Below are 57,671 nucleotides of genomic sequence, written 5' to 3' on the forward strand. Positions count from 1 at the left end.
GCGCCCCGGCCACGCTGGACGTGGCGCATAACAGTGTCAGGCGCCACGCTCACACCGGGCATGGCGCATAACGAAACGAAAAAAGGACCCGCCCCGCGCCGTGAGGCGTGGAACGGGTCCCCAATAGGGATGTGGAGATGGGGAGAATTGAACTCCCGTCCGATGTTGCGTCATCAGGGCTTCTCCGGGTGCAGTTTGCGTCGGTTTTTCTCGGCCCCAGCTATCTCGCAAACAAGTAGCTGCCAGGCCCAGTTGTATAAGAGTCCCCTAAGTGCCTACAACAAGAACTTAGAGCAGTGGCCCTCTAAATGACGCCAGTATCCGGGACGAGAGCATTCCCGGGCTGACGGACTGTCTTACTGCTTAGGCAGCAAGAGCGAAGTCAGTGCGATTTGATTCAGCACTTATTGTTTTACAGAGATCGTTTACGAGTTAACCCTGTATCCTCGACCCGCTTCACCTGTCTCAACAAACACCGTCGAAACCGATCATCCCCTATTGATTTATCAAACCACGGACGGCTCCCAAAAGAACTGCTCGTGACTATCCATGCTAGCGCATGTGCGGGCCAGAATATTCCCTAGTTCAGCAGCCCCCTGGCAGCCTTCGCTTCCAGGACTAGCAAGGCCGCGGAATCGACCTGCGCGGCGAATGCAGGATCTGCCTGCGCCGCGGCAACCATCCCCTGATACATCTGCGGCAGCAAGGCCTGGTTGGTACACAGGGCCATGGTGCCCCCGGCAGCGATGAAGTCAACACCTCTCTGGTCAACGGCTACGCCGGAAACCTGGACGGCGTCGCAGATGTCGTCGCTGACAATGATGCCGGAGAAGCCAAGGTCACCCCGGACCATGTCGTGGACGATCACGGAGGAGAACGGGGCCAGGTTAGTTGGATCAATCTTGGGGTAGTAGGCGTTGGACATCATCAGCCACGGCACCCCGGCATTCACGGCATCGTGGAATGGCTGGAGGTACGCGTCGTTACGTACTGTGATGTCGTCGGTGACCCCGGCGGACACGTCGGTGTTCAGGGTGACCCTGCCTAGGCCGGGAAAGTGTTTGACGGTGGGGGCGACGCCAGCAGCCAGCATCCCGCGTGCAAACGCCAGGCCATGGCTGGAGACGTCTGCGGGCGCGTAGCCGTACTCGCGGCCAAACGCACCAATCGGCGCGTTCTGAGGGGCAAACTCGGCGCTCGGCACGGTGTCCATCACGGGCGCAAGGTTTACGTTGACGCCCACGGAGGCAAGTTGCTGACCCCAACGTGTGGCGTCGGCTTGTAGCGACTCAGGGGCCAACTGGCCCTGTTCGATAGCTTGGGGCATGTCATCGAAGCCAGGTCCGCGCATGATCTGCACGAAACCACCCTCCTGGTCCGTAGCGACAAACGGGCGCGCGCCTTGGGTCCGGTCCCCCGAAATGTGTCCCGTGATGGCCTGCACCTGCTCGGCAATTCCGGCGACCCCGGCCGTGCTGCGTCCCTTCATGAACACGTTGCCCACGTAGAGGGTGTCGAGGGCGTAGAGCGAGTTTGCGTCTGCCCCCGTGACCGGTGAGGAGACCATCAAGATTTGCCCCACCCGTTGCTCCAACGACATGGCTGCCAGCTTTTGGGCCGCTAGATCCTTGCCCGGATTGGGTGGTGCGGTGGGGCTCGACGTCGGAGCCGGGCTTGCACTGCTGGGCTGCGGCGCCGTCGTGCTTGGGTTGGCCGGCGAAGATGACGAACTCACGCTGCTTGAAGAGCTGGCGGCCGTCGTGGTCCGCTGTGAGATGGATCCGGTGACCAGCACGGCGATCAGGGCGAGGAGGACCACAGTAGCCCCACCAAGGATCCACCAATGCTTGCGTCTCAGCGCCACTTCGCCCGCCTATCCTCGCTGATTGAGGTGGGCTGCATTGAGCTCGTCCATCTGCTCATCGGTGAGCTCGTCAAGGATCTTGCGCTCACCCTTGTCAGATTTGGCCAGTCGAACAAACAGCAAGATCAGGATGGGCAGGTCCATAATCTCGGCAATGAACCACAGCCAGTCCCCGGCGAGCTGCTGGTCGGCCAGTGCACTGGGGAACCAGGCTGGCCGAGCGCCGCCCAGGAAGGTGGCGCCGTCGAAAATTGTGGGGCTCAGCCGCATCAACAAGCCCGGAATAGCATCGGCCAGCAACTCGATGAAGGCAAACACAAACTGGACCATGATCAATGCGGTGCTAACCCGGGTCTTCTCTTCCACCATGGGCAGCACCATCAGCAGCCCCAGGAGCGGAATTGCCACGCCCAGCACGCCTTCCCACAACGGGCTCATGCGGGTGATCCCGGCCAGCGGTGTCAACATCATGGACAGCACCAACAGCCCAAGAATGGGCGCCACGGCGCTGTTGGAGAACACCTGCACAGGTTTGCGGGCAACAGCGGCCAAAATGGTGCGCAGGCGGCCTTGGCGCATCGCTACCCTGGCCAGCCCCAGGGGCAGGCCCAGCGCCAATCCAGCCGGAACCACAAATAGAAGCAAAGCAATCCGGATGGAGAACGCCCAGCGCAACTCGGGAGAGTAAGTGCCCAGAAAACCGAAACTGATGGCCGCGTAGCTACCCAACCCCAGAACGTAGAAGGCTACGATGCGCCAGAGCTGCCAACGGACTCCCGCCCGGGATGCCCGGACCAGGCCCCAGGTGTAGAGTCCGCCGGCAACAAGCAAGAAGCCCAGCGCCCACGGGTCGTGGCTCCAGGTTCCAAGAAAAACACTCAGCGTTGGCATCGGAGGCTATCCGCGGTTTTTCTCTCGCATGACACGCAGCGCTTCACGGTTATCCTGCTTTTCCCGCAGCGTCTGACGCTTGTCGTAGTCCTTTTTGCCCTTGGCGATGGCGATTTCCACCTTGGCCCGGCTGTCCTTGAAGTACAGCTGCAGCGGCACAATGGTGAACCCAGATTCACGGGTCTTATGCGCAATCTTCTCCAGTTCATCACGGTGGAGCAAAAGCTTGCGACGGCGTCGAGCCGTATGGTTGGTCCAGCTGCCGTTGAGGTACTCGGGAATGTAGACGGCCTCGAGCCAGAGTTCGTCGTTGTAGAACGTGGCAAAGCCGTCCACCAGCGAGGCCCTGCCCTCGCGCAGCGACTTCACCTCTGTGCCCATCAGCACCAGACCGGCCTCGTAGGTATCCATGATGTGGTAATCATGCCGGGCCTTGCGATTGGTGGCCACTACTTTAAGGCCACTTTCCTTAGGCACTGCGGACTCCTTCGTGGATGATGTGATGCCAGCGCATGTCTGGAAGATTCAGTCTAGCAACCGCGGGACAGGCATGCGGGCCATTCCCAGTCCTGCGGCTTAAACGCCGGACACCGGAACAAGTTGCTGTTCCGGTGTCCGTTGCCTCTATTTAGAGCAGGCGCATGGGATCCACTGGAACCCCGTTAAGCCAGGTTTCAAAGTGGGCGTGGCACCCGGTGGAGTTACCCGTGTTGCCCGAGTAGGCAACCAGCTGTCCGCGGGTGACGCGCTGTCCGGCACTGACCAGAACAGAGCTGTTGTGATAAAAGACGGTGGTAAGAGCATTACCTTGGATAACACCGTGGCTGATCCACAGGACATTTCCGCCGCCGGTGACCACGTTGGTTTGCCCGGCGAGGGTGACAGTGCCATCAGCTGGCGCATAGATCGGCGTCCCACAGGGGGCACCAAAGTCGATGCCCGTGTGGTCGTAGTAGCCGGTGCCGTTGAAGTCTGCAGTTCCCGGGGGCACCGGACGGTTCTTGGCAAAAGGCGAAGTGATCGGAATGTTGGCCGCAAATGGGTGCTGTAGGCCGAATGCCGAGGGGCTGCCGATGGCTGGCGGGACGTAGGGCGCCCCTCCCCCTCCACCACTAGCTGCCTGCTCACGGGCGACGCGTTCGGCTTCGGCAGCAGCGGCAGCAAGTTCCCGGCGCTGCTGTTCGGCAATCTCCGCTGCAACATTGTTTTGCTGTTGCTGCACGGCCGCCATCTTCGCCTGGATTTGCGGCTTCTGCGCCTCAAGCTGGGCATTAAGGGTGGCGGAATCGCCAATCAGCTTATCAACCGTGGCCTTCTGGGCTGCTGCCTGGTCACGGGCGCTTTGTTCAGCAGCCAGGGCCGCGTCAGCTTGAGTCTTCAAGTCCTTGATCTCGGCCTCAACTGCGACCAACCGCGCCTGAGCGTTTTGGTTGGTGGCCTTTTGCGAGGTCAGCTGCTCCAAGGCCGCATTTTGGCTGCGTAAAGCTTGCTCTGCCATGTCGATCGAATTGGCAAGATCGCCCGGTGAACCGATACCCAGAATCAGGGAGAGATTGGGCGAAATACCGCCGCCCTTGTAGGACTGGGCGGCGATCTGGCCAATCATGCTTTTGGTTTCGCTCGCCTTTTTGGTATCGGCGGCAATCTGGCTGGTGATCTTGTCCTTGCTTACCTGGGCAAGTTCAATGCGGGCTGCCAAAGAGTCCACCTTTGCCGTGGCCGCGCCAACCTTTGTTTGGGCATCCGCCAATGCGGCCTGTGCGCCGGGAAGCTGGCCCTGGAAGCGGACCAGGTCCGCGGCCGACTTAGCGATGCCGGCATCAACAAATTCAAGCGAATCTTCAACAGCCTTGGCTTGCTGCTCCAAGGCCGCCGCTTTGTCGTGGAGCTCATCTGCCTGGGCCGGGACAACCATGCCCAGCATCCCCGCAACTGTCACGGCCATCAACGCCGTGGCGATCCCCGCATGCCAGCGTCGTTTCGTGCGCACTAAGTTGCCCGTGATGATTTCTTCGCGTGCACGTGAGCTCTCTGAAGTGGATTGCATGATTCCTTAGTTCCTAAACTTTCAGGTTCTTGCGAAGGGATACCGCCGAGGAAATACCGGCCAGCACCACGCCAATCAAAATCAGGACAGGGTAGATCTTTAGTGCGTCACTGGGGGAAATCATAGGCATCCCGGAATTGCCCTGCGCGAGGTATCCGTTCATGAAGAAGGTGACCATGGCCCATACGGCACCCGAGGCCAGTACCGCACCGATCGTGGCTGCAATGACGCCTTCTAGGACGAACGGCAGTTGGATCACCGTCTTGGAGGCGCCCACCAAGCGCATGATCCCAATCTCTTTGTCCCTGGATTGGGCCGAAAGTCTGATGGTGGTGGCAATCAACAGCGCTGCGCAGAGAATCATCAGCCCCGCGACGAACACCGCGACCCAGGTGGCAATGTTCATCATGGAGAACAGTGGCTCCAGCACCTTGCGCTGGTCCACCACTGAGTCGACCCCGGGTGTTGCGGCGAAGGTCTCATTGATGATCTGGTATTTTTCCGGGTCCGTGAGCTTGATGCGGAACGACGACGGCAGATTGCCGGCCTCGACCGAGTCGGCCATGGGGGAACTGGCGAACTGTTCCTTGAAGTGGGTCAGTGCCTCTTCTTGGGTCTCGAACGTCCACTTTTCAACATAAGGTTTGACGGCTGCCGATCCCAGCAGCTCCTGGATGTTGTTTTTTTGTTCGTCCGTGACGGGCCCGCTCACACAGTTGGTGTTGCTGGGGACATCGGTGCACAGGTAGATGGTGACCTGAACCTTGTCGTACCAGAATCCCTTGAGCTGTCCGATCTGCATTTGCAACACGCCTGCGGCGCCAACAAATGTCAGTGACACAAACGTCACCAAAATGACGGAGATGACCATTGTCAGGTTGCGGCGCAGGCCGCTCCCCAACTCGCTCATGATGAAAGCAAGTCTCACAGTTGGCCCTCATTCGTTGTTGCTGCTGTGGTTTCGGGGAACACTCGGTCCCGGTTGCGTTCAAGTCGCGGCGGCATGGCATCTTCGGCAGGCGCTGCCGCGTTGGCGGCGCTGACCGTGCGCTGCCTGCGGGTCTGGGGCTCGGCGTCGTCGCCCGAGACCTGAACTGCTGGTGCCGCACCGGCCGCTGGAACTATGGGAATCGCGGAGGTGTACTGGGCGCGGGCTTCGTCGCGAATGACCTCGCCATGGCGCAGTTCAATAACGCGCTTGCGCATGGAGTTCACAATGTCATCGTCGTGGGTAGCCATGACCACGGTGGTGCCGTTTTGGTTAATCTTGTCCAGAATGGCCATGATGCCGGCACTAGTGACGGGATCAAGGTTTCCTGTGGGCTCATCGGCCAGCAGGATGTCCGGCTGGTTGACGATGGCGCGGGCAATGGCCACGCGCTGCTGCTCACCACCGGAGAGCTCTGTGGGCAGGCGCCGTTCCTTGCCTTCCAGGCCCACCAATTCAAGGACCCGGGGAACTTCCAGACGGATGGCGGCCCGGCTCTTGCCAAGGACCTGCATCGCGTAGGCGACGTTGGCAAACACGGTCTTGGAGTTGATCAGACGGAAATCCTGGAAAACCACGCCAATGCCGCGGCGGAATTTGGGCACCCGCCAGCTGGGCACGTTGGCCACGTTTTGCCCGGCCACATGAACCTGGCCGTGTTCGGTCTTGATCTCGCGCAACACCAGGCGCAAGAACGTTGACTTGCCGGAGCCGGAGGACCCCACCAAGAATACGAACTCGCCACGGTCAACTTCCAGCGAGACGTCGTTGAGGGCCGGTTTTCTCATACGGTCGTAAGCTATGCTCACATTTTCAAAACGAATCATGACTTTTCGTTGCCCTTCCAGCGAACGTTGCTGGCATGCCGGTGACTGGGCTTTGGTTTGGGGGAAGAAACCACCAGCCCTACGACTATAGGCAGCAAACTGTGGCTTTTCTTGATCCTTGCCGGTGTGTCGGGCACGGGATTGCCGGGCAGTGCGTTCTTTCCCTAGCTACTTCGCGGCGTTGCGGTTGTCGGCGCGCCAGCGGATGCCGGCGTCGATAAAGTCGTCGATTTCGCCGTCCAGCACGGCCGAAGTGTTGCCAACCTCGTGCTCGGTGCGCAAATCCTTGACCATCTGGTAGGGGTTGAGGACGTAGGAGCGCATTTGGTCACCCCAGGACGCCTTGACGTCACCGGCCATGGCCTTCTTGGTGGCGTCCTCTTCGGCTTTCTTCAGCAAAAGCAGCCTCGACTGGAGCACTCGCATGGCTGCGGCCCGGTTTTGGATCTGTGACTTTTCGTTTTGCATTGACACGACGGTGCCTGTGGGGATGTGGGTCAGGCGCACGGCTGAGTCTGTGGTGTTCACGGACTGTCCGCCGGGGCCGGAGGATCGGAAAACGTCCACCCGGATCTCATTGTCGGGGATCTCGATGCTGTCCGTTGACTCGATCAGCGGTATGACCTCGACGGCGGCAAAGGAGGTTTGGCGTCGGCCCTGATTGTCAAAGGGGCTGATGCGGACCAGACGGTGCGTGCCCGCCTCGACGCTGAGGGTGCCAAAGGCGTAGGGTGCTTTGACCTCGAATGTAGCCGACTTTAGCCCTGCCTCTTCAGCATAGGAGGTGTCAAGGACCGCCGTGGGGTAACCGTGGCGTTCGGCCCAACGCAAGTACATGCGCAGGAGCATTTCGGCGAAGTCGGCTGCATCGACGCCTCCTGCGCCGGAGCGGATAGTCACGACGGCTTCCCGTTCGTCGTATTCGCCAGCCAGCAGCGTAACGATTTCCAGGTCCTTCAGGGACTTTTGCAAACTGGCGAGCTCCGCATGGGCATCCGCGAGTGAGTCGGCGTCGCCTTCGTCCTGGGCCAGTTCGACCAGAACTTCCAGATCGTCGATCCGCGATTCCAGGTTGCGCAGCTTTTCCAACTTGGACTGGGCGTAGCTGAGCCGGGACGTCACTTTTTGTGCCGCGGCGGGATCGTCCCACAGGTTGGGCGAACCCGCCTGGTCGGACAGGTCTTCGATGTCCTCCAGGAGCTTGTCCACCTCGGACACCTGCTCAATGGACTTGTAGGTGGCGCGCAGCGCCCGGATCTCTGCGGGAAAGTCGGTCTCAGCCATGATATTCAAGCGTACGCCATGGGCGGGCGTGCTCTGCCAGGCTCGTTTTTGCATTCCGTGTAGTGATGTCAGAGCACCAATTGGGCGCGGGCGGTGCCCGTAACGGTGATGGTGATGCCCTCCGGGATCAGGAAATTGATAAAGATCGGATGCACGACGCCGGTCAGGGTAACTTGGGCGGTGCGCCCGTCGGCGGCCCCTGTTCCCTCCGTGAGCTGCACGCCGTCGAGCGACTTCGGGGTTTCAACCTCTGCAAGGTAGGCGACCGCCGCAGAGGTGACACCGTGATCGGTGAGCAAGGTGCCCGGGGCTGTGCTGGTAGAGCCGCCGTTGAGCACAAAAGTGTCAGCGGCTGCGAGCGCCGCACCATCAGCCAACGACAGGAGCCTCTTGTGGCCCAAGTAGAGGCTGGAGGCCGCTGCCACGACAGTGGTCAGCAACAGCGCCAGAAGCACAAAGCCGATCAGCAGGATCATGATGTGGCCATCTTCCTGCCGTTCTTTTTCGGGTGGCCGGCGTTTGATCATTTGAAGCGTCCAACTTTTTGTGTGGCTGCTGATTCCACGGTGGCGGCCGACAAATCGACGCCGGGGATGCCGGTGACTAGTGGCAGTTCCACTCTCAGGCGAACGTGAGCGGTGACCGTGACGCCAGGTGTGAGACAGCCTCCGTCGCAGCTAATGATGAGCGTTGAGTTGGCGGCGTCAAATCCCATGTCGGTGACTGCCAGGTTCACGGCCTGGGTGGCCGCCTGCAGGGCTGCGCCTTCGTCGGCCTGCAGGACATAGGTCTTTGCCGCTTGGTCGGCAGCTCCCACAACTGCGTAGGCGCCGCCCTGTAGCGCGCCCACGGTGAGGATGAGGTAGGCGACGGGCACCATCAGCAGCACAGCCAGGAAGACGAATTCCACGACGGCGCTCCCCTGCTCTGTTCCGGACTCCCCCGCAGATGTGGAGGCCGCATTGCTGGCACCCTGTGCGCTGTTATCGCGGAATGATCGCATGTCCACTCATCTGCAACGACTCGCCGGGTCCGAGGAGACCTATCAGTGGCAAGGGTGCGATGACCGTGACGGTCAAGATGGCAATGCCATCGGCCTCAGTCACGGTAGCCGAAACGTCTTGTCCGTAGGCTCCGCCTAAAGCCGACTCGATCAGAAAGGTAGCCCGCTCCTGGGCGTCTTGGGCCGTCCTGTCTGCCAAGGCGCCGTATCTGGCTGCCGAGGAGGCCGCGTCGGCCACTGTGTTGCGTACATGCAGCACTAGGGCGAGTTGGACCAAAGCGAGGAACATGATGGCTACGAGTGCTGAAACGAGAACAAAGTCCACCACTGCGGCACCACTTTCGGGGTGTCCACCTGTTTTTCTGGCGTCCTTGCCACATCTCACGTTCCGGGTTTGACCTGGTTCATGGCATCGGTGAACATCTTCTCCAGGGCCGGTCCGGCTATGGCCAGCAGACCCGCCACCAGGATCGCACTCATTAAGGTGATGAGAACCCAGCCGGGCACATCTGCCCTGCTGCGTTGCGTTTGTGGACGCAACCGGAGAGACCGCAACCAGCAGATCACCCGCCGCATCCACAGGCCAAGAACCTGCAGTGCTGAGATCGCCAGTGTCATGGCCAGGTCCGGAACACTCTTTAACGTCCCCATAATAATTCCCCTTTCGGTGTTGGTGCTTTGTTGATGATGATGCAAAGTCGTCGGCGCGCACTACATGCCAAACTGCAGCAGTGCCAGGCCCGGAAAGATTGCGAATACGACGGTGAGCGGCAACACTCCGAAAACGAGGGGCACCATCATGGCAATCTCCTTGCGCCCGGCCATCTCCATCAGATCCCTTTTGGCCACATCGCGAACATCCTGGGCCTGTGCCCGCAGGACGTCGGCCAGCGGTGTCCCCCTGTTGATTGCCACACTGATGCCGTCCACGAAGCGGGTCAGTGCTGGGACGTTTAAACGTTCGGAGAAGTTGGTGAGCGCCTCAACCAGCGGTATTCCGGTCCGTGTTTGGGCGAGGATCTGGCTGAACTCTCGCGAAAGTTCCCCCTGGGACGCCCGGGCGACCCGTTCCAAGGCGCTGCTGGCGCTTTCGCCGGCACCAACGGCTAGGGCCATGAGTTCGGCGAGCGCTGGGAACTCCGAGAGTATCCGGGCCTGCCGGCGTTTGATGCGTGCGCCAAGGAGATAGTCATAGAGCAAATATGCGCCCAACATCAATCCCAGCGTCAGGGCCAGCCCGGCCATAACGCTGGCCTGTCCTGACCAGATAAGCATCAGCGAAGCTGCCAGTCCCAGTAGCATGCCCGCACCTGCCCACATCAATTGAACGGCCCTGAATTCCAGTGCAGATTCCGTGCGTCCAGCCTGTTCTAGGCGGGCGGTTAGCCCCTTGACACTGATATTGAAGCGCCCAAGCCGGGCGACCACATCGGAGAGTAGCAAGGCAAAGATTCTCTCTAATGGCCCGAACAATGCGCGGTTCTCCTCAGCGGCCAGCAGCCTGGATCTGCCGGCATGGCTGCGCAGTTGGGGCTCCACCCTTTGTGCAAAGCTAGGTTTTCGCATGGCAGGCAAGCGGACAAAGACAATCCAGAGCCCAAGACCCAGGCCCAACCCTGCGCCGAGGACTGCCGCCAGATGTAGATTCATCGCAGGACCCGTTGTTCCTGCGGCAACGCACCCAGGCGCAGCATCAGCCTGTAGCAGACCACAGACACCAGCAGCCCGCCACCCAGTACCAACCAGCCCGCGGCGGAGTTGTAGGCCTGAATCGCTTCAGGCCGGGTGGACATCAGCATCAGCACTATCCATGGCGCGGCCACAGCCAGCCGCGCAGCGTTAACAGTCCACGATTGACGTGCCTCAAGTTCGCTGCGGGTTCGGGCATGGTCCCGCAGGAACTCAGACAGCGTCCCCAGCAGACGTCCCAGGTCGCTGCCGCCCACGTCACGGGTCAGGCGCAACGCCTCAATGATTCTGTCCGAAACCGGGTCGGCCAATCTGGCCTTGAGATCCTCCAACGCCGCTTCAAATCGTCCGGTGGCCCTGTAGTCTGCCCCAAAGATGACGAATGCCTCGCGGAGCTCGGCGGGGCCCTTGACACCAAGCTGAATCAAGGCCTCGGGAAGCGACAGCCCTGCCCGAATCGCCGAGCGCAAGTGATCCACAACGTCCGGCCACAGCTCCCGCAGCACGGAGGCCCGGCGTCGTGCCCGCCAACGCAACAAGGCAAACGGAAAGTAGCCAATAAACAGCCCAAGGCACAAGGCAATGGGCACGGCGCCAGTAAGCAGCCAGAGAACCAGAGCCGATATCACGGCCAGACAGGCTGTACTAAACATCAATGACGCCGGGGTTACCTGCGCAACACCGGCTTGCACCAACAACTCCGTGACCTTGCTACGCCTGACCGGTGGCGGGGTCGATTCTCCCCGTTGCCAGCAGGCAGTCCAGACCAGGAACAATCCCAGCCCGCCCAGCAGCCCCGCCACGGCCGACATTAGGGCTCACCCATGAGCTTTGCAAGATTGTAGCCCGCAGCGACAAACTTTTCCGGCGAGGGCATGGCCGTCTGGGAGGCAGTCAAATGGCCGTCGACTGTGTCAAAAACCAGCCCGGATTCGATGATGCCATTTTCCACGCGCCGTCCCAAGGCCAGGATTTGTCCCACCCGGCGCTGGCCGTTCGGGAGCCGGACGCAGTGCACCACCAGGTCGATGCAAGCGGCTACAGTTGGCACCACAAAGGCAGCCGAAATGTTTTCCCCTGCCAGCAGCGGCAGGGTACAAATCTTCACGACGGCGTCGTGCGCAGAGTTGGCATGAACGGACGCCATACCCGGTAGCCCACTATTGAGAGCTATAAGCATGTCAAGGCTTTCGGCTTCACGAACTTCCCCGACAATCAGCCTGTCAGGGCGCATCCGCAGGGCCTCCTTGACGAGGCGGCGCAACGGAATTTCCCCAACACCTTCGAGGTTCGGTTGGCGGCATTGCAACCCCACAACATCCCGCAGCGGCAACTGGAGCTCGAAGATTTCCTCCACGGTTACTACCCGTTCACGGGATCCGATGCCTGCCGCCAGGCAATTCAGCAGGGTGGTCTTGCCTGCCTGGGTTGCCCCGGAGACCAGGATGTTCAGCCCGCTACTGACGGCGGCACCAAGGAACCTGGCGGCCTGCGGTGTCAGCGATCCCAGTTCCACCAGATGGTCCAACCGGCTGGCTCTGGCCGTGAACTTTCGAATGTTCACGGCCCAGAACGCCTTGGTGATATCGGGAATGACAACATGAAGTCGCGAGCCATCTGGCAGGGCAGCGTCAACAAAGGGGTTGCTAAGGTCCAGGCGGCGCCCGGAATTTTTGAGCATACGCTCCACCAGGTCCTGCACCTGCTGTTGACTGAAGGTCAGGTTCGTCAGCTCGGATTCACCATTGCGTGCGATGAATATTTGATCCGGCGCGTTGAGCCAAATTTCTTCAATACTGGGATCATCCAGAAGTGGCTGCAAGGCGCCAAACCCCGCGACGGCGTCGTACACATATTGCTTGGCGTCCCCGGTGTGCAGAAGAGGCGGTACGGCGCCAACCAGCGATCGTTCGTCATAGTCGTTGACGGCCGCATCCACCAGGTGGCGCACTTCATGGCCTTGGCGCATGGGATCCAAGCCCTTGCGTCGGATGAGTTCGCGAACCTCATCCTCGACCAATGCGAGTGCGTCCATCATGTCTCCGCCTCATTGCGGTTCTACCCTTGACCCTGTTCTGAGGAGCCTAGTCGTCTGAAACCGAGGGCACCAGAGCAAAAACGAAGGAAAAGAACTATTTGTGGACAACGGCGGCTGATGCGGGCACCATTTCCACAACTAGCCGGCAATTGCTTTGGCGTACAGCTCCTCGTACTGTGCAACGAAAGTTCCCCGGCCGCAATGGGTGAGGCAAATGGCCCGGATGGCCGCGGCGTCAAAGCTGTCAAAAGACTCCTTGGCTGACACCATCGCCGCGCCAAGTTCGTCGCGGTTGTCGATACCCACTAGTAAACCGTTCTCTGGTGTGATCGCGTTCCTTCCCGCCCAGGTTTTGGTCGCGATCAGCGGCAGGCCACACGCCATCGCTTCCCACAGGACGGTTCCAAACGCCTCGGCCACGCTGGGAAGGACAAAAACGTGCGAGGCCCCGAACTCTTCAACGATTCTGGACCGCGGCACTGCCCCGACAAAGTCAACCTTGTCGCCAATTCCCAGCTGCGCGGCAAGCGCCGCCAATTCATCCTTGTGGGCGCCACCACCGGCAATTCGCAGACGCACGTCCTGGGCGTCTGCAAACTGGTCGGCAAACGCGGCAATAAGCACATCAACGCGCTTCCCCGGGTCCAGATGAGAGACGTGACCGAAGGTGAAGGGACCCGTCGGCACCTGGCGGGTCTGAATATCCTGAAACTGCGGGCTCAACAGGCCCGGAACGTACTGCCACTTGTCCTCACCAATGGCATAGGCCTCATTGAGGTCGGGGGCAAAGTCTCGTGCGACGGCGACCAGGGACGACGCAGCCACCGCCGCCCGGCGTCCATGAACTCCGTTCCACCGTTCGGCCAGGCGTTCCAAGGACGAGGGACGATGTTCGGTGACGATAAACGGAATCTTGAATTCATCACTCAACGCATGCGTAATCACCCCGCCGGGGAACATGGCATGGGCATGCAGGACATCTGGGCGGCCGTTTTCGGCGATGTAGCGATTGAGCAGTGTTCTCCAGGCCGACAACATGACGCGTTGATTTCCACCCGGCACCTTGGGAAACGGCAGGACTCGGTCTAGGCGGTACGTTTCGATTCCCGATTCAACGGTGTGGCGAATCCCGGCCTGACGGGACCGCCGTTGAGCACGCGCATACACGGGGATACCCTTGACCGCTATCACTCCCACCTGATGGTCTGCCTGCACGATCGCGGCAGCCTGCTCAATAAAAAAACTGCCAGAGAAGTCGGTTGGATCGCCCGGATACCAGGAGGGTACGAAGAGAATGTGCATATCAATTGAGCCCTTGATTGTCGGCGCTGGTCACTGACATTCTACGTCTCCGCACACGCCCGGAATGGACCGGCTGGCTGGTCAGCAGTGAGAGAATATGTGTATGCCTTTCGCTTCCCCACTCCTAACCCGCACGCAGTGGCGCGCCCACACCGTCGATGCCGCCGTGACTCTCTGGGTTGTTGGTGACAGGCACTGCGATGAGCAACTTTTGGGGGCTTTAAGCGATGGCATGCTCGATACTGCCGCGTTGCGTACCACCACGGGGCACTACGCCGCCATCCTCATGGGACCTACTGAGATGGTGCTGGTGGAGGACCCCATTCGCAGCTTCCCCTTGTTCTACTCGGTGGTGGGCACGGACGTAACGGTCTCCGATGACGCCCTGGCCCTGGCAGGCTTCGCCGAAGACTATGTGGCGGACTTCGACTCCCGCATAGAATTCCGTCATGCCGCCTACGTGGCAGGCAACAACACTCTCTACGCCGGTGTCAAGCAGGTCCAGGCGGGGGAAGCAGTCACCATTACCTCCGACGGCGGCATCACCTCCAAGGTGTACCGCAGGATCCACTACTCGGGTCTGGACATTTCGGGCGCTGATGCTGTGGATGCACACTTCACCGAGGCCTTCAACGCGTCAATGGCACGTTTTCTGGAACAATCCAATGGCCGCCAGCTGGTTGTCCCGCTCAGCGGCGGTCTGGACTCACGCTTACTTTGCCTCTATCTCAAGGAGGTCGGCTACCAAAACGTCGTCACTTTCACCTACGGGGTGGGGAAGACCCGCGAGGTGCTCATCAGCGAGTCCGTAGCCGCGGCTCTGGGGCAGAAATGGCTTTTCTGCGACTATGAGGAAGATGCCATCAGGGAGGCCTGGGATGCTCCCGATACTGCGGATTTTATCAAGTTCACGCATGCGAGCGCCTCACTCCCCCACATCCAGGACTGGTATGCCGTTCGCTGGCTTAAACAGGAGGGTCTGATTGAAGACAACGCGATCTTCCTGCCCGGCCACACCATTGTGGGCAACATGCATGACGAGGGAATTCTCGAGGCAGAAAGTGTTTCCCCGGAACAGATCAAGGACTTGATTCTGCGCCAGCACTACGTCCTGCAGCCCGACAACAGCCATGCCACGAACAACACCAGGCTCCACGCCACGATCGATGAATTTTTGGGCGACATTGGCTACGACGACTCCGTGGTCTCGCGTTTGACGGCACTGGAGTATTGGAATGTCCGTGAACGCCAGACCAAATACATCAATAACTCGCTGCGCAACTACGAGTACTTCGGCTACGACTGGGCCCTACCCATGCTGGACCGTGAAGTGTACCTAGCCTGGGGCGACCTCCACCATAGCGTCACGCGAAACCGCGATTGGTACCAGGGGTATGTCAACCGCAGGTATGCTGCGGCAACGGGCCAGGCACTTGACACCTTTGCCCCCACTAATATTTCCGCGGGCAAACGCAACGCCGTAAAGAGCGTGTTGCGTCGCGTCGGCTTGCTGGAGCTAGCGGAGCGCACCATTTCCGCCAAGGCTGTCCAGAATCACCCCATGGGGTTCAACTGGTTTGCCACCGGAATGGACTCCGGGGAGCTATTCAAGTTCACACGCAGTGGCGGAAATCTGCTCGGCGCCTACGCCGATGAATTCCTTACCGACAGGTGGAATAGCCACTGTCAGCTCTTCACTCCGGCCACTGCCGAGGACTAGGAGCCGAAAATCACCGGCCGCTAGACTGTGCCTGACTACCATCACCAACGGAGTCACATCGGGCACCTGCGCTGACGAGAATACGAGACCCCATGACATGGTTCCAGGCGATTCCTGCACTCTTTGCCTCCGCCTGCATCCTGTTCATTCCGGGCGCCATATTGGCCAGGGCAGCCGGCGCCCGGGGCATGGCTTGGCTGGCGACGGCGGCGCCGCTGTCTGTTTCCCTTGTTGGTGTGGGGGCACTGGCCTCCCACACTCTCCAACTCCGCTGGACCCCCGTTTTTTTGGCAGGATTCACCCTCTGCGCGACGGCACTTGTCTGGGGCCTGCGCCGCACTCTTTCAGCCGGCCGTCCCGAGACGCCACCGTCTCGGTGGGGGCGCCCCTCCAAGGCCGTATTCCTCGGAACGTTTGCCGGTCTGGCATTTGGCGCCACTGTCATCACCGTCCGATTCATGCGAATGTTCGTGGGTCCGGGGAACATTTCCCAGACCTTTGACAATGTGTTTCACCTGAGTGCCATACGTTTCATTCTTGACTCTGGCAATGGGTCTTCCCTGGCGATCGGTAGCTTATCGACTAGCGGGCCCCAGCAGTTTTATCCGGCTGCGTGGCACGATGTTGTTGCCTTGGTGGTGCAAGTCAGCAATGTCCCCATTCCTGTTGCCGTCAACGTCGTCAATATCGTCATTGGCGCGCTGGTCTGGACCATCTCGGGAATGTACCTCGCCACGAGGGTGGCGGGAATACGCCCTGCAGTCCTGCTGATGACCGGAATTCTGGCTGGCAGTTTTGGCGCCTTCCCGTATTTGCTGGTCGATTTCGGTGTGCTCTACCCCAACTTCTTGGGAATCGCCTTGCTTCCGGCGTTCATTGCCTTGGCTGCGGACGTGCTCGGGCTGTCAATGCCGCCGTCACCGGGTGTCTTGAAGGGCGGCCTATTGCTCGCCCTGGGTGCGCCGGGACTGGCACTGGCACACCCAAATAGCCTGATGGCCCTGGGCGCCTTCGTTGTCCCGATGCTGCTTTATTGGTTGATGCGTCTTCTTACTGGCAGGGGCAGATGTAGAACTTACTGGCTGCACGCTACCTTCGCACTGTTGGTAGTTGGGCTCTACCTGACACTGCTGGTTCTCGCTTGGAAACGGTTTAGGCCCAGCCGTGCCGGATCGACTTGGCCCCCTAACCAGTCGATTTCAGCGGCAGTACAAGATGCCCTGACAAATTCTCCTGCTGAAATTCCCTTGTCTTCGGTGCTGGTTGTCCTAACGGCCATCGGCTTCGTTGCGATTTGCACCCAACTGAAACGGTTGTGGCTTTTGGGGCCCTACTTGGTGGGAGTTACCCTCTTTGTCGTCGTATCTGGTTTTCCTGCCGGACCGTTTCGGGACGCACTTACAGGCGTTTTCTTCAACGACAGCAAACGGCTGGCAGCTATGCTGCCTGTGATTGCTCTACCGCTGACGGCAGTTGGGGGCGTGTGGCTTCTTGACCGGCTGGCGTCGTTTCTTCCACGACCACTCGAATCGTCCAAGCTCCTTCGTCGGACCGTGTCCACAGCAGGAATTCTCATTACCCTGACAATTGGCATTGCTGGCCAAAACACCTCAATCGGGTTCATCCAGGACAAAACGATCCGTGACTACGCAGTAACGCCAGATTCCCCACTACTGTCCCCGGACAAAGCGGCACTCCTGGCGCGAGCCGACTCAAAGATCCCGGATGGCGCGACCGTCATTGTGAACCCCGCAACCGGGGCCTCTCTCGTATATGCGCTCGCTAATAGGAATGTAATCTTGCCAACTCTAACTTCTCCCGCTAGTCCCGGAGTGATCACGCTGCTGGGAAATCTGCAAGAGTTGCCTACCAATCCTGAGGTGTGCAATGCCGTTCGAAAGTTGAATGCGTTCTATGTCCTGGACTTTGGAAACAAGCAGATCATCGATATGGGCCTACCCATCCCAAGTTCGGAGGCTTTGGCCAACACGGCCGGGCTCACCCTGCTTGACCAGCAAGGGGCGGCCAAACTTTACAGGATTGATGGCTGCCGGTAGCCACGCGGGTTTCACGGCGTGCCGCACGGGGGGTACCCTCTAAGCTTGCACCATGCGAATCCTCAGTGTTGTCGGCGCCCGCCCCCAGTTTGTGAAACTTGCCCCCATCGCGCACGCCATGCGCGGCCGGGCGGAACACCTGATCGCCCACACAGGCCAGCACTATGACGAGATCATGAGCGAGGTCTTCTTCCGCGACCTGGACATTCCCGCACCCGATTTCAACTTGGGCGTGGGCTCGGGCAAGCATGGCGCCCAAACAGGCGCCATGCTTGCCGGCGTGGAGGAGATCATCGAAAGCACCGCACCCGATTGCGTCTTGGTCTACGGGGACACAAATTCCACCTTGGCCGCCGCCCTTGCCGCCACCAAATTACATGTCCCGGTGGCTCACTTGGAAGCAGGACTTCGCTCTTTCAACCGCCGCATGCCAGAGGAACACAACCGGGTTTTGACTGACCACAGCGCAGACCTGCTCCTTGCCCCAACCCAAGTGGCTATGGGGCACCTGGCCACCGAGGGCCTTGCCGCCCGCTCAATCCTGGTCGGGGATGTCATGACCGATGTCCTGTTCACAGTCAGGGAGTCCCTGAATGAGACTGGCGCTGTACTGCCCGATGGGCTAGTTCCCGGAGGCTACTACATTGCTACGATCCATCGCCCAGACAACACTGACGGTCCGGTTCGCCTGGCGGCCATCATTGGCGAACTGGCAAGCCTGGACAAACCGGTTCTGCTGCTGGCCCACCCGCGCCTGCGTAACCTGGCAGAGAAGCACGGGATTTCACTAGAACAGGGCAGCATCGTCCTGAGTTCTCCATTGGCCTACCCAGAGCTCATCAACGCCGCGATGAACTCCGCCGGGGTGATCACGGACTCTGGGGGCCTGCAAAAAGAAGCGTTCCTGCTGCGGGTGCCTTGCACCACTATTCGGCCGGAGACCGAGTGGGTTGAAACCGTAGATCTGGGCTGGAATGTACTCGTCAGCGAGAACCTGCATCAGCTTGCCGCCACAGTCCACCGCCCAGCGCCGGAATCTACTGACGCGGCGCCTTACGGCGACGGCCATGCGGCCGAACGCTCTGTTGCGGCGCTCCTTGCCACTTTTGGCCCGCAGTCAGCAAACCGTCTGTGAGCCACAGCCTGTGTGCCCTCAAATATTTCCATGCGATACTGAATCCGTGAGTCGCACTTGGGTCGTTGTCCCGATGTACAACGAGGCATCGGTAGTCGGAGACGTCGTTAGAGAACTCCTGTGCGAATTCAATCATGTGGTTTGCATTGATGACGGCAGCAATGACGGCTCCCCGGCAATTGCACGGGCAGCAGGGGCCGCAGTGGTCGAGCATCCCGTCAATCTGGGCCAGGGCGCTGCACTACAAACGGGGCTTCACTTTGCCCTGCGCGACCCTGCAACCACGGAAATTGTCACCTTCGACGCCGATGGACAGCACCTGGTGACAGATGCCAAGGCGATGGTGGCGCGCATCCAGTCGGGAGAAGCCGAGGTGGTCTTGGGCTCACGATTCCTGGATCACCGAACCAAGGTCTCCCCTCTCAAACGATTTGTGCTGCGGGTGGCCGCAACCCAGTCACGCTGGGCAACAGGAATGGCACTTACCGACGCGCACAACGGGCTAAGGGCCTTCAATGCGGCCACTGCGGCAAGAATCAATCTCACCCAAAACCGTATGGCTCACGCATCCGAGTTGGTTCGCCAACTCTCGGAGATCCAACCACGCTGGGTTGAGCACCCGGTAAAGATCATTTACACCGACTACTCCAAGGCCAAGGGGCAGTCATTGCTCAATTCCGTCAATATCCTCACGGATCTCCTCTTTAGGTAAAACCATGCAGATCATTGTCCAAATAGCACTCGTTCTGGCCGTGATAGTCGGCTCCCTCGCGCTCATGCGCGGCGGCTCCAACGCCCGGTATTTGGCCATTCGCCGACTGCTGCTGGTGCTATTCGCCTGCGTTGCAACGTTCTCGGTTTTCTTCCCTTTTGCCTTGACAAGGCTGGCCCGGTTCTTGGGCATTGGCCGCGGAACTGACCTAGTCCTCTACGCCCTCATCGTGGCGTTCCTTGTCACCATGGCCACCACCAACCATCGGTTCCGGCAACTTGAGAAGACCATCACCACGTTGTCCAGGCGTATTGCCTTGGACGACGCCGCCAAGCCTTGGGAGTCTGGGGACGACGGCGCAAGCAAGCCTTCCGTGCCAAGCCCTCCGGATTCGCTACTTTCTGACCCAGATCTGAAAGGTCCCGGAGCTGCTAGACAGCACGAAGTTTGAGGTGAGTTCCGTAATGGCTGCCGCCGACATCCCGTAGTACAGATAGGGTTCCTGGACAGCTGCTGCTTGGGCAATCTTGAGCTGGCTGACTTGCAGATCGGCCGCCGACAGCGAAGGCAACACGGCTCCAAAAACATCGGCCGGCAACTCCTGCACCAGGCGCATGCCAAAGACGTCCACTATCGATCCGCAGCCGTGCTGCATTGACCGAGACAGGGAATCGCTCACTACTCCCATGTACGAGTAAGCGGTGAAGACACAGGCGTAGGGCGCGGCGGCGGCCGCCATGGCCGCATCGCTGACGTGCGGCAGAGGCTGCGGTTCCAAGACAAAGCCGCGGACGCCCACGGGGGCCAATAGCACCGCACCCGCGACGGCGGCAGCCACGGGTACCGTTACCCTCCTGCGGGACAGCTGGCGCCGCTCCTGCTCCCTACGAGCGCACAAAGCCACACCGGAACCCACCGCAACACCGAGGCAGAGTGCCAGCTGGGGTGCCACAAAATTAGGATAGTGGTCAAAGAAGCTGTCCGAGGTCAGCAATGCAACGGAAATCACGATGGCCAGAAAAGCCCACCACACCTCATCCCCCCAATCACGCAGGCGACGGCGCCTGGCCGCCCCTGCATAGATGGTGGTCACGATGCACAATACCCCTAGTGCTGCGATGGTGAAGATGAGAGCAGCCGGGGCGTCAGCGCCTACGAAATCCCTGAGGCGGTACATCAATCCTCGGCTGGCACCATCCGTGCGCACCAGCTGCGCCAGAATCACATCGGTAAACATGGCCCCGGGAGCCATGACAAAAAACGGCCCCATAATCACTGTGCAAACCAGAGCCCCCACAACGGTGAAACGCAGCAGGAGCCGTGGGCCAAATCGCACGGCAACCATGACACCAATGACACCAATCGGCAGCACCGCCCACAGCTTGAAACACAGTGCCAGACCCAAAAACACAGCCGCCAGAGTGACTGCCCGGCGCGGGACAATGCGGCCCCCACTCCTCAGTGCCAGCAAGGCCGCCAAGACACACGCATTCAGCAGGGGCGAGAGCATGATGGAGCGCTCAGCGATGGTCGCCACAGACCAGAGCGCATATAGCCCGGACCCCGCAATAACCGCCGGGTATCCCCACTTCTTTAGTAAAACACCGACCAGTACTGCGTTGAGTGTTCCGACCAAGACAAACACGATCCTGGCCGCCGAAATACCGGCCGTGTCGGAAACCAGATGGCCAAGGAGCGCAAATGGTGCCAGCAGCAAGGCGATGCCGGGCGGGTGAACGAAAACGAAGTCACGGTATGGCAGAGATCCCGCTATCAGGTGCACCGCCGAGGCATAGTGAACACCGTCGTCGTATCCCCTAAACCCGCCCAGCGTGCCCGAAACAAGCAGTGGAAGCAACCTGGTTGAAAAGGCGACGGCGGCGATGGCGCCTAGCAGCAGTCCCAGTCTGGGCTGCGGCTTGGACTCTCGTTGCATCCTTGGCACTCTTTCCATTAAATACTTGTGAAAGCGTTCGACTCAGCCTTGGTAAGAGGCTGATGAAAGCTCTGCCACCACTTGGCGGGCCCGTGCCTCCCACGTATTGTCCTCTCGAAGGGCAAGCGCTGTCTCTGTCACGGCATCCACTCGCCCGGGGTGATCGGCCAGCTCATCAAGCAACGCCGTCAGCCTGTCCGGCTCAAACGGCACCACCCACCCATTACCGTGATCGGCCACGAACTGCCCAACATTGGTTCCCTCATTGACGATCACCGGCTTGCCAAATCCAATGTACTCGGCGAATTTGATGGGGGCGGCAAAAGACCGGTAAATGCTGGGCTCGATGAAGAGCATGCAAATGTCTGCCTGCTCGTAGTAAGGCAACAGATCGGCCCCATTTTTGTGAACGACCTGGATCCGCTCGTTCATCAGTTCCGCGTATCCCTGCCGATTTTGCTCCCATTCCTCCTCACGGGTGCAAATGGTCAACCATGCATTCTTTGATGCCGCAACTGCCTGAACGCAGCCATGCATGTTGTAGTACCCGCCCAGCCCCCCAACGTAGAACAAGCGGATGCCGTCATGGTTAGGCGACGGTAGATGGCTGATTTCACCGCCAGGCGGCAGGGCCTTGTGGCGGCTGGCTGGAACGTGCGGAACAAATTTCCCCATCCCCAAAGATGGTAGGTACAGCGTGTCCACAGCGGACTTGTAAGCTAGTAAATCCAGGTTGTACAAGGCCCTAGTCGCCGTGTGGAGTAACGGATTCAGGCGGCTCTTGTACTCGGGAAAACGCCAGTATACGTCTCGATAAAACAGTCCCACCTTGATGCCGTTCCTACGGGCGAATCGCAGGAACATGACGTCCATGAATGGATGCCGGGGCAGGTGGTCGGCATCGGTAAGAGCCGTCGGCATGGTGTGGCTCTCCGAATACAAGAAATCGAACTTCTCGCCTGCCGCGATACGTTTCCGTAGTTCCTTGATGAGGGCGCTGCGTTCCCTTGATTCCCCAGCGACCAATTCAACGTCGTAACCGATGTTCTTGAACGCTTCAAGCATGCGCATCGGGCGCAGTCCGCTGCCCGTTTTGGCTTGCGGGTTCAGCGGGTAAGGTACGTGATAGATCATGCGGGCCATGGCAAGGTGCTTTCTGGGAAACGGTGCCGCGCTGGGTGCGCCGGAATGGTGAGAAATGGTTGCGGGGCGTTCCGTGGGCTAGTTTTCCAACACTGCTACCTTCGGATCGACGCCGTGGTCAAAGCGGTGCCCCACCCACAACGCCATCACGGTGAAGGCAATCAGGATTGCGGCCATGGCCCAGGACACCACCGTCAGGTTGGCCACAATATCGCCCTTGAGGAAAAACAACAGCGACAGCGGCACCGCTGTGTAGACCACGGCGTGGGCCAGCATGAGGTGCTGGGTTTCGGTGACAACAAAAATCGTGGAAATCGGTGACGTAATCAGGCTCATGAACAGCCATGGCACCAGTGCGCGGGCGATAAGTCCGGCGTCGGCCCATTGCGCACCCAGGACCACAGGGAACGCCCATGGTGACAACCAATAGATCAGTGCGAAAGGAATGATTCCGAGGACGGCCGAGCGGTACACGGTGGACTTCGCGAAGGCGAACATGGTTCCTCGCCCCATGACAGCCAAACGCTGGAAGAATACCTGGGCGAGGGCGCCGTTGATCAGGCCCAGTGGGATCTCCAGGAGCTTCCAGGCCATGTAGAACTGCCCCAACAAAGCCCCGGAGTAAACAACGCCGATGATCAGGTTGATGCCATTAGTGCGAACGGCGTCAACGAGGGCGTTGGGACCGTTCAGTAAGGGCATGCGGCGGTAGCGGTTGAACAGTCCGGGAATGCTCTCCTGTGATTCTTCCAGCCCACGGCGGACATCCTTGCCCTTGTGCCGGAGGGTCAAAAGCGCGGCGGTCTGGCCCACCAGGGTGCCGCCGATGAGTCCGCCCACGCCCCCGAATTTCCCGAGTGCAAAACCAAGTTGAGCTAGGGCCGTGCCACCACTTTGCAACACCCGGTTGATGCCGATGGCCTTGTAGTCGCTGCGGCGATTGAGCCAGTACGTCAATGCCGAAATTTCACCCAGCGTGAAGATGCTCAGGCCTACAAGCCACAACCACGGAGCCAGTTCAGGTTTTCCCATGGCCTGGGCGATCATTGGCGAAGCAAGGCCACACACCAGGGTTGCCGCAACGCTAAAGGCGAGAATCAGCCGGGTGACTCCCTTTTTAAGTACTTTGGCATCAGCGTCGCGCTTGGGCAGCATAATGGCCATGTCATACCGAAGTGCCGCGACTACCGCCACCGTAGCCACCAGGGAAGAATACAACGAGAACAGCCCATAGGCCTCGGGGGTATAGAGGCGTGACAACACCGGTGTCAGCGCCAGCATCAGCAGCTGGGCCGCCACCGTCCCTGTCAGGAGCGTGAGAATATGGCGCAGAAACTCACTCCTGCGCCAGCTGGCAATCCTCCCACTGTTGTTCGCTTTCACGAGGACGGCGTCATTCCGCCCGTACGCAGAACTTCGCGGGCCGCCAACCGTCCGGAGGCTTGTAGCGAGGCGTTCTCCAGCGCCCAATCAACCCTTTGGGCTCCCCCAGTGTCCGGGCCACTTAGAAGTGTCCTCATCGCGGTTGCAACAGCGTCCGTTGTGTAGCGAGCGGCAACACCAAGGCCGTTTTCGGAAACGAGTGCGGCGCCATCGCCTTGGCCGGCAAATACCACCGGGGTGCCGCATGCGGCCGCCGCATAGATCTTGGTCGGCTTGGCAAAGTCGTAGCCTTGATCCGGCTTGATGCTGACCAGGGCCCCAACGGCTCCCCGAATCCAGGTGGCTGCCTCTGCGGGCGATACGACGCCGCCGAAATGGACGGCACCCGGGACCAGGGAAGCCGCGAGTTCCTTGAGGTGGTCTTCATCGGTACCCTGGCCAAAGAACCGGATCTCGGTGGTGGGAAATTCTTCCCGGACAGCCTGCAAGGCCTCAATGAAAATGGCTGCCCCCTGCCACTCGCTCATGGTCCCGGTATAGACAAAGTAGGGGTTTCGCGCTTGGGTACTTTCGCCGTCGGGCCTGAAAATAGTGGTATCAACACCGTTGCCCACCACCGTGATGAGATTTGCGGGGACCCTGAACTTGGCAACCTTACCGGCCACAGGCTCAGAAACGGCTAGGACAGTAGCTGCCCGGCGCAGCACGAAGCCTTCAACAGCGCCCATGACGCTCTTGACGATTCCGGGCACGGCCATGGCGGACATGGCTTCGCTCCAGATGTCCGCGGCATAGTACACATAGGGTCGGCGGCGCAGCAGTGATGACAGTGCCACCACAATGCCTGTGGTGGGGGGTGGTTCTGAAACGACTACATCGGCTCGTGTTGCCAACAAGCGAAAGAACGCTGGAATGTCGAAGCTGAGGTATTGGATGTAACCGCGGACGTAGCCGCCTGAATCCCGCAGTACCGGCCAGCGGCTGAGCTCGTAGGAAGTTTCCAACCCCGGGGAACCGGCGGGAAGCTTGGTGGTGATGACCTTAACATCGGCACCCTGTTCAACTAGCCCGTCAACGAGTGCTTTCAACCGGAAGGCTGCTGCTCCGACTTCCGGGGCGAACAGCCGGGTGGTGACAATGACTCTTAGCGGTTTCTTTTGTTCCATCAGGCATGGATCCTCACGGATTGACCTGTCAGTGCTGACTCCAGTACAGCCTCGGCAACACGTAATGTTTCCTGTCCTTCAGCCATGGTGACCACATCACTGCGAAGGCCCAGAACGGCGTCGCGGAACGCCTCATGCTCCGTGCGCAACGGCTCCGGTTTGGCAATGGCAAGGCGGGTGACGTTGCCTTCTGAAACACCACGAAACGCCCCGATGGAGTCCCACTCGGTGGCAACGGTGCCGTTTTCGTAAAAAGTGAGGTCCGCGGTGACCGTGTCCGCGACAAAGGCACCCTTTTCCCCTGTCACCACAACCAGGCGTTCCTTCATCGGGGACAGCCAGTTGACCAGGTGGTTAGTGATCACTCCGTTGTCCAGCGTGCCGGTGGCAGCCACCATATCCTCGTACTGTCGCCCACTGCGGGTGGAGGTCTGGGCAAAGACTGATTCAAAGTGGCTCTGGGCCAGCCACGCGGTCAGGTCAATGTCGTGGGTGCCAAGGTCCTTGACTACGCCGACGTCGGCAATGCGGGCTGGGAAGGGGCCCTGACGCCTGGTGGCAATTTGGTAGACCTCACCCAATTCGCCGTTCGCAAGGCGCAGGCGCAGCGACTGCAAGGCAGGGTTGAACCGTTCAATATGGCCCACGGCGCCGACCAGGCCTTTGGCCGCAAAGGCCTCGACCAGGCGCTGTCCGGCTGGAACGCTGGCCGCGATGGGCTTCTCCACGAGCGTGTGGACTCCCGCCTCGGCCAGAGCCAAGCCAACGTCCTCATGCATGCCCGTGGGGACAGCTACTACCGCCATGTCGAGCCCGGTGGCGATGAGCTCCTGGACACTGCCAAGGACTGGCAATCCCCCGGCAACGGAGTGGGGGTCGCCAAAAGCATCAGCGACGGCCACTAAGTCCACACCCTCTACTTCACGGATGACCCGGGCGTGGTGGCGGCCCATCATGCCCAGCCCGATCAGTCCTACGCGCAGCTTGGCCATGCTTAGGCACCTGCTTTCACAATGGTGTTCACGGCTGTCACGATGCGTTCAAGATCGTTCGGTGACAGCGACGGGTGGACAGGCAGCGATAGGACTTCCCTGGCGGCAACCTCCGTATTCGGGAGGTCCTCGGTGCGGTTAAAGGAGGGCAGGCGATGGTTCGGCACGGGGTAGTACACACCAGATCCAATATTGAATTCCGAACGAAGGCGGGCATGCATATCGTCCCGGCCGTGAGGAACCCGAATGGTGTATTGGTGGTAGACATGCTCGGCACCCTCGGCGATTTGGGGTGTTCCTACGCCTTCAAGGTTTGCCGTCAGGAAGGCAGCATTGTCCTGGCGCTGCTTGGTCCAGCCCATTACCTTGGTCAACTGGACGCGCCCAATGGCTGCGTGTAGATCGGTCATGCGGTTATTAAAGCCCACCAGCTCGTTTTCATACTGCTTGTCCATGCCCTGGTTGCGCAGCAGGCGCAGGTTCCGCTCCACAGTGGCGTCCGACGTCGAGACCATGCCGCCCTCACCGGAGGTCATGTTCTTCGTGGGGTACAGGCTGAACATCCCGAACTTGCCGAACGTGCCCACCTTCTTGCCATTGACGGCGGCACCGTGGGCCTGGGCTGCGTCCTCGTACAGGTCGATCCCGTGCTTGACGGCGAGCGCCGCGAAAGCCTCGGCAGCAAACGGGTGCCCGTAAAGGTGCACCGGCATGATCCCCTTGGTGTTCTCTGTGATCAGGGATTCCACGTGGGCAAGATCTAGCGTGTAATGATCCAGCTCAATGTCAGCGAACACCGGGGTGGCACCTGTCAGCGCCACCGCATTGCCGGTTGCAGCAAAGGTGAACGAAGGGACGATGACCTCATCCCCGCGCCCCACGCCGCAGGCGAGCAGTCCTAGGTGCAGGCCCGACGTTCCGGAGTTCACGGCAACGCTGGCCCGGCCGTCCAAAAGAACGGAAGAGAACTCAGTTTCGAAGGCAGCCACTTCGCTCCCCTGCGCCAACATGCCGGAGGCCATCACGGCGTCGACAGCTGCACGCTCCCCCTCGCCGATGATGGGTCTTGCTGCGGGAATGAAATCCTGGCTCATGCCTCTGCTTCCACCAAAGAATCTCCGTTTTCAACGAAGGTAGAACCCGTTTCTGGACAAACCCAGACTCCATCTCGTTCCACGAGCGGGAAGCCAGCTTTCCCGACCCATCCCCTCCGGCGTGCAGGAACACCTGCCATCAAGGCGAAGGCCGGAACATCCTTGGTAACCACGGCGCCTGCCGCAATGGTGGCCCACCGGCCAATGGTCAGCGGAGCGATGCATACGGCACGGGCGCCGATAGAAGCGCCCTCGCCAACGGTGACGCCAACCGGAGTCCAGTCGTGGGAGCTTTTGAGGCTCCCATCTGGGGATACCGCGCGAGGATAACTGTCGTTGGTCAATACCACTGCAGGGCCAATAAAGACGCCCTTGCCCAGCACGGCAGGCTCGTAGACCAGAGCGTAGTTTTGGATCTTGGTGTTCTCACCAATCTGCACACCGGGGCCAACATAAGCACCGCGGCCGACAATGCAGTTGGTGCCAAGGACGGCGTCTTCACGAACTTGGGCGAGGTGCCAGATCTTGGTGCCACTGCCAAGAACTGCCTGCTCCGATACGTCTGCGCTGGCTTCGATGCTCGTCATCCCCGGCGTCCCCTCTTTTGATCAATGGTTTACGTTCAAAGGTATGTGCCCAATGTAACCGTCTTCTAGAGTTTCATGCCCATTGTTCCAGTCATTGCCGGGCGTGCCTTACCTGAGAGTAGACAGCGGAGAACTGTTCGGCAATGAGAGACGGGGAAAAGCGTGTTGTAAGCGTTTCCGCGATGGCCGCCGGGCTCACGTGTTCGAACTTTTCTAGTGCCAGGCGCACGCCGGCGGCATAGCCTGCTGCAGTGGTGTCGCTGACAAGGACGCTATTCTGGGCCGTCAAGAAATCCCTGACGGCGGGAAGGTCTGTCACTACCGCGGGGACGCCTGTCGCGACGGCCTCGGCCGCGGACATGCAAAACGTCTCATGGGCCGTAGGCAGCACAAACACATCAGCACCGCGTAATTCTTGGTGGACCTGTTCCGGGGAGACCCTACCGGTGATGGTGAAACAGTCCTGCAAGTCGTGTGCTTGTATTTCCAGTTCTCCCCGCAAGGGGCCGTCGCCCACCCATGTCAGGGATGCGTTCAGTCCCCCTGCTCGCAGGATCCTCAGGGCTGCCACGGCAAGCTCGGGTCGCTTGCGGTTGATGAGACTTCCTACCCCCACCAGTTTCACGGCCCCGCTGGCACCGCGTCCGCGCTCTACCAGCACACCCTTGATGTCCACGACGTTAGGCACCACAGTGACGGCACCCTTGCGTGAATACCTTCGCAGTTGCTCCGCCTGGGCATGACTGACGGCCGTGACGGCGTCGGGCAGCTTCAGGAGGTACCGAAGCCACGAAAAGCAGGCCCACAGCCAGGACACACGCGCCGGTTCCGCCATGCCGCTCCAGTGTTCGGTGTGAACCCAGGGAGTCCGCATAACTGCTTGGATCGGAGCGGCCACGGCCACCGAGGTGAAGGCCATGGTGTGCAGGATGTCGGCCTCCTTGAGTGCAGCGGCAGTGTGTCGAATCAGGGCAAGGTAACTCCACGGCCGCCGCGGCGACAGGGGTATCCGGGTGACGGGTATGCCCCCAAAGTCCTCCGCGATCACGGCGCCGGCACCACCCAACCTGACATGGATGACCCGTACATCGTGTCTGCCGGCAAGTGCTTGGACGTGGCTTAGATTGAATGGAGCCGTTGACGGCGCACCGGCGTCGGGATACCAAGTGGTGAAGACGACGACCCGCACGTCCTGACTACGCCTTGCCGATGACGCGGTAGGTGACACCGGGCCACTTTTCGGCGGAGCTGATGCGCCGGCCGTCGATGAAGGCCTTGATACCTGGTAGATCAGCAGGAACCAGTGCGCGGTATTCGGCATGGTCAGCCTGCACAACCGCCGCATCCACTGGATCACCCCAGTGATAGGCCGCAAACCCGAGTGCGGCCAGTTCCTCGTCCGTGTACATGGGGTCATGGACGAGTGCCGTTCCGCCGCGGCGTTTGATGGCGTCGACGGCGTCGAACACGCCTGAGAATGCGGTTTCCTTCACGCCTCCCCGGTAGGCTGCGCCGAGCACGACGACGCGTGCCCCTGTCAGCTCGCCATAGGCACCTTCCAGCAGTCCGATGGTGTAGTCGGGCATGCCGGCGTTGGCGGCGCGGGCGGCGCGCACCACGGTCGCATCGGGATCGTTCCACAGATACAGGCGCGGGTAGACGGGGATGCAGTGCCCGCCCACGGCGATGCCGGGCTGGTGGATGTGGCTGAACGGCTGTGAGTTGGAGGCGGCGATGACCTGGTAGATGTCGATCCCGGTCTTGGCCGCGTAGCGCGCAAACTGGTTTGCCAGCCCGATGTTGACGTCGCGGTACGTGGTCTCTGCCAGCTTCGCCAATTCGGAGGCTTCAGCCGAGCCCAGATCCCACACGCCGTTGCCGCGGTCCAGGTCGGGACGGTCGTCGAAATCCAGGACCGATTCGTAGAATTCGATGGCCTTTGCCGCGCCAGCCTCTGACAGGCCGCCCACCAGCTTGGGGTACTTGCGCAGGTCCTCAAAGACACGGCCGGTCAGCACGCGCTCCGGGGAGAACACCAGGTGGAAGTCCTTGCCTTCGACCAGGCCAGAGCCTGCCTCCAGGGCTGGCTTCCAGCGGGTCCTTGTGGTGCCCACGGGCAACGTGGTCTCGTAGGCGACAAGCGTGTTTGGCGTGAGGTGGCGGGCCAGCTCCGCGGTGGCCGCATCCATCCACGCAAAGTCCGGATTGGCCTCTGAATCAACAAAGAGCGGCACTACAAGCACCACGGCGTCGGCGCCGGGGACCGCTTGGGCATAATCCGTCGTCGCCCGCAATTTACCAGCAGGAACCAGCTCTGAGAGCTTCTCCTGCAGGTGAGCCTCGCCCGGAAATGGCTCCATCCCGGCGTTGACCAGATCCACCACGGCCTGGTTGACGTCAACGCCCACCACGTCGTGTCCTTTAGAGGCGAACTGGACAGCCAGCGGTAGGCCGATCTTGCCAAGTGCGATGACAGCAATCTTCACGTTGTGGTCGCCTAATCTCTCGAATCTGCTGGATGGCCTGGGTGGAGCTGCGGCCCATGCCTTGGGACTACAGTATCGAGCTTTGCCACCAACGTACCTTTCCTGACGATGAGGGCACGTTCTTGGTCCCCGGGAACCAAACTAATAGACGCAAACCGGCCCGCTTTCATAAACAACGTCTAGGTCGACCAGACCTTTTCTCCAGCCAACGGTATTACGCTGGTGAGTTAAGTCACATGCGTGTTTTGAAGGAGATGCTCACAGTCGAAAATGATCCAGAATCCATGACCGCAGGCCCTGCCGCCACGTCCGGTTCCGGAGGGAAAACGGTTGCTGTGATCTTGGCGGGTGGCGTTGGGGCCCGGATAGGACTCTCCATTCCGAAGCAGCTCATTCCTGTGGCAGGACGAACGTCCCTTGAGCACGCCGTGGATGTATTCAATAGCTCTCCCTGCATCGATTCCATTCTGGTGATGATGGAGCCCGGCCATGTGGCGACAGCCCACAAAATTCTGGATTCCGAAAGGTTTGAAAAGCTGACGAAAATTCTGCCTGGGGGCTCCACACGCAATAAGTCGACTCAACTCGCCTTGGCCGCCATCAGTGACGACAACGCCAAGGTCCTCTTTCACGACGCCGTCCGACCACTGGTGGACCACCACATCATCCAAGCGTGTGTCGTCGCCTTAGACGAATACGACGCCGTCGATACGGCCATTGCGTCGGCCGACACCATCATTGAAGTCGATGTACAGAACCGTATTACCGGGGTTCCGCGCCGCAGTTCACTTCGCCGCGGTCAGACTCCTCAGGGTTTCCGGCGCGGCGTTCTGGCCCAGGCGTATGAAATTGCTGGAACAGACCCTGATTTTGAGGCCACCGATGATTGCTCGGTGGTGTTGAGATACCTGCCGGATGTCCCGATTGTGGTGGTAGAGGGCAGCGACGCCAACATCAAGATCACCCAGCCAGTCGATATCCATCTTGCCGACAAACTTTTCCAACTCCGCGAGTTCTCTGCCCCCGGCAACGCCCAGTCGCTGGAATTGTTGGAGGGCCAGAGCATTGTCATTTTTGGATCAAGTTCCGGCATCGGCAAGGAACTAGCATCGCTCCTGCGCCGGGCCGGAGCCACTGTCCACGGATTCAGCCGCGGCGAGAACGGCACCGACATCCAAGATCGAGCCGAGGTCCGTCGTGCCCTGGAACAATCGCACAATATCAGCGGACGAATTGACCACGTGGTTCTTTCTGCCGGGATCCTCCACATGGGGCCCCTGATGGAAATGGATGATTCGGACCTTGAGGCCAGCCTTGGTACGAATTTGACCGGCGCGATCGTGGTAGCCCAGGAGAGCTATCGATATCTTCGGGCCTCGTCGGGCTCCCTTCTGTTCTACACCTCCAGCTCGTACACGCGGGGAAGGGCCAACTACAGCGTGTACTCAGCAACGAAGGCCGCCGTGGTGAACCTGATGCAGGCTCTCGCCGACGAATGGTCACCCGAACATATCCGGGTCAATTGCATCAATCCTTCCCGCACTTCTACCCCAATGCGAACAGCCGCATTTGGCGAGGAAGATCCGTCTACGCTGCTCGGCAGCACCCATGTAGCGACGGCCAGCGCTTCTGTACTTGCATCCGCGGATACAGGTCATATCTTCGATTTGCGGTTGCCGCAGAACGATCCCATCCCGACATTTAATGAAGTGCTTCTGTGACTAGTTCACTGACAGCCAGTATCGCTGGCCTACAAGCCGCTCTGGGGGTGAATTCCGAGTTTCCAACCCCCGTGGGTGCACTGGCGAACGTGTTTTTTGGGGGACGCCGGATCTGGACATTTCGAGTTGATCCAGCCCAGTGGGACCCGCAGCTTGGACGGCTCACTGTTGACTGGCCTCCCGCACTTGTCCCACATCTTTCAGGGACAAGCGTAGCGAAACTGGAGATTTTGCAAGAACTTGGCCTGCCGGCGTCGTACGTAGCCGAAGGGACCGCGCGCTTCCGCGACCACTCAGATGAACTACAGCTCTTGGATCCACTTAGTGGCACCGAATTGGTGGTGAACAAGTGGGGACGAATGGCCAAGTCATTTGAGTCGGTGAACACACGGCTAATGACGGACGTGTTGGCATCCGCAAAGTCACTCATTACTTTGCTTGCCGACACGATGGACTTGGATCTATTCATCACCGGCGGGACGCTACTGGGTTTGGTTCGGGACGGGAAGCTGATCGCCAACGACGACGACGCCGACCTGGCTTATGTCAGCAGGCATGAGAACCCTAGTGACATTGTTTTGGAATCTTATGAGGTGGAGCGCGTTCTTGCCGAGCACGGGCTGGAGACCGTGCGTCACTCAAGCGGCCACTTGCAGGTCATGTTTGGTGGGACAGAATTCACCGACGGATACTATGTGGACATCTTCACCTACTTTGTCGCCGAGGGATGGTTTTACGGCACTTTTCACGCGCGGGAGATTTCACGAGACGTCACCGTTTTCCCTCTTGGAACCATCACGGCCGGTGAGCTCCAGTTGCCCATTCCTGCGAACTCAGAGCAGATGCTACGGGCCATTTATGGGCCTACATGGCGGACACCGGATCCTGCCTTCGAGTTCCACACTCCCGACGCTGCACAACGGCGCTTCTACTGGTGGTTGAACCACTTCGACAAATTTCGTGAGGATTGGGAAGACTACCACCGCCGGCTGATCAGTCGGGATCAGGAGCCTGCGGCGTCGGCACTGTCGTCGTGGCTCATCGCGGAACTGGAGCCGGGATCCACGGTGCTGGAAGTGGGCTGCGGCCTAGGGGCGGACGCGTTGGCTCTGGCGGCCGCCGGGCACCATGTGCTGGCCTGCGACTACAGCCGTCCGGCCATTGCCACGGCCCGCAGCCGCTCCGGATCGGCGGCTGGCAACCGAGAACCGTTGAACTCCTTGGCCCAATTCACTGTTGCGAATGTGTGCTCAATCCGAGACATGGCCCAACTGGTGAAACAGGCGGCCGCACTCGCAGGACCGGGCGTCCCGATTCAGGTGGTCTCCAAGAACCTGTTGGAGGATCTGCACTTTTTAGGAAGGGACAACACGTTGATGGTGTTGTCCCATCTGCTTGATCGTGGCGGGCGGGCCTACCTGCAAATGCGCAGTCCACAGCCCACGGAAGAATCCAGGGACCCCTACCAGCCAGATGGAGAAAAGGTCTTCGATTTGTGGGACTTCCGGCGACGGCTGGCCTTCTACAACTTGAAGATTGTGAAGTCGCGATTCATCAAGGACCCTGAGCAAGACCGTACAACCATCAGCTACATCATCGGGAAAGGTCCCCACAAAATGAGTGTCCTAGATTTCCCCCAGCGGGTGACCAGGAAGGTGGCGCGCACACTGCGCGAAATGCGCGGCAAGGGAACCGAAGCACACGACGCTGGTTCTTCAGGGCGTCGCATAGCTCGCCTGGAGCACGATCTTCAGGAACTTCAGCGCAAAGTCCTGACCCTTAACCGTGACCTGGACGAGTCACGCCGGCTGAACTTGCGGGCCGCCGAGCTGATGGATGTGGCGTTCAAACAACTCTCGTCCTAAACCGTGCGGTCTGGTGCCCTGACCTGACGCAGGGCACCAGTAACTCCTAGGAAGCGTCGTAGCCGTTCGGATTGCTTTCTTGCCAGTGCCAGTGGTCCTGGCACATCTGTGCCAGATTTCGATGCGCCGACCATCCAAGATCGGCCAACGCCGACGACGGGTCCGCATAGCTGACCGCAGCATCGCCCGGTCGGCGCGGGGCAAACTCAAACGGAACTGGCTTACCTGCGGCGTCACCAAACGCCTGGATTACTTCCAGTACTGAAGACCCGTTGCCGGTGCCCAGGTTCCAGGTGAACACTCCCTGGTGGGTTGGCAGGTAGTCAAGAGCTGCCAGGTGGCCTGCGGCGAGATCCATAACGTGGATGTAGTCGCGCACACCGGTGCCGTCCGGCGTTGGGTAATCGTTGCCGAACACCATGACCTTTTCCCGGCGTCCTACTGCAACCTGGGCAACGAAAGGCAGCAGGTTGTTGGGAATCCCGGTGGGATCCTCACCAATGCGGCCAGACTCATGGGCACCAACCGGGTTGAAGTAACGCAACAGCGCCACACGCCAGGTGGGGTCCGAGGCACCCAAGTCCGTGAGAATGTCCTCGATCTGCTCCTTGGTGCGCCCGTACGGGTTAGTCGCATCCAACGGCATCTTCTCGATTAGCGGTACCTCTTCGCTGGCACCATAAACGGTGGCGGACGAACTGAACACCAGAGTGCGAACGCCATGCTTGTCCATGGATGCCAGCAGGGTCAGGGTGCCCACAATGTTGTTCTGGTAGTAGCGCAGCGGCTGGGCCACTGACTCCCCCACCGCCTTCAAACCGGCAAAGTGGATCACTGAGTCAAAGTTGCCCGTTGAGAATAATGCGTCAACACCGGCGGCGTCCAGCAGGTCCAGTTCAACAAATTCTGGGTGCCTGCCTGTGAGTTCTTCGACCCTACGCAATGATTCCGGGGATGAGTTCGCCAAGTTATCAAGCACGACGACACTGTGCCCGGCTTCCAGCAAACAAAGTACTGTATGCGAGCCGATATAGCCGGCGCCGCCGGTGACCAGAACTTTCATGGTGTCCTTTTCTACTTGGCCAGGTATGAGGCGAGACGGTGCCGGGATGCCGCCGGGGTGAATCCTGTGGCCTTGATGCGGTCCAAGTTCAGGGTGCTGTTCAACGGGCGTGGTGCCGCTTGCTTGCCCTTGAAGTACTCCTGAGTACTGACCCCAGTCACGGCGTTCCGGTCCGCCCCCGAAAGTTCGTAGACGTCCGCGGCGATCTCGGCCCAGGACTGCGGCTCACCATCATTGCTCAGGTTATACACACCGTAGTCCGCCCCAGTCTCGAGCAGGTGTTTGATCCCGGCGGCGATGTCTTCGGTAAAGCTCAACCGGCCAATCTGGTCATTGACCACGCCCGGAGAGATCCCCCGCTCAGCAAGAGAAGCCATGGTGCGGACAAAGTTATTGCCCTCGCCAATGACCCAGCTGGTGCGCACAATGTAATGCCTGGGCACCACAGAAACGACAGCGTCGCCGGCAGCCTTCGTCTGGCCATAGACACCCAATGGCGAAAGGACTTCGTCTTCGCCATGAACCTCCGCGGTACCGTCAAAGACGTAGTCGCTGGAAACATGAACCAAAGTAATGCCATGGGCGGCGGCGACTTTAGCCAATCGCGCCACAGCGGTGACGTTGATCGCCCATGCAGCTGCAAGTCCCTCGGGGGTCTCGGCCGTGTCAACGGCCGTGTACGCGGCGGCATTAATAATGGTCGAGTAATTCTTCCAGTTCTTCGCCGAATAGGAAGCCTCCGCGGTGAGGTCAAACTCGGCGCGAGTGGCGAAATCAACGCTTGCATCGCCGTCGTACGCTAACCGCAACGCCTTACCCAACTGCCCGTCAGCGCCCAGCACCAACGTCTTCTTCGAGGGCATCGGGACAACCTCGCCCAGACGCGGGTGAGCCTTGTCCTTATCGGACAGCTCAGCCTGCTCCAGCGGGATCGGCCACGCAATGGCGGCGGTCTCATCGGCCAGGTTCAAGAAGGTGTACTGGCCCTGCGCGTCGGCAGACCAATGGTCATTGACCAGGTACGTGTACGCGGTGTTGTCTTCCAACGTCTGAAAAGCGTTTCCCACACCGCGAGGGATGAAGATGGCCTGCGAAGGATCCAACTCGGCCGTGAACACCGCACCGAAGGACTCGCCGGCACGCAGATCAACCCAGGCGCCGAAGATCTTCCCGGTCGCGACGGAAATGAACTTATCCCACGGCTCGGCATGAATACCGCGCGTGGTGCCGGCCTTCTCGTTGAAGGAAATATTGTTCTGTACCGGGGAGAAATCGGGCAGGCCTAGGGCCACCATCTTCTCGCGCTGCCAATTTTCCTTGAACCAACCACGGTTATCACCATGAACCGGAAGGTCATACAGAACCACGCCGGGAATCGTGGTTGGCGTGGCTACAAGCTTCTTGGAGAACTCAATGCTCATGGTCTACTGGCCCTGTTCCTTGTACTTAGCTTCGGTCTCAGCCTTCTGCGGGCGCCACCAGGACTCGTTCTCCCGGTACCACTTGATGGTGTCCTCGATGCCTGCATCAAAGTTAGCGAACGACGGCGTCCAACCCAGTTCGGTGCGCAACTTCGCCGACTCGATGGCGTAACGAAGATCATGCCCCGGACGGTCAATAACGTGGTCGTAGGCATCGGCCGGCAGGCCCATGTGTGTGAGGATCTGCTCAACAACGTCTTTGTTGTTCTTCTCCCCATCAGCACCAATCAGGTAGGTTTCGCCAATGCGGCCCTTTTCCAGGATTGCCAGAACTGCTGAGGAGTGATCGTCGGCATGAATCCAGTCACGCACGTTCTCGCCCTTGCCGTACAGCTTGGGACGGATACCGTCGATCACGTTAGTGATCTGGCGCGGGATAAATTTCTCCACGTGCTGGTACGGGCCATAGTTATTGGAGCAATTGCTGATGGTGGCCTGCAAACCAAAAGAACGCACCCACGCACGGACTAACAAATCCGAGCCGGCCTTCGTGGAGGAATACGGGCTGGATGGGGCATAAGGAGTGGACTCAGTGAACCGCTGCGGATCGTCGAGCTCAAGATCGCCGTACACCTCATCGGTGGAGATGTGGTGGAAACGCTTGTTATGCTTCCGGGCCGCCTCGATCAGCGTGTACGTGCCAATAATGTTGGTATCCAGGAACGGGCGGGGATCATGCAGCGAGTTGTCATTGTGCGATTCAGCCGCGTAATGCACCACAGCATCCGCGCCACCCACCAAACCATCAACCAGCTCTTCATCGCAGATATCGCCCTGCACAAAGGTAAAGCGATCTGCGGGCAGCCCGTCTAGGGAGGCCAGGTTTCCGGCGTATGTCAGCTTGTCCAGCACCGTCACGTTCATGTCAGTGTTTTCAAGGACGTAGTGGACAAAGTTGGAGCCGATAAATCCGGCGCCGCCGGTCACAATGAGATTTCGCATTGTTCCAGCATACGGGTATTGAAGGGTTACTTCCGGGAATCCTAACCGCGGCACCGCACTCAATTTAGGCGTCTACTTACCCCGCATTCACGCGCCGCCCAGGTAACATTGACAAACGAACGAGTGCTCCGCTATTCCCATTGCGGAAAATCCCGTGTGCCGCTTCGCCGGAGTACACCAGAAAATTGATTACTTACAAGGAACTCATGAAATCCAGTCCTGTATCCGCGCGGCTTGCAGCCCTGGCCATCGCAACGATGGTGTTTGCTGGCCTCGGGCCCGCTCAAGTGTTCGCTTCTCCAGATAGCACGTCCCCCGCAAGCAAGTCGAGGCAGGCCAACGAGTCATCCAACGACGCTCCCGCGATATCAAACACACTAGGCCTTTCAGAGGCACCCGATACAGCAGCGACGCCTTCTGTTGGCACATCACCTAGTCCTGAAGTGCTGCCCACACCTTCTTCAAGCCCCTCGACCACGCCAAGCACAAGTGCTCCGACCGAGTCCACGGCCGCGAAGTCACAAGTCGTCTCCGATGCCGGCGCCGTCATGGGGCAAGCTGGCAAGAACGCACCGCAGCCAGCAGCCACGAAATCACGATTGTTTTCCACATTTGCAGCACCGACCGTTGGTGAACAACCCTCCGGCACGGAAGGCAAGCCCCTAGGCCTAGACGTCAGCGGTTGGCAACCCACGATCGATTGGAACGCCGTAAGACGAGCAGGGGCTCAATTTGCCTACGTAAAGTCTTCAGAGGGCACTGAGGCGAAGAACAACTTTTTCGCCCAGCAATACAACGGCTCGGCATCTGTGGGCCTACTTCGCGGTGCCTACCATTTCGCCATTCCAAATGTCTCCAGCGGCGCGTCACAGGCCAGAGTTATGCTTGCCTCCGGCGGCGGCTGGTCGGCAGACGGGATTACGCTGCCTCCTGCCCTGGACATCGAGGACAACCCTCGGGTAGCGACCGACGGCACCAACAAATGTTACGGAATGAGCCCGGCGGCATTGGTCAACTGGGTCAGAGATTTCACTAACACCATCAAGGCATCAACTGGCGTGGACCCCGTTATTTACACGGGTTACTACTACTGGCAAGAGTGCCTCGGCGGAAGCAATGCGTTTGCCAACACCAATCCGCTGTGGATCGCCGCGTATTACGCTTCCAGCCCGTGGATGCCAGGGCAATGGCCAAAACACACAATCTGGCAGTACGCCAATAACTATGCCGACCAGAATCAGTCGATTCCAGCCACATTCCCCGGCGACCAAAACGTTTTTAATGGAACCTATGCTGATCTTTTGAAGTTGGCCACTACAGGGCCTCTTTCGCCTCAGCAACAAATCCAAATTGCTGCAGCTTCCAACCCTTCGGTTGGATCACCAACGAGTGGAATCTACTGCACCTTAGTCCGGGGCGGTTGCTACCAAGCGTTCGTCAACGGCGCGATTCTATGGAACTCCGTAACGGGAGCCCAAATGAGCACCTTCGGACCTATCCGCGACCACTGGGGTGAGTCCGGATATGAGGCAGGGTCCTTAGGGTACCCGACTTCTTCCAAAATTTGCGGACTACGCGATGCCGGCTGCTACCAGATGTTTGAGGGCGGAGCTATTTTATGGTCTCAGTCCAGCGGAGCCAAAACCTCTGCCTTCAATGCAATCAGGGGAACTTATTCAGCCCACGGGCTTGAAAACGGACGATTTGGATATCCAGTATCTGACGAAGCCTGCGGGCTAAAAGGCGGAGGCTGCTATCAGATGTTTCAAGGCGGCGCTATTCTTTGGTCACCCACCACCGGGGCTCAACCAAGCTACTTTGGAGGTATTCGGGAAACATACCGTTCCCTTGGATTCGAGAATGGCCGACTTGGCTATCCCGTAGGCGACGAGTACTGCACACTTCGAGATGGCGGATGCTACCAGTCATATGAGGCAGGATCACTCATTTGGGCGCCAGGAATCGGAACGACCCTGAGCCCTAATGGCTCCATCCGGACAGTTTGGGGATCATTGGGCTTTGAGAACGGTTGGTTGGGCTATCCCCTAAACAGTGAATACTGCACCACCGCGACTTCCTGCCGGCAGGACTTTGAAGGCGGGTCGCTAACGTGGACTTCGTCAAAGGGTGTAACTGTTAGCCGCCGCTAGCGAGTTGGTGGGAGCCTGCTTCCAGATGGGACTAATCTCAAGTGCTCGAGATCTGCCCCATCTGGTGAATCCCGGCCGGATTCATCCCCGAGCCGGATCCCCAACCCCACCGTTCTGGGCTTAAGTAGTTGGTGTAGTCTAGTTACGCAATATATGGAGGATCACCTTGAAGAAACTTTGGGCAAGTAGTGTCCTTTTCATTGCCGGAGCAACCCTTGTTACCGGCTGCACCATCACCGACAATACAGTTCCGGCATCCGCTACTTCAACACCTTCGGCCCTTCCCAGCGAGGTGCCCTATCCCGCCCCGACAGCCGCAGTAGACACCATGCTGACAATCACTTTGCTCAGCGGTAACGCCATGGCCGTGACCACTCGTCAGCTATCGTGCAACGGGACCAAAGCCGTTGAAGGCACCAACTTTCCTGAAGGCGACATGGCATGTGCCGCCGTACTCGCCTCGGGCAAACTACTCCAGTCAACGCCAAAACCGAATGACGAACACGTTTGCACTGGTACCAATGACCAGAACATTGCAGATGTCTTTGGCATAGCTGACGGGAAACAAATTCGCGTCTCATTCACGCGGAGCAATGTGTGCAACATCAAGGTCTGGGACAAGCTCACGTCACTCATCGGCACCGGGCACTAGTGGACAGCTCGAAACCAGGACACAAGAGTAATTTCTCAGCCGTTGGCCTGTCCTCAATAGTTGCCGCACTTTGTGGCTACTTAGTGCTTTTCATTTCCTCTCATACACTCTCCGCGGAAGACAACGCCAACTTTTTGGCGTTCTGGGGCGTCATCCTTGGCTTATTCGGAGCCCTCACCGGCCTCATGGCTGAGGCAACACGAGCGGTCAAATCTCGAACTTTGAAAACAGAACTGCCAGAATCCCACGGTGCACCCGTATTGGCCATGTCAATCCTCATCGGCGCCGTTGCAGCCATCGTAGTTTTGGCAACAAGCCCAGCGTGGATGCCAGTTTTAGTTCCCGGCGCCAGTCCGATGCTCTGGGTGGCTGTAGCTTTGGCCGTTTTGCTCTACGCGGGGCATGTCGGATTGGCTGGCGCTACCTCTGGCCTGGAAGAGTGGAAAACGTATTCGGCTCTATCCGCCAGCGAAGCCGTGGTCCGCCTGGCAGTCATTGCTGGCGCCGCCCTTCTTGTGGGCAATCTGGCAGGCTTAGAGTTTGCAGTTCTCACTGGAACTCTCGTGTGGCTGGGCTTTGCCGCTTTCACCAAGGGCGGACGAAGCGGGACGCGGGCCCGCGCGGACGTTGGAATACTCAAATACGTCATCCAGTGCCTCTTTGCAATTGCCACAGCGGCCGCATCCGCGTTTCTCATCACGGGATTCCCGGCAGTCATCAAGTTCCTGGCTGAGCCAAGTGAATTCGCCAAAGCCGCGCCGCTGCTCCTGGCTATTTCGCTCACACGGGCACCAATAATGATCCCACTACAGGCATTCCAAGGCGTGGCAATGACGTCTCTGATTAATTCGTCGCGTCCGGCACATAGAGTACTAGCTAAGCCTTTCGCGGCCATCTTAGTCCTTGGTCTGATCGGTGCTGGGGCGGCCGCGTTCTTGGGACCCTACATCATGCTCATTTTTGGATCCAGTTACTCGGTTGACGGCTGGGTCCTCGGAGCTCTAACCATGGATGCGGCTTTCCTGGCAGTACTTACCTTGACGGGTACGGCTGCCATGGCGCTGGGACGGCACCGGCTTTATCTAGCTGGCTGGATAGCGGCCACCGTGGCATCAATTGCGATCCTGCTATTGCCCATCTCATTGGAATTAACGGTGATTCTGAGCCTGTCCATTGGCCCTATTATTGGATCCATCATCCATGCGGCTGGCATTGCGGTCCGCCAAAATAGGAAATATCCCACGTTTGCAACCTCCGAGCCGATTGAATCGCAGTGAAAAATAGCCCCCAATTTTCCATTATTATGCCATCCTTTAACGTCTCCGAAACTGTTGAACGTGCCATCAGAAGCGTCCTAGGCCAGTCCGTTGATGATTTCGAATTAATCATCGTCAACGACGCTTCCACCGATAACACATTGGAAATTGTTAACGCAATAGCAGAACAAGCAGCCGATTCGAGAATTCGAGTCATTGACCTTCCCCAAAACATTGGTCTTTCCGGAGTTAGAAACACCGGCCTTGATGCCGCAGTGGGCATTTTTGTTACGTTTCTAGACGCCGATGACGAGTATCTACCGAACTTCCTGTCAGCACACCTTGGTTCATTGGACGACAACGTTGATATTTCCATCGTTGGACATAACGTCATCCGCACGGACGGCAGCGCAACGCCAAGACACAGCGAATTTGTAGGCGAGTTGTCAGGCTTGGATGCCATGAAAGCCGCAATGCTGGATCAGATCTTTCCCTTCACCTGGGACAAGGTTTACCGGCGAACGCTCTTTGAAGGCGTCCGCTATCCATTGGGCTCAACCCGCTTCGAAGATATGACCGTAAATATTATTCTCTATCCGCGGGCCAGGCTAGTACGAAGTATTGAATCTCCACTTCACCGCTACTACATCTCCACTGGTTCATTGACGTGGGGGCGTATTCCCACACAAGACGACACCGGTTTAGCATTGGCCGAACTAGAAGAACTCCTTCCCGCTCAGTACCGAAGCGGCAAGTACATGCCTTTCTACGCCTCAATGCATCTTCTAATCACCATGATCGTTGCCCAGAGCGCCATCATGAAGCTCAAACACCAGCCCGCCGCTCAGAAAACCATCGACGAGTGCCGAAAGTCACTGAGCATGTCGCGGATCCTAGCAACAAGCCGTGTCAAACCGAAGTTTGCCGCAGCCGCGCTGTTGCTCAAAGTGGCTCCATCAGTCTTCTCCAAGATATATCTCCGCTATTCCGCGAACCGATACGGTTTGGACTAAACAGTGACTAACCAACGCTTTGGCCGTGCCACATGAACTCATTCCCCAGCAACTCCGAACCCGATTGGTATAGATTAGACACCATGACCCCACCCATTCGACGACGTGTCCTTGTCATCATGCCGGCTTGGAACGAAGGGCTAGCCGTTGGCAATACTGTCCGTGAGGTCTTGGCACTCCGTGAAAACTACGACATTTTAGTCGTCAACGACGGTTCAACGGACAACACCGCCTTGGTTGCAGCCACTGCTGGTGCCACCGTCTTGGACCTACCCTTCAACCTCGGCGTTGGCGGTGCCATGCGAGCAGGGTTCAAATACGCTCACCGTAGCGACTATGATGCGGTAATTCAGGTTGACGCCGATGGGCAACACGACCCAAAAGACATCGCTGTTGTCCTGCAAGGCCTTGACAAGGCTGATATTTCGATTGGTGCCAGGTTCGCTGACAAAGGTAACTACACCGTCAGCGGTCCGCGCAAATGGGCGATGGTTTTTCTAGCCAAAACCATCTCCCGCCTAGCCCGTACCCGACTGACAGATGTCACCTCCGGTTTTCGCGCGGCCAACAGGCGTGGCGTTGCACAGTACTTGGATCACTATCCCGCGGAATATCTAGGCGACACGATTGATTCGCTGGTTGTTGCCATTCGTTCCGGATGCATAGTCACCCAGGTGCCCGTTGAGATGCGAGCACGCCAAGCCGGAACTCCCAGCCACAATCCATTGAAGGCAGCCGTCTACTTGGGCCGCAGCATTTTTGCCTTGTTCTTTGCGTTGACCAGAAAACCGTCGACGTTGACCCCTGCCGAAACAGAATTAGAGGTGAGCTAGGCAATGTCGGTTCTCGCTGCCTTTGTACTTTCTTTAACCGTGGTGTTACTCGTTCTGGACATGCTCCGCCGCAAGAAAATCCGCGAGAAATACGCAGCCCTATGGCTTGTCGTTGGTATGGCCATGCTCATCCTGGCCGTCTTCCCGCGCCTGCTGGAATTTGTTGCGCAGGCTTTGTATGTACAAGTTCCGTCCAATCTCCTTTTTGCTCTGAGCATTGTCTTGGCGCTGGGAGTTTGTCTCCACTTGTCCTGGGAGATTTCCGTTGTGGAAGATGAAACCCGCATCTTGGCCGAGGAAGCCGCCATCCTTCGAGCCCAACTCGAGAAACTCGAATCCAAAGTTGAAGCACTGAATTCTCAAATAATTGCTTCCGCCTCTGGAACCCCTCCGCAAAACGACGATTAACCCCTCTAAACTCAACCCTGGTTTACTGGAAGAAAGAGAACTACCACAATGCCTCTGGACATCTTCATTCCATACTGGGGAGACCCCAGTTACATGAAAGAAACAGTCAATAGTGTTCTAGCCCAGAACAGCGACGACTGGAACCTTACGGTAGTGGACGACGCCTACCCTGATCGTGAAATTGAGCGTTTCCTAAGCGAACTTCAAAACCCCCGCATTAGATATATCCGTAAAGAAAACAACGGCGGGATCACGGAAAATTACCGAACCTGCGTTTCAATGGCTACAGAAGAAGTCATGGTCATATTGGGGTGCGACGATGTGCTTTTGCCCAACTATGTAGAGACCATATTGGACGCACACAAGCGGTTCCCGGGGGCTGCAATCATCCAGCCTGGAGTTCAGGTTATCGATGAAAATAGTCAAGTCGTCAAGACCATGGTTGATGTCATAAAGCAACGTGTTGTCCGCCCCCACGGCAACGGCTCACAGCTGGTCTCAGGCGAGTTCATTGCCGCGAACCTCATGCACGGTGACTGGCTCTACTGGCCAGCGCTGGCGTTCCGCACTGATCGAATCCAAGCCGTTGATTTCCGTGATGGTTTCCCGATCATTCAGGATTTGGCTTTGATCATGGATATGATCTATGCCGGCGATCAGTTGTTGATCGATCCAATTGTGTGCTTTGCATACCGCAGGCATTCCAATAGCGCCTCGTCCTCGAAGCTGATCGACGGTTCACGCTTCATTGGTGAGCGGGATTACTTTGCCCTTGCTGCGAGTCAAGCGCGCGAGCTCGGGTGGACCAAGGCTGAGAGGGCTGCCAAATTGCGCCTGACCTCAAGGGCCCATGCTATAGCGCTAGTGCCTAAAGCCCTCTTGGCGTGGGATACGAAGGCGGCTGGAACACTCTCCCGCCACGCTTTCGGTTCATAGTCTTTTTTCTGCCTAGTCTTAGGCTTGTTCAGCATTTCGAGAAGGAAAACCAATAATGCAAAATTCCGCCAACCGCAGCTCGGAAACTGTCCTCGTCACAGGTGGCGCAGGATTCATTGGATGCGCCATTTCCGCGTCCCTGCTCGAATCCTTCGGGCGAGTTGTTGTAGTCGACAACCTCCATCCGCAGATTCACGAATCTGGCTCACGTCCAGAAGGTTTGGCCGACGGTGTTGAGCTGATCGTCGCGGACATCACCGAAGCCTCCACATGGGACCGCGTGCTTCCTGACCTCAAGCCGGATGTGGTCATCCACCTGGCCGCTGAAACGGGAACCGGACAGTCACTTGAGGAAGCGACACGCCACACTCACGTCAACGTTGTAGGTACTTCGCAGCTACTTGATGGCTTCTTGCGCAACAATGCGCTTCCGCGCCGCATTGTTCTTACCTCGAGCCGTGCAGTGTACGGCGAGGGTGCTTGGCGGAATTCCGAAGGCGCATTCTTTTACCCAGGACAGCGCACCAGCGAAACATTGGACAAGTCCGAGTGGGACTTCCCGAATGCAGAGCCAACGGCCATGAAGGCATCTGAGGTCTTCCCCGCGCCTGTCAGCGTCTACGGCGCCACCAAATTGGCTCAGGAACACATCCTGCAGGCCTGGGCAAAGTCCTACGGAGTTGAAACCGCCATCTTGCGTCTCCAGAACGTCTACGGTCCGGGGCAATCACTGATTAACCCCTACACCGGCATCATGAGCCTTTTCTGCCGAATGGCGATGGGAGGAAGATCCATCCCGTTGTATGAAGACGGCCAGGTTCGACGCGACTTTATCCTCATTGATGACGTTGCGTCGGCAGTGGTAGCCGGCGCCACATCTGCGCGAACGCACCCCACACCGTTGGATATCGGTTCCGGGGAATTCCAAACCATCGGAACCGCGGCAGAAACTATCGCCGCCCGCTACGGTGCCCCTGCGCCCCACGTGACGGGCCAGTACCGCCAGGGCGACGTCCGTCATGCTTGGGCAGATGTTAGCGCCGCCACTAGCGTCCTGGATTGGGCACCTCGTTTCAACCTCGAGCAAGGAATTGCGCGGCTGGCCGATTGGATTGATTCCCAGCCGGACGTACGGCCTGCTTAGTCCTCAAACGTTGAAGGCGCCGTACGCTCTTTGGTGTACGGCGCCTTCTCGTCTAGATGCGCTGAAGCTCAGCTACGAAGCATGGCCCAGAACCTGATCAAGGATAGCCTGGTTCTCCGGATCCACCACCAAGTGGGCATAGGGGGCTTGGGTACGAATCGCTTGGACAACCTCACCGAGTTTTTCCACTCCACCGCTGAGAGGGAACATTTTCACGGATAATCCGTAACCAAGATTTGTATAGTTGCCCCGTAGCCCGTCAAACCACTGTTGGGCCAGTACCGGATCAACTGTAGATGGATTCGTTGTTAGATACATAACAGGACCTTGAAGCCCCGAGCTTTTCTCTACTGCCCGAATAAGTCTCTGAGCAGCCGGAGATCCAGTAGCGAGGGTTTTTCTCTGATTATCCCACTCGATTCCAGCGTGAGACGTAGGAGCCATCCCAATGTCTTTGAGCGGCAGAATAAATCCAAAAGCTTGAGATGCACCGACTGAAAGCAGCAGCGAGACCGCAATAGTGCGAGTTGAGCGGGACGCGGACATCTGTTCCCCGACTTTCGGACTACGACTTAGAGAACCACTGGCTACAAAAGCCAAGGCGACGACCCCCACTAGCGCCAGCGCAATGGCGAACTTCTGCAAGTAGTAGCTCAAAGCACCATTCTTGCTCAGCTGAGCCACAGCCATACCGCAAGCAACTAAAAGGCCCACCCACACCGCGCTGATGCTCCAACGCGTTCGCCTGATCTCGGAGGAGACAGGACTTTGCGCCCCGAATATTAGAGACGCGGCGCCCAATACGGTCAGGATGGCTATCAACGTCCCTAAGTTGGCTTCCGGCACTCCTCCCGAGGCAAAAAGAACTCCAGCTGGCTGTATCGCAAGTATCTGCCCGGCCGCCGTGGCCGCCGCTACCCCGACAAGTAAAGTCACACCTGCAACTACCACTATTTCTCTACCGCTTGCTCGCCAACGTCTTCCTGGACTAATGAAAAGCACAGCCAAAATACTGGGAACCAAAAGAACTATCAATGGGACCCAATTCTGCACAATTGCGGCCACGCAAGCACCCATTGCTACAAACGCGATGGGGTCAATGATCCGCGTCATTGTATGACTCAAAATAATCCCTGCAACAACTAGTGCTGTCGTGAATACAAAGTTCGAAAAACCGTGCATCGAGGCCAATGCCCCAAAGCCAAACAGCCATCCGCTGCCAACCAGGACGGCAACTGGGATGCCGACACGCGGATTCGCTCTTAAAGCAGGCAGTGAACAAACTGCGGATACCACCAGTACAACAACGAGCACATTAGCTACAGCCGTGAAATTTACGAAGTTGACTACGTCAGCTGCGCCGTCTCCAACTGGGCGAGGGCGAGCCAGCTCCGTGAGCAAGACCAACACGCTATGGAAGCCTTGAGGGTAGTCATTGAGTGACCATTTGCTTCCGTCGGGTGCTGCCCCCAACAGTGGGATGACGGTGCCATAGTTGCGCTGCATGTGAAAAATGTCGAAATGTGATGCGTTGTCCCACGACATGAGCATGAGCGCCAACGCGTCTTCAACCTGTCGGACCATGAGACCGTGCCAGAAGACAAAAATGCCGCCCAACGAAAAAAGAAACGGAACCGCATCCAACAGACGGAACTCTGGGAGCAGGCGGCGCACGCCGCCAAGCTTAAAGCTAACCCGGACGGCGAAAAAAACAACCACGGCAGTTACCGCGGCCAGTAGAGCAGTAGATCTACTACTTTGCGGCCATTCAAACGGCAACCACCACAAGAGTGGAACAAAACCAAATATTACTGTCAAGGCCCACAGCATCCGCCCTGCCAAGTGTTTGGACACCGGGATTAGGACCAACATGACACCAAGGGCCCCCAAAATCCAAAAACCATACAAGAGACCCAAAGCGCGCAGAATGACAATGAACGCAAATACCACCACAGCCAAGACCACAGCAGCCAGAATCTGCTGCCGGTGGAAGCCGTGAGCAGGCACTTGCAGCCCAATCCGCTCGTGGTGTAATTCCAAAATTTCTGTATTCATGTCGAGCCGCCCCAATTTCCGCGTTTCACGAACCCTGTCCGGTACATCTAGTCAGTTACAACACTAAAGTTTGTCAATTACTTGTGGCATATGCTTTTGTCACTCCTCAGATTCTAGAGTCAAGTTTCGGACTTTCTTGACGGGCAGCTGAATAAGGGCCCTTAGTACTATAAGAAGACAGGCCCACTGGTTATGTTTCTCTATTGTGCCGCAGTGCCGGCGGCTTAGTGTTTTCGTATTTAGTAGCGGTTGTCTCTAAGGGACCAATTCGAATGTTGCAAACGTCATTGGCCCTCGCCTGCTGCAACGGCACCTGTCCGAAATCACTAGACTCCCGTTACTCGTGGCCGAACAAACGTCCCTATGGCTTGCCCGTATCGGACACCGGCCCAACGGCGGCAACTACCGAGTCGAGGCCTCGTTGCTCCTACCGACAAGAAGTCCATCTACTGATGCTTTGTCAGAATCTGGTCAAGGGCTGCCTGATTCTCCGGATCAACAACTATGCGAACTGATGGATCTTGAAATCTGAGGTCGGTGACAACTTTAGTCAAATTGTCCGGTCCCCCACTCAGCGGAAACATGTTCAGGGACAGCTTCCAACTATGTTCGGAGTAGTTGCCCCGAAGTGCATCGAACCACTGCTGTGCCAAAATGACGTCTATGTCACCGGGATTCGTAGTAAGGTACATGACCGGCCCTTCGAGGCTCACACTCTGGCGTACAGCTCGGAGAAGATTATCGTTGGCCGCTGAACCGTCCATTTTAGACTGGATTTGTTTGGCGGCCTCCAATCCAGATTCGGAACTTGGCGGTAGTCCTATGGGCTTGAACGGGAAAGCGAACCCGAAAACCTGTGTGAAAGCCAACGACACGACCACAGCGGTGGCAAGAAGCTTCGGAGAGCTGCTAAAAGTACGAACTCTGCCGAGACATGCCGTGCGCTCCACAATCCCGTTTGCTGCGATGCCCAAACAAAGAAGGGCGATGAGAGCAAGAGCGATCGAGAACTTTTGGGTGTAATAGCTAACGGACCCCGTCTTTATGAGTTGCGCAGCGGCCATGGCCACGACGACAGCTGTGCCTGCCCAGACAGAACCGAGGCTCCATTGTGTCCTCTTTGGAGATGGCAAATTGGGACCTTTGCCGATCTGCATAAAGATCGACGCACTGACGAGCATCAGGAGCAACGCAAGCAAGAGCCCAAAATCGGGATCTGGTACACCACCAGCGGCGAACAGAATGTCGTCTGGCGCCACTGTCAAGAGTTGTCCCACTGCGGTTAACCCTGCCATAGCAACGACGCCAACTAGCAACACAGCTATGACAAGTTCACCTCGGTTTGCCTTCCACCGGCCTTTTTTCGTTATAAAAACCACCGCAATTACGCACGGAATGAGAAAGACTATCGACAATGCCCAATTTTGCACGACGCCTGCAACGCATGCACCTGCAGCAATCAGTGGAAGCGGATCAAAGACGCGTTGCATCGAATGGAACAGCACGATCGCAGCGGCGACCAGTCCCGTCGTGAAGAAGAAGTTCGGAAACCCGTGCATGGAGGCCAGCGCCCCGGGCCCGAAAAGCCACCCGCTCGCCACTAGCGTGGCAATTGGAATGCCGATAATAGGATTTTTCCGGAGCCCCGGGAGCGAACAAATCGCGGCAACGACCAAGAGCACGACCATTATGTTCACCACGGCCGTAAAATTAACGTACGTGACAGCGTCTGCTTCCCAATCTTGTGGGCTTGTCTTTCGAGCGATCTCGCTCACGAGGACAAGAGCGCTGTGATAGCTCTGTGGATAGTCTGAAAAGGCCCAGCGACTTCCGTCACCAGCCAGCCCTGCAAGTGGTAGAACCGACCCGTGAAGTCGTTGCATGTGGAAGATGTTGAAATGGGAGGCATTGTCCCAGGCCATCAGCATCAGCGACATGGCATCGTCCACGCTCCGCACCATCAGCTGCTGAACATAAACAAGAACGCCAACCCCCGCTGCCGCTACCGGAACCACGTCAATTGAGCGAATCTTAGGTAAAATGCTTCGTCCGGTGACGTTGTTACCTTGCGACCAGATAACACAAAATGCCACGACACCGGCGACGGCCGAGAAGAGCAAGGAGGAGCGGATGTTGCCTGACCACTCAAGTGGGATCCACCAGAGGAGCGGGACAATGCCAAATACTACCGACAAAGTCCACAATATTCGCCCCGAAAGGTGATTGGAAACGGGAATCAGAGCTAGAAGAAACAAAAGAGCTGGTATCGTCCAGGCACCGTAGAGGTACCCCTGCGCTCGTAGGTAGAACACAATTGTGAAAACGACAACGGCTAGTACCGATGCCCCAATAATCCTTAAGGAAGGATGCCTGACAGCCTTAGATCGTCGAAGTCCGCTCCTGGTCACGCCTCCGCCGGAGTCAGTTTGCAACTTCTTCCCTTTCAGGATTTGAGATCATGTTCGGCGCGGGTTCAGAAACGAGGCCTGAAGTTGTCTTTCCCAGCTCTTTTCCACCCTTCCGCAGACGAACATGGCGCATGACGGGGCGTTCTACCCAGAGCCAGCTAGCTGTGGCAAGCGGTACCGTGAGAATTGCAGCGGCAACGCTAAACCATAGTAGGCCCCAGTGTTGTGCCCCAAAGACTGCGAGTAGCTGCTGAACAGCGAAGGCGTAAATATATACACCGTATGAAATATCGTTTTTGGCAATCAGGGCTGGTTGCTTAAGAACAGTGGAGAGCCAGATGATGCCATAGGCCACAAAAAGAGCCGAGGCTTGCACACCCCAGACGGGAATGGTTGATGAAATGAAGAATGCAGCCACCAACGACAAGATGCCAGGAATCCAGTGGAAGCCGAGCTTGTCCTTCCACACGAACAACACAGCGCCAGCGAGAAAGAACGGCAATAGTTGAAGCAATAAAACAACGTCGAAATTATCGTTGGTCAGGCGATTAATGGTGCCGATATTGGCTTTAGCGACAATCGAGAGGGCAAGCGCCACGGTAAGTGGCCAGCGGGAACGGCGCACAAAAGCAAAGATTCCCAATGCCGCGATCAGGAGGTAGCAAATGAACTCGTAATACAGGCTCCAGAGTGAGCCATTCCATGCTCCGGCATATGGAACATTCAAGGGAGTTCCCGCAACATCATAGAACTTCATTTGCAGAAACGCGTTGGAAAACAAGAAGTTGATTGGAGAGTGCCCAGAAGTGAGGTAACCGCGCAGTGTTCCGTGGGCGACCAAATATCCAACAGGTGCAAAGAACACCACAATTGCCAGAAGGCAGACCCAAAAGGCCGGCATGATTCGCGCAATGCGGTTCACCAGATAGGGTCCCAACGCATTTGACCAGCGGCTGGAAGTGATCAGGTATCCGCTGATCCCGAAGAAGCCGGCAACGGCCCACCCTCCTACTGTCTCACCGGCAAATCCCAGCTCACCGGGTGCGCCAGTCAATGGCCAGCTATGGTGAACAAGGACAGCAAAGGCAAGAAACAACCGGATCATATTCAGGCTGTTGTGCCGCGGGTCAAGGCGGTTGCCAAACCAAGTCTTCGTGGTTGCGTCGCTTGACAGTTTGTTGCTGCTCAATGAGTACCTAATCTTCCAACTTGTGATCTGCTGAACGGCGCTGCAATTCAACGCAATTATGGTATTGCTAATGTGGAACGTGGACGGCATCCCTGCCCCTCCACGTTTGCGTTATGACAACGCTTGCGGCCATGATTGCTGTATGCGCGGAATTATTCTTGCGGGCGGAACTGGCTCGAGACTGCACCCAATTACTCATGGTATCAGCAAGCAACTGGTACCCGTCTATGACAAACCCATGATCTATTACCCGCTTTCCACCCTTATTTTGGCTGGAATCCGGGACATTTTAGTAGTTACTACACCACACGACGCCGAGCAGTTCAAGAGGTTGCTAGGTGACGGTTCTCAGTTTGGTGTGTCCATCAGCTACGTCCAACAGAAGTCACCTGATGGTCTCGCCCAAGCGTTCATCTTGGGCGAGAACCATATTGGCAATGAAACCGTGGCCTTGGTGTTGGGCGACAATATTTTCTACGGCCCGGGCATGGGTACTCAGCTGCGTCGTCACGCTGCCATTGACGGTGGTGCCGTGTTTGGCTACTGGGTCAAGGACGCAAAGTCCTACGGTGTCGTTGAATTTGATGAATCCGGCACTGCTATCTCCCTGGAAGAAAAGCCTGAGCAGCCAAAGAGCCATTACGCGGTCCCAGGCCTTTACTTCTATGACAACGACGTAGTGGAAATTTCGAAGGCTCTCAAGCCCTCGCCCCGTGGCGAGTTGGAAATCACCGACGTCAACCGCACCTACCTTGAACGGGGCAAGTTGCAGGTGGAGATCCTCCCCCGCGGTACTGCCTGGTTGGACACCGGAACCTTCGAGGACCTCAACAACGCCTCTAATTTCATCAGAACTGTTGAAAGTCGGCAGGGCTTGAAGATTGGTTCCCCCGAAGAAATTGCGTGGCGTCAAGGGTTCCTCAGCGACGATGAGTTGCGACAGCGCGCGGAACCGCTACTGAAGAGCGGATACGGGAGCTACCTGCTTTCACTACTGGAATCCTAGAGTTCCGCACGCTCTAAAAGCCAGGCCCAACAACAGCGGCCGGTATCTCCCATGTGAGAGGTACCGGCCACCATCGTCCACTGGGAACTACCAGCAGGCGGTGACCTTGTAAAGCTTGGCCGCCGGCCCTTGTTGGTCAATGAGTTCCAAAGAGCTGGAAGTGGACAAATCCATCAATCCACCCATGCCAGCCATAGTTCCAGTAACAGTCCGGGTCCCAAAATCGAGGACATACTTGACGTTGAGCTTCTTAACGGCGTCGCAGACCCAAGGATATTCTTTGGCACTTTTCAGGCCAGCGTTAACAACGTCTACGTCTTCGCCGTGCGTGGTGAGAATATGGGGCTGCATCACCTCACGTCCGGAGAACGCGTAGGCCAGAGCAGCACCGGTACTTGGAACACCCGCAATGACTGCACCCGGTTCCACATGCTCGTCTATTCGTTCGAGCAAGGCGGTTTCATCCGGTGTGAGCAGGGCAGATGTTGCGTTGGAGACGTAGGAGTGATGGGTCTTGATCACCGCCCAGTTCATTACCCCGTATTGTGTTGCCACAACCAGGAGCAGAATGCCCGCCGTGTAGCTGGCAATGGTGCCGAACGTTTTGGCGGTCACCTGCTCACTAAGCTTTTCGGATTTCCCCATCCGAAAATCAACAATCCAGCGACATGCCGTGTCCCAAAGGTAGGTGGCCCCAATGGCGGCTGGACCGATCATGGCAACGGGCAAAAGCGCAGCGAGTCGGTAGCTATCGTAATACCACACGCCGGTAAGGAACCAACGCGGGCTAAAGTTCAAACCAGCAGCGTAGAAAAAGAGCACACCGGCAACAAGAAATGTACCCAATAGCCATAATTGCTTACGAGTGACCACAATGCGGGCTAACCCCACGAGCATACAAATGGCAATGATGGCAGCTGCGGGGCGCCCCATTGCCCCACCAAACAAGAGCTCACCAATGGCCTGCGAGGGGCTCTCCACGGCACCCCACCCAGCTGCACCGGGCGGCGGTCGGAACTTGCGCCAGACGACGGCTAGCAACAACGCCGAGACAATTGTGGCCCCAATAATGATCCAGAGCTGTCGGCGGCGTCCTGGGGTGGTCAGCGGCAGCAGGTTCAAGACAAGGCCGTAGGCCCATAGCAAAATGGCGGGAAGTACAAATGCCAGAAGAGCCATGAGTGTGCTCGGGTGTGCTACCGCCACAGCTGGGATTGCAACCAGGACCAAGAGCCACGCAAAGGGGCTGCTGGGACGATATCCATTGCCCAAGCCCATGGCGCTTACAGTGAGACCCATCGCTGCTGGCAATAGGGCAATTGAAAGAAGATTCGGGTAGAGAACGCCCCAATCAACCATCATCAACGGGAACCCGGTAAATGCAGGGATAAAGATCAACGCCACAATATTCGAGAACAATCGTTGGCCGATGATTTGCCGAACCAAATACAGGGCCCCTAGGGGCCACACAATGGAACCGATGGCAATACTTGTGACGTTGACCGCAACAGGAATGGAAGCGCCTGTGGCCATGGCAACCAGGCTGGTCATGGCATGCCATGCAGAGGGGTAGGCACTGATTCCGGTGAAGGCCCCAAGATTCAGAGGGGAGGCATTTCCGGATTCGATCGCCCAGCGCACCGCATTGAGGTGAAAAACATTGTCAAACGTCTGCGAGATGTTTTCGGGCTTTATGAATGCTGTGCCCATTTGCAACGCAATAAGAGCACCAGCACCCAGCAAACCGACAACGGAGGCGATAAGCACTGACCGTCGCTCTGGCTTCCACACAGGATCGGCCCACTTGCGCGATAGAGCAGTCCTAATGCCGAACGCCGCCGCCGAGATAACCAAGACCCCGATTGCATATGACGAGGGCGCCCACCGAACACCAACTAGAGGGAGAACAAGCGACAAAACACTGGCCATAGCCACGGTAAAGACCGGTGCGAGCATCAGGGCAGAGAGACCGCGGACCCGCACGGCCAACGAGAATATAAGACCAGGCACAACAAAGACCGCCCCCGCTAGCAAAACCAAAGGTACAGCTTCCAACCAGGTCACTCAAGCACCGCTTCCTTGCACATTTTCGGCCTGCCAAACTATTTGCCCGGCCAGATCACAATCATTCATTTCAACAACTACAGTTCGTGTTCGCTTGTCTCGGAGCGGCGTCGCAATTCCTTCACGACGGCGTGAACCTCACCGTCCATGACAACCTTGCCATGCTCCAGTAAAACTCCGCGTTCGCAAACGGTGGACACCAAATCTAGATCATGGCTGACCACGAAGAGCGTTTTGCCAGCGGCTGCCAGCTCCTTGATCTTCTTGATGCATTTTCGCTGGAATGGCTCGTCGCCAACAGCCAGGATTTCGTCAATCAAGAATACTTCCGGATCGGTGTGTACAGCGATGGAGAAGGCCAGTTTCAGGTACATCCCCGAGGAATAGAACTTAACCTCCGTATCGATGAACTCACCAATTTCGGAGAACTCAACAATGGAATCGAACATGGCGTCGATCTGCTTCTCAGTCATGCCAAGGATGGCACCGTTGAGATAGACATTGTCCCGGCCACTGAGATCGTGATGGAAACCTGCCCCAACCTCGATGAGACCGGCTACGCGCCCCCTCGTCTGCACTTTACCGCCGTCGGGCTGGAGAACCCCGGAGATCAGCTTCAGGAGCGTTGACTTGCCCGAGCCGTTCAGGCCAAGCAGAGCTACCGTCTCGCCCTGGACTACATCAAGTGAAATGTCCTTTATCGCATCGAATTTCCGGGAAAGATCCCCTTTTCGTCCCGTCAGAAGCCAAACCACTGATTCCTTCATGGAGCGCGTATTCCGCAGGACAAACACTTTCTTCAGTCCACGGCAGGTGATGGCTATGTTGTCAGCAACTTTTTCAGTGACGGTCATGCTAAAGCTCCTGTGCAAAATGGACGGCGAGGCGGCGAAAGAGGAACTGGCCACCGAACAGGACTGCCAAGGAAACCACCAAAGAGACCGGCAACCAGAGGGTCAACAAATGGGGCGGTAACTCCACCATGCCCACCTGATTCGCACCTAGCGTGGGGTACCAGAATGCCCAGTGGAAGATCTCTACGGCGACAGTCATGGGATTTGCTTGGTAGACGATAAACCAAGGTCCAAGCGCATCACGGGCCATAGTCCAGACGTAGAGGACCGGTGAGGCCCACGTAACCACCATCAAGATCATGTCAACGATGTTCTCTGAGTCGCGGAAATAGACGTTTATGGCCCCAAAAAGGAGTCCGAGACCCATTCCCAGGATCGCTACAATGATGAACGCAGCGATGGCTGCGAGCAACTGGAGAACGGATGGGGTCCAACCCACGATCAGACTCGCACCCACCAAGATCACAACTTGTGGCAAGAAATGGGCGGCCGAAACTAGCACTGTGGATACGGGGAAGAGTTCTCGGGGAAGGTAAATTTTCCGAATCAAGTCCCGGTTATCGACAATGGAACGGGTGGAATTGCCCAACGTCTCGGTAAAGAAGTTCACCAAAACAATGCCTGAGAAGAGGTAAATGGCGTAGTTCGGTGTCGCTTTTTGCAGGTTGAGGAAAATTCCAAGCGCCACAAAATAGATCATGAACTGCATTAGCGGTTTTACATATGACCACAGCAGCCCGAGGACCGAACCTCTGTAGCGAACCTTGATTTCCTTGCGGACAAGCAACTTAAGTAGAAAACGGTTTGAATAGACATCCAATAGCCCACGGCCGCTGCCGGGCGTAGATAGCTCGCTTTTGGTAGCCGTCATTTACCGGCCATCCACTGAATGCTCATCAAAAGTCTTCTTCCAAGTTTCCATGGACGTAATGTCCGCTACTGAGGCGCGGTAGCGCGTGGCGAGGTCATCCCATTCTCTGGATAATTTCAGGTGCAAGCGCGCCGATTCAGCGAGCATTGACTTGAGTAGTTTAGGGTCTCGCCGGTACCAGGAAACCCCCGTGCCTTCAGCATTCGTCACGACAACCGAATCGTAGTGTGCCAGTCTGAACCAGCGGCTATCACGGTGGGCGAGTACACCCTGGGGGTATTCTGCCGCACTGGCATCTGGAGTCCGTACTAGTTGCCGGGCCACTGTTTTGAGGCCCCAGGAGACCAGGTCCTTTTTGCGTGGTAGCCCAACTGCTACGCCGCCCATCGGCCCTCGTCCGAGCTTTGGTGCCGGGAAGTCGTCAACATTCTCCATAAGCTGGGCATCGGAGTAGTCCGCACGGAGCGCATTGATTTCGGGCAGCTTGGTTGCCAATGTGGCATGGAGCTCTTCGGGACCTTTGAAAATGTCCTTGAGGGCTTCCAAGCGTCCATGTTCGGTAAAGTACTGCATCGAAACTAGGTGCTTCACATCAGACTGCACGGATTCCCTGAGGACCCTGCCGCCCTTGGGGTAGGGGCTATGCAGCAGAGTGGTAATCAAGCGGTTGCGCTCGTGGAAATAAGATTGCCAGCCCACCATGTCGTCCTTGTCCAGCCAGGACACATGCCAGACGGCAGCTCCAGGTAGCGATACGGTGGCGAAGCCTGCCGCCCGCGCCCGAAGTCCGTATTCGGCATCGTCCCACTTGATGAACAGCGGCAGCGAGAGTCCGATCTCGCGGATGACAGCCGTGGGGATCATGCACATCCACCATCCGTTGTAGTCCACGTCCACTCGTCGGTGCAGCCAGGATGTTTGGCGCAGGTTGGAAATGCTGAAGTCGTGGCGCATTTCCATGTCTGCGTGCGGGATCGCTGGAACGATCCGGAACGGATCCACCACCTCACCGAAGGTGTGGAGCACGCTGCGGTTGTGGAGATCAAACATGTGTCCGCCAACGATCGTTGGCTTCTTGCACCTGTCAGCAAATGCCAGCATGCGCAGGATGCTTTCAGGTTCTACAACGACGTCGTCATCGAGCAACAAGGCGTAGTCGCTGCCATTTTCAACGGCCTCATACATGCCTCGGGCAAAGCCGCCAGAACCGCCCAAGTTACCCTGATCGATGATGCGAAGTTTTCCACAAAGCGAGGCGCTGACCTCAGCAAACCCTTCTTCATCGCGAACTTTTTGGGTGCCCTGATCCACAATCAGGACTTCCTTGACATTTTCGAGCGCCTCCGGGTTCGCAGCAAGGATGCGAGCGTTGTTGAGGCAAAAGTCCGGCTTGTTCATGGTGGTGATCTCAAGTGT

50 protein-coding genes and 1 other RNA gene (1 of these 51 running past the window's edge) are annotated in these 57,671 nt (G+C 57.9%); 16 read left to right on the top strand and 35 right to left on the bottom strand.

Features of this window, described 5'->3' with window-relative positions:
- Positions 1-129: 129 nt before the first annotated feature.
- The 16 genes from ssrA to CXQ94_RS09975 all read right to left on the bottom strand — a co-directional run bounded on the left by ssrA (position 130) and on the right by CXQ94_RS09975 (position 13,933).
- Positions 130-496: a transfer-messenger RNA gene (gene ssrA, locus CXQ94_RS09895) on the bottom strand.
- 84 nt (positions 497-580) lie between these two features.
- On the bottom strand, positions 581-1,864 hold the full coding sequence (locus CXQ94_RS09900; protein WP_258066950.1) for a glycoside hydrolase family 3 N-terminal domain-containing protein: 1,284 nt from the start codon (positions 1,862-1,864) through the stop codon (positions 581-583).
- Between the two features lie 9 nt (positions 1,865-1,873).
- Positions 1,874-2,755, bottom strand: coding sequence for a cytochrome c oxidase assembly protein (locus CXQ94_RS09910; RefSeq protein ID WP_104089366.1), 882 nt, complete (start codon positions 2,753-2,755; stop codon positions 1,874-1,876).
- A gap of 6 nt (positions 2,756-2,761) precedes the next feature.
- Positions 2,762-3,232 (bottom strand): SsrA-binding protein SmpB, encoded by a 471-nt coding sequence (gene smpB / locus CXQ94_RS09915; RefSeq protein ID WP_104089369.1) that lies wholly within the window; start codon positions 3,230-3,232, stop codon positions 2,762-2,764.
- 151 nt (positions 3,233-3,383) lie between these two features.
- A complete protein-coding gene (locus CXQ94_RS09920) occupies positions 3,384-4,802 on the bottom strand; it encodes a M23 family metallopeptidase (RefSeq protein WP_104089372.1) in 1,419 nt (472 codons plus the stop codon).
- Positions 4,803-4,815: 13 nt separating this feature from the next.
- The gene (gene ftsX / locus CXQ94_RS09925) at positions 4,816-5,730 is read right to left on the bottom strand and encodes a permease-like cell division protein FtsX (RefSeq protein WP_104089375.1); all 915 of its coding nucleotides are present in this window, start codon (positions 5,728-5,730) and stop codon (positions 4,816-4,818) included.
- Positions 5,727-6,617, bottom strand: coding sequence for a cell division ATP-binding protein FtsE (gene ftsE, locus CXQ94_RS09930; protein WP_104089378.1), 891 nt, complete (start codon positions 6,615-6,617; stop codon positions 5,727-5,729). Before ftsE ends, ftsX begins: the two co-directional genes overlap by 4 nt.
- Before the next feature lie 168 nt (positions 6,618-6,785).
- Complete coding sequence (prfB, locus tag CXQ94_RS09935) at positions 6,786-7,901, bottom strand: peptide chain release factor 2 (RefSeq protein ID WP_104089381.1); 1,116 nt, start codon at positions 7,899-7,901, stop codon at positions 6,786-6,788.
- A gap of 68 nt (positions 7,902-7,969) precedes the next feature.
- Complete coding sequence (locus CXQ94_RS09940; protein WP_258066952.1) at positions 7,970-8,428, bottom strand: pilus assembly protein TadG-related protein; 459 nt, start codon at positions 8,426-8,428, stop codon at positions 7,970-7,972.
- On the bottom strand, positions 8,425-8,904 hold the full coding sequence (locus CXQ94_RS09945; protein WP_258066954.1) for a hypothetical protein: 480 nt from the start codon (positions 8,902-8,904) through the stop codon (positions 8,425-8,427). The genes CXQ94_RS09940 and CXQ94_RS09945 overlap by 4 nt, the downstream gene beginning before the upstream one ends.
- Complete coding sequence (locus CXQ94_RS09950; protein ID WP_258066955.1) at positions 8,885-9,289, bottom strand: TadE/TadG family type IV pilus assembly protein; 405 nt, start codon at positions 9,287-9,289, stop codon at positions 8,885-8,887. Before CXQ94_RS09950 ends, CXQ94_RS09945 begins: the two co-directional genes overlap by 20 nt.
- A complete protein-coding gene (locus CXQ94_RS09955; protein WP_258067015.1) occupies positions 9,286-9,480 on the bottom strand; it encodes a hypothetical protein in 195 nt (64 codons plus the stop codon). The genes CXQ94_RS09950 and CXQ94_RS09955 overlap by 4 nt, the downstream gene beginning before the upstream one ends.
- A 135-nt stretch (positions 9,481-9,615) precedes the next feature.
- Entirely contained in the window at positions 9,616-10,554 is a 939-nt protein-coding gene (locus CXQ94_RS09960; RefSeq protein WP_104089386.1) for a type II secretion system F family protein, read from the bottom strand.
- Positions 10,551-11,405 (bottom strand): type II secretion system F family protein, encoded by an 855-nt coding sequence (locus CXQ94_RS09965; RefSeq protein WP_104089389.1) that lies wholly within the window; start codon positions 11,403-11,405, stop codon positions 10,551-10,553. Before CXQ94_RS09965 ends, CXQ94_RS09960 begins: the two co-directional genes overlap by 4 nt.
- A complete protein-coding gene (locus CXQ94_RS09970; protein WP_104089944.1) occupies positions 11,405-12,628 on the bottom strand; it encodes a CpaF family protein in 1,224 nt (407 codons plus the stop codon). Before CXQ94_RS09970 ends, CXQ94_RS09965 begins: the two co-directional genes overlap by 1 nt.
- Before the next feature lie 141 nt (positions 12,629-12,769).
- Complete coding sequence (locus CXQ94_RS09975; protein WP_104089392.1) at positions 12,770-13,933, bottom strand: glycosyltransferase; 1,164 nt, start codon at positions 13,931-13,933, stop codon at positions 12,770-12,772.
- 103 nt (positions 13,934-14,036) lie between these two features.
- Here CXQ94_RS09975 and CXQ94_RS09980 point away from each other — a divergent pair, with 103 nt between their 5' ends.
- The 5 genes from CXQ94_RS09980 to CXQ94_RS10000 all read left to right on the top strand — a co-directional run bounded on the left by CXQ94_RS09980 (position 14,037) and on the right by CXQ94_RS10000 (position 20,008).
- On the top strand, positions 14,037-15,653 hold the full coding sequence (locus tag CXQ94_RS09980) for an asparagine synthase-related protein (RefSeq protein ID WP_104089394.1): 1,617 nt from the start codon (positions 14,037-14,039) through the stop codon (positions 15,651-15,653).
- Positions 15,654-15,745: 92 nt separating this feature from the next.
- The gene (locus CXQ94_RS09985) at positions 15,746-17,710 is read left to right on the top strand and encodes a DUF6541 family protein (protein ID WP_104089401.1); all 1,965 of its coding nucleotides are present in this window, start codon (positions 15,746-15,748) and stop codon (positions 17,708-17,710) included.
- Positions 17,711-17,762: 52 nt separating this feature from the next.
- Positions 17,763-18,845 carry a non-hydrolyzing UDP-N-acetylglucosamine 2-epimerase gene (wecB, locus tag CXQ94_RS09990; RefSeq protein WP_104089404.1) on the top strand — a complete coding sequence of 361 codons (1,083 nt, stop codon included), beginning with the start codon at positions 17,763-17,765 and terminating at the stop codon, positions 18,843-18,845.
- 46 nt (positions 18,846-18,891) lie between these two features.
- A complete protein-coding gene (locus CXQ94_RS09995) occupies positions 18,892-19,557 on the top strand; it encodes a glycosyltransferase family 2 protein (protein ID WP_258066957.1) in 666 nt (221 codons plus the stop codon).
- Between the two features lie 4 nt (positions 19,558-19,561).
- Complete coding sequence (locus CXQ94_RS10000) at positions 19,562-20,008, top strand: DUF2304 domain-containing protein (RefSeq protein ID WP_104089410.1); 447 nt, start codon at positions 19,562-19,564, stop codon at positions 20,006-20,008.
- Here the strand turns inward: CXQ94_RS10000 and CXQ94_RS10005 are convergent.
- From CXQ94_RS10005 to CXQ94_RS10045, 9 genes are all read right to left on the bottom strand, one after another.
- Positions 19,952-21,493, bottom strand: coding sequence for a hypothetical protein (locus tag CXQ94_RS10005; protein ID WP_104089413.1), 1,542 nt, complete (start codon positions 21,491-21,493; stop codon positions 19,952-19,954). The two genes, CXQ94_RS10000 and CXQ94_RS10005, sit on opposite strands and share 57 nt — an antisense overlap.
- Before the next feature lie 42 nt (positions 21,494-21,535).
- Positions 21,536-22,627, bottom strand: a complete 1,092-nt coding sequence (locus tag CXQ94_RS10010) for a glycosyltransferase (protein ID WP_104089946.1) — start codon at positions 22,625-22,627, stop codon at positions 21,536-21,538.
- A gap of 87 nt (positions 22,628-22,714) precedes the next feature.
- Positions 22,715-24,019 carry a lipopolysaccharide biosynthesis protein gene (locus CXQ94_RS10015; RefSeq protein WP_104089416.1) on the bottom strand — a complete coding sequence of 435 codons (1,305 nt, stop codon included), beginning with the start codon at positions 24,017-24,019 and terminating at the stop codon, positions 22,715-22,717.
- The gene (locus tag CXQ94_RS10020) at positions 24,016-25,185 is read right to left on the bottom strand and encodes a glycosyltransferase family 4 protein (protein WP_104089418.1); all 1,170 of its coding nucleotides are present in this window, start codon (positions 25,183-25,185) and stop codon (positions 24,016-24,018) included. The genes CXQ94_RS10015 and CXQ94_RS10020 overlap by 4 nt, the downstream gene beginning before the upstream one ends.
- The gene (locus CXQ94_RS10025; protein ID WP_104089421.1) at positions 25,185-26,177 is read right to left on the bottom strand and encodes a Gfo/Idh/MocA family protein; all 993 of its coding nucleotides are present in this window, start codon (positions 26,175-26,177) and stop codon (positions 25,185-25,187) included. The genes CXQ94_RS10020 and CXQ94_RS10025 overlap by 1 nt, the downstream gene beginning before the upstream one ends.
- 2 nt (positions 26,178-26,179) lie before the next feature.
- Complete coding sequence (locus tag CXQ94_RS10030) at positions 26,180-27,271, bottom strand: DegT/DnrJ/EryC1/StrS aminotransferase family protein (protein WP_104089424.1); 1,092 nt, start codon at positions 27,269-27,271, stop codon at positions 26,180-26,182.
- Positions 27,268-27,858: an acyltransferase gene (locus CXQ94_RS10035; RefSeq protein ID WP_104089427.1), complete on the bottom strand. Its 591-nt coding sequence runs from the start codon at positions 27,856-27,858 to the stop codon at positions 27,268-27,270. The genes CXQ94_RS10030 and CXQ94_RS10035 overlap by 4 nt, the downstream gene beginning before the upstream one ends.
- Before the next feature lie 91 nt (positions 27,859-27,949).
- Entirely contained in the window at positions 27,950-29,047 is a 1,098-nt protein-coding gene (locus tag CXQ94_RS10040) for a glycosyltransferase (protein WP_181034161.1), read from the bottom strand.
- A 7-nt stretch (positions 29,048-29,054) separates the two neighbouring features.
- The gene (locus CXQ94_RS10045) at positions 29,055-30,344 is read right to left on the bottom strand and encodes a nucleotide sugar dehydrogenase (RefSeq protein WP_104089433.1); all 1,290 of its coding nucleotides are present in this window, start codon (positions 30,342-30,344) and stop codon (positions 29,055-29,057) included.
- Between the two features lie 254 nt (positions 30,345-30,598).
- On the opposite strand from CXQ94_RS10045, the gene CXQ94_RS10050 reads away from it, so the two are divergent.
- Positions 30,599-32,065: a bifunctional cytidylyltransferase/SDR family oxidoreductase gene (locus CXQ94_RS10050; RefSeq protein WP_258066960.1), complete on the top strand. Its 1,467-nt coding sequence runs from the start codon at positions 30,599-30,601 to the stop codon at positions 32,063-32,065.
- On the top strand, positions 32,062-33,930 hold the full coding sequence (locus CXQ94_RS22875; protein ID WP_104089436.1) for a methyltransferase domain-containing protein: 1,869 nt from the start codon (positions 32,062-32,064) through the stop codon (positions 33,928-33,930). Before CXQ94_RS10050 ends, CXQ94_RS22875 begins: the two co-directional genes overlap by 4 nt.
- Positions 33,931-33,976: 46 nt before the next feature.
- Here the strand turns inward: CXQ94_RS22875 and galE are convergent, their stop codons facing one another.
- The 3 genes from galE to rfbB are packed head-to-tail and all read right to left on the bottom strand — an operon-like array spanning position 33,977 to position 37,416.
- On the bottom strand, positions 33,977-34,993 hold the full coding sequence (gene galE, locus CXQ94_RS10060) for a UDP-glucose 4-epimerase GalE (protein ID WP_104089439.1): 1,017 nt from the start codon (positions 34,991-34,993) through the stop codon (positions 33,977-33,979).
- 11 nt (positions 34,994-35,004) lie between these two features.
- Positions 35,005-36,414 (bottom strand): bifunctional dTDP-4-dehydrorhamnose 3,5-epimerase family protein/NAD(P)-dependent oxidoreductase, encoded by a 1,410-nt coding sequence (locus CXQ94_RS10065; protein ID WP_104089442.1) that lies wholly within the window; start codon positions 36,412-36,414, stop codon positions 35,005-35,007.
- A 3-nt stretch (positions 36,415-36,417) separates the two neighbouring features.
- Positions 36,418-37,416 carry a dTDP-glucose 4,6-dehydratase gene (rfbB, locus tag CXQ94_RS10070; protein ID WP_104089445.1) on the bottom strand — a complete coding sequence of 333 codons (999 nt, stop codon included), beginning with the start codon at positions 37,414-37,416 and terminating at the stop codon, positions 36,418-36,420.
- Between the two features lie 185 nt (positions 37,417-37,601).
- On the opposite strand from rfbB, the gene CXQ94_RS10075 reads away from it, so the two are divergent.
- The 8 genes from CXQ94_RS10075 to CXQ94_RS10110 all read left to right on the top strand — a co-directional run bounded on the left by CXQ94_RS10075 (position 37,602) and on the right by CXQ94_RS10110 (position 45,808).
- Positions 37,602-39,566: a GH25 family lysozyme gene (locus tag CXQ94_RS10075; protein ID WP_181034162.1), complete on the top strand. Its 1,965-nt coding sequence runs from the start codon at positions 37,602-37,604 to the stop codon at positions 39,564-39,566.
- A 166-nt stretch (positions 39,567-39,732) separates the two neighbouring features.
- Positions 39,733-40,218 (top strand): hypothetical protein, encoded by a 486-nt coding sequence (locus CXQ94_RS10080; protein ID WP_104089453.1) that lies wholly within the window; start codon positions 39,733-39,735, stop codon positions 40,216-40,218.
- 221 nt (positions 40,219-40,439) lie between these two features.
- Positions 40,440-41,495, top strand: a complete 1,056-nt coding sequence (locus tag CXQ94_RS10085) for a hypothetical protein (RefSeq protein ID WP_181034163.1) — start codon at positions 40,440-40,442, stop codon at positions 41,493-41,495.
- Positions 41,492-42,487, top strand: a complete 996-nt coding sequence (locus CXQ94_RS10090; protein WP_104089458.1) for a glycosyltransferase family 2 protein — start codon at positions 41,492-41,494, stop codon at positions 42,485-42,487. The genes CXQ94_RS10085 and CXQ94_RS10090 overlap by 4 nt, the downstream gene beginning before the upstream one ends.
- A gap of 83 nt (positions 42,488-42,570) precedes the next feature.
- Positions 42,571-43,320: a glycosyltransferase family 2 protein gene (locus CXQ94_RS10095; protein WP_104089461.1), complete on the top strand. Its 750-nt coding sequence runs from the start codon at positions 42,571-42,573 to the stop codon at positions 43,318-43,320.
- Between the two features lie 3 nt (positions 43,321-43,323).
- On the top strand, positions 43,324-43,728 hold the full coding sequence (locus tag CXQ94_RS10100; RefSeq protein ID WP_104089463.1) for a DUF2304 domain-containing protein: 405 nt from the start codon (positions 43,324-43,326) through the stop codon (positions 43,726-43,728).
- Positions 43,729-43,776: 48 nt separating this feature from the next.
- Positions 43,777-44,664, top strand: a complete 888-nt coding sequence (locus CXQ94_RS10105) for a glycosyltransferase family 2 protein (protein WP_104089465.1) — start codon at positions 43,777-43,779, stop codon at positions 44,662-44,664.
- A 55-nt stretch (positions 44,665-44,719) separates the two neighbouring features.
- The gene (locus tag CXQ94_RS10110; RefSeq protein WP_104089468.1) at positions 44,720-45,808 is read left to right on the top strand and encodes an NAD(P)-dependent oxidoreductase; all 1,089 of its coding nucleotides are present in this window, start codon (positions 44,720-44,722) and stop codon (positions 45,806-45,808) included.
- A gap of 72 nt (positions 45,809-45,880) precedes the next feature.
- On the opposite strand, the gene CXQ94_RS10115 is transcribed toward CXQ94_RS10110, so the two are convergent.
- The 3 genes from CXQ94_RS10115 to CXQ94_RS10125 form a co-directional block, all read right to left on the bottom strand.
- Complete coding sequence (locus CXQ94_RS10115; RefSeq protein ID WP_104089470.1) at positions 45,881-47,863, bottom strand: hypothetical protein; 1,983 nt, start codon at positions 47,861-47,863, stop codon at positions 45,881-45,883.
- A gap of 446 nt (positions 47,864-48,309) precedes the next feature.
- Positions 48,310-50,058 (bottom strand): hypothetical protein, encoded by a 1,749-nt coding sequence (locus tag CXQ94_RS10120; protein ID WP_146070274.1) that lies wholly within the window; start codon positions 50,056-50,058, stop codon positions 48,310-48,312.
- A gap of 226 nt (positions 50,059-50,284) precedes the next feature.
- Positions 50,285-51,460, bottom strand: a complete 1,176-nt coding sequence (locus CXQ94_RS10125; protein ID WP_181034164.1) for an acyltransferase — start codon at positions 51,458-51,460, stop codon at positions 50,285-50,287.
- 142 nt (positions 51,461-51,602) lie between these two features.
- Here CXQ94_RS10125 and rfbA point away from each other — a divergent pair, with 142 nt between their 5' ends.
- The gene (rfbA, locus tag CXQ94_RS10130) at positions 51,603-52,466 is read left to right on the top strand and encodes a glucose-1-phosphate thymidylyltransferase RfbA (protein ID WP_104089476.1); all 864 of its coding nucleotides are present in this window, start codon (positions 51,603-51,605) and stop codon (positions 52,464-52,466) included.
- Positions 52,467-52,553: 87 nt separating this feature from the next.
- On the opposite strand, the gene CXQ94_RS10135 is transcribed toward rfbA, so the two are convergent.
- The 4 genes from CXQ94_RS10135 to CXQ94_RS10150 form a co-directional block, all read right to left on the bottom strand.
- Positions 52,554-54,530, bottom strand: a complete 1,977-nt coding sequence (locus CXQ94_RS10135) for a DUF6541 family protein (protein ID WP_306418896.1) — start codon at positions 54,528-54,530, stop codon at positions 52,554-52,556.
- Positions 54,531-54,607: 77 nt separating this feature from the next.
- On the bottom strand, positions 54,608-55,384 hold the full coding sequence (locus CXQ94_RS10140) for an ABC transporter ATP-binding protein (RefSeq protein WP_104089482.1): 777 nt from the start codon (positions 55,382-55,384) through the stop codon (positions 54,608-54,610).
- Between the two features lies 1 nt (position 55,385).
- Positions 55,386-56,255, bottom strand: coding sequence for an ABC transporter permease (locus tag CXQ94_RS10145; RefSeq protein ID WP_104089485.1), 870 nt, complete (start codon positions 56,253-56,255; stop codon positions 55,386-55,388).
- A protein-coding gene (locus CXQ94_RS10150) for a glycosyltransferase (protein ID WP_258066965.1) crosses the window boundary here: on the bottom strand, positions 56,256-57,671 show its 3' portion. The gene runs 576 nt beyond the window's last position; only the last 1,416 of its 1,992 coding nucleotides appear in the window; the start codon falls outside the window, past its right edge — the gene reads right to left on this strand; its stop codon occupies positions 56,256-56,258.

The organism is Arthrobacter sp. GMC3, assembly GCF_002929305.1.
Taxonomy (GTDB): domain Bacteria; phylum Actinomycetota; class Actinomycetes; order Actinomycetales; family Micrococcaceae; genus Specibacter.

Bases quoted from the DNA above. Each gene is read 5' to 3' on its own strand.
- CXQ94_RS10020 (WP_104089418.1), bottom strand. From the start codon at position 25,185: ATGGAACAAAAGAAACCGCTAAGAGTCATTGTCACCACCCGGCTGTTC.
- CXQ94_RS10110 (WP_104089468.1), top strand. From the start codon at position 44,720: ATGCAAAATTCCGCCAACCGCAGCTCGGAAACTGTCCTCGTCACAGGT.
- CXQ94_RS09985 (WP_104089401.1), top strand. From the start codon at position 15,746: ATGACATGGTTCCAGGCGATTCCTGCACTCTTTGCCTCCGCCTGCATC.
- CXQ94_RS10030 (WP_104089424.1), bottom strand. From the start codon at position 27,271: ATGAGCCAGGATTTCATTCCCGCAGCAAGACCCATCATCGGCGAGGGG.
- rfbA (WP_104089476.1), top strand. From the start codon at position 51,603: ATGCGCGGAATTATTCTTGCGGGCGGAACTGGCTCGAGACTGCACCCA.
- CXQ94_RS10140 (WP_104089482.1), bottom strand. From the start codon at position 55,384: ATGACCGTCACTGAAAAAGTTGCTGACAACATAGCCATCACCTGCCGT.
- CXQ94_RS10050 (WP_258066960.1), top strand. From the start codon at position 30,599: ATGCTCACAGTCGAAAATGATCCAGAATCCATGACCGCAGGCCCTGCC.
- CXQ94_RS09975 (WP_104089392.1), bottom strand. From the start codon at position 13,933: ATGCACATTCTCTTCGTACCCTCCTGGTATCCGGGCGATCCAACCGAC.
- CXQ94_RS10115 (WP_104089470.1), bottom strand. From the start codon at position 47,863: ATGAATACAGAAATTTTGGAATTACACCACGAGCGGATTGGGCTGCAA.
- CXQ94_RS09980 (WP_104089394.1), top strand. From the start codon at position 14,037: ATGCCTTTCGCTTCCCCACTCCTAACCCGCACGCAGTGGCGCGCCCAC.
- CXQ94_RS09945 (WP_258066954.1), bottom strand. From the start codon at position 8,904: ATGCGATCATTCCGCGATAACAGCGCACAGGGTGCCAGCAATGCGGCC.
- CXQ94_RS10100 (WP_104089463.1), top strand. From the start codon at position 43,324: ATGTCGGTTCTCGCTGCCTTTGTACTTTCTTTAACCGTGGTGTTACTC.
- prfB (WP_104089381.1), bottom strand. From the start codon at position 7,901: ATGGCTGAGACCGACTTTCCCGCAGAGATCCGGGCGCTGCGCGCCACC.
- galE (WP_104089439.1), bottom strand. From the start codon at position 34,993: ATGAAAGTTCTGGTCACCGGCGGCGCCGGCTATATCGGCTCGCATACA.
- rfbB (WP_104089445.1), bottom strand. From the start codon at position 37,416: ATGCGAAATCTCATTGTGACCGGCGGCGCCGGATTTATCGGCTCCAAC.
- CXQ94_RS10105 (WP_104089465.1), top strand. From the start codon at position 43,777: ATGCCTCTGGACATCTTCATTCCATACTGGGGAGACCCCAGTTACATG.
- CXQ94_RS09910 (WP_104089366.1), bottom strand. From the start codon at position 2,755: ATGCCAACGCTGAGTGTTTTTCTTGGAACCTGGAGCCACGACCCGTGG.
- CXQ94_RS10025 (WP_104089421.1), bottom strand. From the start codon at position 26,177: ATGGCCAAGCTGCGCGTAGGACTGATCGGGCTGGGCATGATGGGCCGC.
- CXQ94_RS10035 (WP_104089427.1), bottom strand. From the start codon at position 27,858: ATGACGAGCATCGAAGCCAGCGCAGACGTATCGGAGCAGGCAGTTCTT.
- CXQ94_RS09940 (WP_258066952.1), bottom strand. From the start codon at position 8,428: ATGATCAAACGCCGGCCACCCGAAAAAGAACGGCAGGAAGATGGCCAC.
- ftsE (WP_104089378.1), bottom strand. From the start codon at position 6,617: ATGATTCGTTTTGAAAATGTGAGCATAGCTTACGACCGTATGAGAAAA.
- CXQ94_RS09960 (WP_104089386.1), bottom strand. From the start codon at position 10,554: ATGAATCTACATCTGGCGGCAGTCCTCGGCGCAGGGTTGGGCCTGGGT.
- wecB (WP_104089404.1), top strand. From the start codon at position 17,763: ATGCGAATCCTCAGTGTTGTCGGCGCCCGCCCCCAGTTTGTGAAACTT.
- CXQ94_RS10095 (WP_104089461.1), top strand. From the start codon at position 42,571: ATGACCCCACCCATTCGACGACGTGTCCTTGTCATCATGCCGGCTTGG.
- CXQ94_RS09965 (WP_104089389.1), bottom strand. From the start codon at position 11,405: ATGTCGGCCGTGGCGGGGCTGCTGGGCGGGCTGGGATTGTTCCTGGTC.
- CXQ94_RS10145 (WP_104089485.1), bottom strand. From the start codon at position 56,255: ATGACGGCTACCAAAAGCGAGCTATCTACGCCCGGCAGCGGCCGTGGG.
- CXQ94_RS10065 (WP_104089442.1), bottom strand. From the start codon at position 36,414: ATGAGCATTGAGTTCTCCAAGAAGCTTGTAGCCACGCCAACCACGATT.
- CXQ94_RS10000 (WP_104089410.1), top strand. From the start codon at position 19,562: ATGCAGATCATTGTCCAAATAGCACTCGTTCTGGCCGTGATAGTCGGC.
- CXQ94_RS09970 (WP_104089944.1), bottom strand. From the start codon at position 12,628: ATGGACGCACTCGCATTGGTCGAGGATGAGGTTCGCGAACTCATCCGA.
- CXQ94_RS09920 (WP_104089372.1), bottom strand. From the start codon at position 4,802: ATGCAATCCACTTCAGAGAGCTCACGTGCACGCGAAGAAATCATCACG.
- CXQ94_RS10010 (WP_104089946.1), bottom strand. From the start codon at position 22,627: ATGATCTATCACGTACCTTACCCGCTGAACCCGCAAGCCAAAACGGGC.
- CXQ94_RS09955 (WP_258067015.1), bottom strand. From the start codon at position 9,480: ATGCGGCGGGTGATCTGCTGGTTGCGGTCTCTCCGGTTGCGTCCACAA.
- CXQ94_RS10005 (WP_104089413.1), bottom strand. From the start codon at position 21,493: ATGCAACGAGAGTCCAAGCCGCAGCCCAGACTGGGACTGCTGCTAGGC.